This is a genomic window from Paenibacillus barengoltzii NBRC 101215, from assembly GCF_004000745.1.
GTDB lineage: Bacteria > Bacillota > Bacilli > Paenibacillales > Paenibacillaceae > Fontibacillus > Fontibacillus barengoltzii.
Genome location: NZ_BILV01000002.1, coordinates 1 through 57,671 on the forward strand (window position 1 = coordinate 1; position 57,671 = coordinate 57,671).

General features: G+C 50.6%; 54 protein-coding genes and 1 pseudogene (1 of these 55 running past the window's edge). 47 read left to right on the forward strand and 8 right to left on the reverse strand.

The window, feature by feature from the left end:
• From PBA01S_RS01025 to PBA01S_RS22645, 13 genes are all read left to right on the forward strand, one after another.
• Positions 1-832 (forward strand): DNA mismatch repair MutL family protein (locus PBA01S_RS01025; protein WP_503826047.1); only part of this gene is annotated, 832 nt, incomplete at its 5' end.
• 24 nt (positions 833-856) lie between these two features.
• On the forward strand, positions 857-1,642 hold the full coding sequence (locus PBA01S_RS01030; RefSeq protein ID WP_028537550.1) for a class I SAM-dependent methyltransferase: 786 nt from the start codon (positions 857-859) through the stop codon (positions 1,640-1,642).
• Positions 1,626-2,600: a tRNA (adenosine(37)-N6)-dimethylallyltransferase MiaA gene (miaA, locus tag PBA01S_RS01035; RefSeq protein ID WP_009226591.1), complete on the forward strand. Its 975-nt coding sequence runs from the start codon at positions 1,626-1,628 to the stop codon at positions 2,598-2,600. The genes PBA01S_RS01030 and miaA overlap by 17 nt, the downstream gene beginning before the upstream one ends.
• 24 nt (positions 2,601-2,624) lie before the next feature.
• A complete protein-coding gene (gene hfq, locus PBA01S_RS01040) occupies positions 2,625-2,864 on the forward strand; it encodes an RNA chaperone Hfq (protein WP_016312028.1) in 240 nt (79 codons plus the stop codon).
• Between the two features lie 362 nt (positions 2,865-3,226).
• The gene (locus PBA01S_RS01045) at positions 3,227-5,845 is read left to right on the forward strand and encodes a transglycosylase domain-containing protein (protein WP_127575117.1); all 2,619 of its coding nucleotides are present in this window, start codon (positions 3,227-3,229) and stop codon (positions 5,843-5,845) included.
• Between the two features lie 226 nt (positions 5,846-6,071).
• Positions 6,072-6,632: a ribonuclease FAU-1 family protein gene (locus PBA01S_RS01050; protein WP_036699214.1), complete on the forward strand. Its 561-nt coding sequence runs from the start codon at positions 6,072-6,074 to the stop codon at positions 6,630-6,632.
• Positions 6,633-6,635: 3 nt separating this feature from the next.
• Complete coding sequence (locus PBA01S_RS01055) at positions 6,636-7,322, forward strand: YdcF family protein (RefSeq protein ID WP_016312031.1); 687 nt, start codon at positions 6,636-6,638, stop codon at positions 7,320-7,322.
• A 108-nt stretch (positions 7,323-7,430) separates the two neighbouring features.
• Positions 7,431-8,414, forward strand: coding sequence for a stage V sporulation protein K (gene spoVK, locus PBA01S_RS01060; RefSeq protein WP_028537553.1), 984 nt, complete (start codon positions 7,431-7,433; stop codon positions 8,412-8,414).
• A 49-nt stretch (positions 8,415-8,463) separates the two neighbouring features.
• Positions 8,464-9,789 carry a GTPase HflX gene (gene hflX / locus PBA01S_RS01065; RefSeq protein ID WP_371859486.1) on the forward strand — a complete coding sequence of 442 codons (1,326 nt, stop codon included), beginning with the start codon at positions 8,464-8,466 and terminating at the stop codon, positions 9,787-9,789.
• An 18-nt stretch (positions 9,790-9,807) separates the two neighbouring features.
• Entirely contained in the window at positions 9,808-11,061 is a 1,254-nt protein-coding gene (locus tag PBA01S_RS01070) for a methionine gamma-lyase family protein (protein ID WP_016312034.1), read from the forward strand.
• Positions 11,062-11,143: 82 nt separating this feature from the next.
• The gene (locus PBA01S_RS01075) at positions 11,144-11,554 is read left to right on the forward strand and encodes a MerR family transcriptional regulator (protein ID WP_009226599.1); all 411 of its coding nucleotides are present in this window, start codon (positions 11,144-11,146) and stop codon (positions 11,552-11,554) included.
• Between the two features lie 23 nt (positions 11,555-11,577).
• A complete protein-coding gene (glnA, locus tag PBA01S_RS01080) occupies positions 11,578-12,915 on the forward strand; it encodes a type I glutamate--ammonia ligase (protein ID WP_016312035.1) in 1,338 nt (445 codons plus the stop codon).
• Between the two features lie 155 nt (positions 12,916-13,070).
• On the forward strand, positions 13,071-13,226 hold the full coding sequence (locus PBA01S_RS22645; RefSeq protein ID WP_016312036.1) for a hypothetical protein: 156 nt from the start codon (positions 13,071-13,073) through the stop codon (positions 13,224-13,226).
• Positions 13,227-13,342: 116 nt separating this feature from the next.
• On the opposite strand, the gene lexA is transcribed toward PBA01S_RS22645, so the two are convergent.
• On the reverse strand, positions 13,343-13,969 hold the full coding sequence (gene lexA, locus PBA01S_RS01085) for a transcriptional repressor LexA (protein ID WP_016312037.1): 627 nt from the start codon (positions 13,967-13,969) through the stop codon (positions 13,343-13,345).
• Positions 13,970-14,177: 208 nt separating this feature from the next.
• On the opposite strand from lexA, the gene PBA01S_RS01090 reads away from it, so the two are divergent.
• From PBA01S_RS01090 to PBA01S_RS01200, 24 genes and pseudogenes are all read left to right on the forward strand, one after another.
• Positions 14,178-14,546: a LysM peptidoglycan-binding domain-containing protein gene (locus PBA01S_RS01090; protein WP_016312038.1), complete on the forward strand. Its 369-nt coding sequence runs from the start codon at positions 14,178-14,180 to the stop codon at positions 14,544-14,546.
• A gap of 177 nt (positions 14,547-14,723) precedes the next feature.
• Complete coding sequence (locus tag PBA01S_RS01095; RefSeq protein WP_016312039.1) at positions 14,724-14,897, forward strand: DUF896 domain-containing protein; 174 nt, start codon at positions 14,724-14,726, stop codon at positions 14,895-14,897.
• A gap of 12 nt (positions 14,898-14,909) precedes the next feature.
• A complete protein-coding gene (locus tag PBA01S_RS01100; RefSeq protein WP_127575118.1) occupies positions 14,910-15,440 on the forward strand; it encodes a hypothetical protein in 531 nt (176 codons plus the stop codon).
• A gap of 45 nt (positions 15,441-15,485) precedes the next feature.
• Positions 15,486-16,283 carry an HAD family hydrolase gene (locus PBA01S_RS01105; RefSeq protein ID WP_016312041.1) on the forward strand — a complete coding sequence of 266 codons (798 nt, stop codon included), beginning with the start codon at positions 15,486-15,488 and terminating at the stop codon, positions 16,281-16,283.
• Positions 16,284-16,347: 64 nt separating this feature from the next.
• Positions 16,348-16,764, forward strand: a complete 417-nt coding sequence (locus PBA01S_RS01110; protein ID WP_127575119.1) for a FixH family protein — start codon at positions 16,348-16,350, stop codon at positions 16,762-16,764.
• A gap of 273 nt (positions 16,765-17,037) precedes the next feature.
• Positions 17,038-20,481 carry a methionine synthase gene (metH, locus tag PBA01S_RS01115; protein WP_127575120.1) on the forward strand — a complete coding sequence of 1,148 codons (3,444 nt, stop codon included), beginning with the start codon at positions 17,038-17,040 and terminating at the stop codon, positions 20,479-20,481.
• Between the two features lie 99 nt (positions 20,482-20,580).
• On the forward strand, positions 20,581-21,519 hold the full coding sequence (gene rnz, locus PBA01S_RS01120; RefSeq protein WP_016312044.1) for a ribonuclease Z: 939 nt from the start codon (positions 20,581-20,583) through the stop codon (positions 21,517-21,519).
• Positions 21,520-21,727: 208 nt separating this feature from the next.
• Entirely contained in the window at positions 21,728-22,537 is an 810-nt protein-coding gene (gene nucF, locus PBA01S_RS01125; RefSeq protein WP_127575121.1) for a 5' nucleotidase NucF, read from the forward strand.
• 72 nt (positions 22,538-22,609) lie between these two features.
• A complete protein-coding gene (locus PBA01S_RS01130; RefSeq protein ID WP_028537559.1) occupies positions 22,610-23,428 on the forward strand; it encodes an Fpg/Nei family DNA glycosylase in 819 nt (272 codons plus the stop codon).
• Positions 23,418-24,272, forward strand: coding sequence for a deoxyribonuclease IV (locus tag PBA01S_RS01135; protein WP_127575122.1), 855 nt, complete (start codon positions 23,418-23,420; stop codon positions 24,270-24,272). The genes PBA01S_RS01130 and PBA01S_RS01135 overlap by 11 nt, the downstream gene beginning before the upstream one ends.
• A gap of 69 nt (positions 24,273-24,341) precedes the next feature.
• Positions 24,342-24,569 (forward strand): annotated as a pseudogene (locus PBA01S_RS23015) (cyclic-phosphate processing receiver domain-containing protein); the annotation flags it as partial.
• Between the two features lie 66 nt (positions 24,570-24,635).
• The gene (locus PBA01S_RS01140) at positions 24,636-25,706 is read left to right on the forward strand and encodes an SAM-dependent methyltransferase (protein ID WP_127575167.1); all 1,071 of its coding nucleotides are present in this window, start codon (positions 24,636-24,638) and stop codon (positions 25,704-25,706) included.
• A 181-nt stretch (positions 25,707-25,887) separates the two neighbouring features.
• Complete coding sequence (locus PBA01S_RS01145) at positions 25,888-27,411, forward strand: serine/threonine protein kinase (RefSeq protein ID WP_085168946.1); 1,524 nt, start codon at positions 25,888-25,890, stop codon at positions 27,409-27,411.
• A gap of 20 nt (positions 27,412-27,431) precedes the next feature.
• Positions 27,432-28,385 carry an SAF domain-containing protein gene (locus PBA01S_RS01150; protein ID WP_127575123.1) on the forward strand — a complete coding sequence of 318 codons (954 nt, stop codon included), beginning with the start codon at positions 27,432-27,434 and terminating at the stop codon, positions 28,383-28,385.
• A 19-nt stretch (positions 28,386-28,404) separates the two neighbouring features.
• Positions 28,405-29,118 carry a hypothetical protein gene (locus tag PBA01S_RS01155; protein WP_085168944.1) on the forward strand — a complete coding sequence of 238 codons (714 nt, stop codon included), beginning with the start codon at positions 28,405-28,407 and terminating at the stop codon, positions 29,116-29,118.
• Positions 29,115-29,957 carry a hypothetical protein gene (locus PBA01S_RS01160; protein WP_085168942.1) on the forward strand — a complete coding sequence of 281 codons (843 nt, stop codon included), beginning with the start codon at positions 29,115-29,117 and terminating at the stop codon, positions 29,955-29,957. Before PBA01S_RS01155 ends, PBA01S_RS01160 begins: the two co-directional genes overlap by 4 nt.
• 15 nt (positions 29,958-29,972) lie before the next feature.
• Positions 29,973-31,844 carry a P-loop NTPase family protein gene (locus tag PBA01S_RS01165; RefSeq protein WP_127575168.1) on the forward strand — a complete coding sequence of 624 codons (1,872 nt, stop codon included), beginning with the start codon at positions 29,973-29,975 and terminating at the stop codon, positions 31,842-31,844.
• Positions 31,834-33,924 carry a hypothetical protein gene (locus tag PBA01S_RS01170; RefSeq protein ID WP_127575124.1) on the forward strand — a complete coding sequence of 697 codons (2,091 nt, stop codon included), beginning with the start codon at positions 31,834-31,836 and terminating at the stop codon, positions 33,922-33,924. The genes PBA01S_RS01165 and PBA01S_RS01170 overlap by 11 nt, the downstream gene beginning before the upstream one ends.
• A gap of 23 nt (positions 33,925-33,947) precedes the next feature.
• Positions 33,948-34,439 (forward strand): hypothetical protein, encoded by a 492-nt coding sequence (locus PBA01S_RS01175; RefSeq protein WP_016312055.1) that lies wholly within the window; start codon positions 33,948-33,950, stop codon positions 34,437-34,439.
• A gap of 39 nt (positions 34,440-34,478) precedes the next feature.
• Positions 34,479-34,931, forward strand: coding sequence for a hypothetical protein (locus PBA01S_RS01180; protein ID WP_127575125.1), 453 nt, complete (start codon positions 34,479-34,481; stop codon positions 34,929-34,931).
• Positions 34,932-34,941: 10 nt separating this feature from the next.
• Positions 34,942-35,484, forward strand: a complete 543-nt coding sequence (locus PBA01S_RS01185; RefSeq protein ID WP_028537568.1) for a hypothetical protein — start codon at positions 34,942-34,944, stop codon at positions 35,482-35,484.
• Positions 35,471-36,463 carry a hypothetical protein gene (locus PBA01S_RS01190; RefSeq protein WP_085168936.1) on the forward strand — a complete coding sequence of 331 codons (993 nt, stop codon included), beginning with the start codon at positions 35,471-35,473 and terminating at the stop codon, positions 36,461-36,463. Before PBA01S_RS01185 ends, PBA01S_RS01190 begins: the two co-directional genes overlap by 14 nt.
• Before the next feature lie 166 nt (positions 36,464-36,629).
• The gene (locus PBA01S_RS01195) at positions 36,630-37,652 is read left to right on the forward strand and encodes a thiazole biosynthesis adenylyltransferase ThiF (RefSeq protein ID WP_085168970.1); all 1,023 of its coding nucleotides are present in this window, start codon (positions 36,630-36,632) and stop codon (positions 37,650-37,652) included.
• Between the two features lie 96 nt (positions 37,653-37,748).
• Positions 37,749-38,426, forward strand: a complete 678-nt coding sequence (locus tag PBA01S_RS01200; RefSeq protein WP_016312061.1) for a winged helix-turn-helix domain-containing protein — start codon at positions 37,749-37,751, stop codon at positions 38,424-38,426.
• Positions 38,427-38,528: 102 nt separating this feature from the next.
• Here PBA01S_RS01200 and PBA01S_RS01205 read toward each other — a convergent pair whose 3' ends face one another.
• Positions 38,529-39,038 carry a C40 family peptidase gene (locus tag PBA01S_RS01205; protein WP_009226190.1) on the reverse strand — a complete coding sequence of 170 codons (510 nt, stop codon included), beginning with the start codon at positions 39,036-39,038 and terminating at the stop codon, positions 38,529-38,531.
• Between the two features lie 303 nt (positions 39,039-39,341).
• The gene (locus PBA01S_RS01210; RefSeq protein ID WP_016312062.1) at positions 39,342-39,983 is read right to left on the reverse strand and encodes a thiamine diphosphokinase; all 642 of its coding nucleotides are present in this window, start codon (positions 39,981-39,983) and stop codon (positions 39,342-39,344) included.
• 146 nt (positions 39,984-40,129) lie between these two features.
• Here PBA01S_RS01210 and PBA01S_RS01215 point away from each other — a divergent pair, with 146 nt between their 5' ends.
• Positions 40,130-40,816 carry a trimeric intracellular cation channel family protein gene (locus tag PBA01S_RS01215; RefSeq protein ID WP_016312063.1) on the forward strand — a complete coding sequence of 229 codons (687 nt, stop codon included), beginning with the start codon at positions 40,130-40,132 and terminating at the stop codon, positions 40,814-40,816.
• Between the two features lie 101 nt (positions 40,817-40,917).
• Here PBA01S_RS01215 and PBA01S_RS01220 read toward each other — a convergent pair whose 3' ends face one another.
• The gene (locus tag PBA01S_RS01220; protein WP_009226187.1) at positions 40,918-41,646 is read right to left on the reverse strand and encodes an alpha/beta hydrolase; all 729 of its coding nucleotides are present in this window, start codon (positions 41,644-41,646) and stop codon (positions 40,918-40,920) included.
• A gap of 254 nt (positions 41,647-41,900) precedes the next feature.
• On the opposite strand from PBA01S_RS01220, the gene pdhA reads away from it, so the two are divergent.
• From pdhA to lpdA, 4 genes are read left to right on the forward strand one after another with little or no spacing between them, the layout of a single operon-like run.
• On the forward strand, positions 41,901-42,968 hold the full coding sequence (pdhA, locus tag PBA01S_RS01225; protein ID WP_016312064.1) for a pyruvate dehydrogenase (acetyl-transferring) E1 component subunit alpha: 1,068 nt from the start codon (positions 41,901-41,903) through the stop codon (positions 42,966-42,968).
• 50 nt (positions 42,969-43,018) lie between these two features.
• The gene (locus tag PBA01S_RS01230; protein WP_127575126.1) at positions 43,019-43,999 is read left to right on the forward strand and encodes an alpha-ketoacid dehydrogenase subunit beta; all 981 of its coding nucleotides are present in this window, start codon (positions 43,019-43,021) and stop codon (positions 43,997-43,999) included.
• Positions 44,000-44,027: 28 nt separating this feature from the next.
• Complete coding sequence (locus PBA01S_RS01235; protein WP_085278577.1) at positions 44,028-45,641, forward strand: 2-oxo acid dehydrogenase subunit E2; 1,614 nt, start codon at positions 44,028-44,030, stop codon at positions 45,639-45,641.
• 6 nt (positions 45,642-45,647) lie between these two features.
• The gene (lpdA, locus tag PBA01S_RS01240) at positions 45,648-47,063 is read left to right on the forward strand and encodes a dihydrolipoyl dehydrogenase (RefSeq protein WP_016312067.1); all 1,416 of its coding nucleotides are present in this window, start codon (positions 45,648-45,650) and stop codon (positions 47,061-47,063) included.
• Positions 47,064-47,161: 98 nt separating this feature from the next.
• On the opposite strand, the gene PBA01S_RS01245 is transcribed toward lpdA, so the two are convergent.
• The 4 genes from PBA01S_RS01245 to PBA01S_RS01260 all read right to left on the reverse strand — a co-directional run bounded on the left by PBA01S_RS01245 (position 47,162) and on the right by PBA01S_RS01260 (position 52,048).
• Entirely contained in the window at positions 47,162-47,980 is an 819-nt protein-coding gene (locus PBA01S_RS01245; protein WP_085278576.1) for a class I SAM-dependent methyltransferase, read from the reverse strand.
• 94 nt (positions 47,981-48,074) lie between these two features.
• The gene (locus PBA01S_RS01250) at positions 48,075-50,597 is read right to left on the reverse strand and encodes an FAD-dependent oxidoreductase (protein WP_127575127.1); all 2,523 of its coding nucleotides are present in this window, start codon (positions 50,595-50,597) and stop codon (positions 48,075-48,077) included.
• A 4-nt stretch (positions 50,598-50,601) separates the two neighbouring features.
• Positions 50,602-50,889, reverse strand: coding sequence for an ArsR/SmtB family transcription factor (locus tag PBA01S_RS01255; protein WP_085278574.1), 288 nt, complete (start codon positions 50,887-50,889; stop codon positions 50,602-50,604).
• Positions 50,890-51,274: 385 nt separating this feature from the next.
• Positions 51,275-52,048, reverse strand: coding sequence for a hypothetical protein (locus PBA01S_RS01260; RefSeq protein ID WP_255315259.1), 774 nt, complete (start codon positions 52,046-52,048; stop codon positions 51,275-51,277).
• 444 nt (positions 52,049-52,492) lie between these two features.
• Between PBA01S_RS01260 and PBA01S_RS01265 the strand changes: the two genes are divergently transcribed.
• The 5 genes from PBA01S_RS01265 to PBA01S_RS01285 all read left to right on the forward strand — a co-directional run.
• Positions 52,493-53,947: an alkaline phosphatase family protein gene (locus tag PBA01S_RS01265; RefSeq protein WP_255315260.1), complete on the forward strand. Its 1,455-nt coding sequence runs from the start codon at positions 52,493-52,495 to the stop codon at positions 53,945-53,947.
• A gap of 52 nt (positions 53,948-53,999) precedes the next feature.
• Positions 54,000-54,794 (forward strand): thymidylate synthase, encoded by a 795-nt coding sequence (thyA, locus tag PBA01S_RS01270; protein ID WP_016312073.1) that lies wholly within the window; start codon positions 54,000-54,002, stop codon positions 54,792-54,794.
• Between the two features lie 30 nt (positions 54,795-54,824).
• On the forward strand, positions 54,825-55,310 hold the full coding sequence (locus PBA01S_RS01275) for a dihydrofolate reductase (RefSeq protein ID WP_016312074.1): 486 nt from the start codon (positions 54,825-54,827) through the stop codon (positions 55,308-55,310).
• A 170-nt stretch (positions 55,311-55,480) separates the two neighbouring features.
• Positions 55,481-56,968 (forward strand): glutamate synthase subunit beta, encoded by a 1,488-nt coding sequence (locus tag PBA01S_RS01280; protein WP_016312075.1) that lies wholly within the window; start codon positions 55,481-55,483, stop codon positions 56,966-56,968.
• A 137-nt stretch (positions 56,969-57,105) separates the two neighbouring features.
• On the forward strand, positions 57,106-57,671 hold the beginning of the coding sequence (locus PBA01S_RS01285; protein ID WP_085278571.1) for a type IA DNA topoisomerase. The gene runs 1,711 nt beyond the window's last position; the window shows 566 of its 2,277 coding nt (coding positions 1-566); the start codon lies at positions 57,106-57,108; the stop codon falls past the right edge of the window.

Consider the following 57,671-nt stretch of genomic DNA (forward strand, 5'->3'; position numbering starts at 1 on the left):
CAGCGCAGCTGGTGCGCCTGTTGACGGCGGCGCGCTGCCGCGCAGCGCCGCCTATCCCCCCGCAGCGGCCGATGGCCTGACGCTGCGGGAGCGGGGCGCCGGCGCCGGCACGTACGGCGCCGCGCCAAGCTCGGCCAAGCCGCAAGGCAGGCTTGGCCAACCTAACGCCGCCACCTATGGGGGTGGCGAGCGGCTGCAAGAGATGCCGGAAGCGTTGTACGGCTCGCCTGCGGCGGCGCCGGAGCTTCCGGCGTTTCCTGAGCTGTCCTTGATCGGACAGCATCATGGGACCTACCTGATCGCCCAGAACGATCAGGGACTTTACATCATTGACCAGCATGCCGCCCATGAACGCGTAAATTACGAGTACTATTACGAGAAGTTTGGGCGGCCGGCCGATGCTTCACAAGAGCTGCTTATTCCGATTACGTTGGAATTTACCCCATCGGACAGCGCGAAGCTGCAGGAGCGGCTGCACTGGTTCGAACAGGTGGGGGTTGTTCTTGAGCATTTCGGAGGCGGTACCTTCCGCGTGGTGGCGCATCCGTACTGGTTCCCGCAAGGAGAAGAAGCAAGCATTATTGAAGAAATGGCCGAATGGGTGCTGAACGAACGGGCCATTGACCTGGCCAAGCTGCGTGAAGCTTCATCCACGATGGTCTCGTGTAAAGCTTCGATCAAGGCGAACCAGAAGCTGACGCCGGAAGAGGCAAACACGCTGCTTCGCCGACTGGCTGCCTGCAAACAGCCATATACCTGCCCGCACGGGCGGCCGATCATTGTTTCCTTCTCTACGTACGATTTGGAGAAGTTGTTCAAGCGGGTCATGTAACGAACGCAAACGGAGGAATTCATCATGTTAATTACCACAGGAGACCATGAATCACCCGCTGCCGTACGCCGCGCACAAGAACTGGCCCAGCTGGCCCGCGTTCCGTATATCCCGCGCAGCGGGACCTCACTGGCTCGGTTGGCCGAACGCCATGGCGACAGCGATATTCTGGTGGTCCTGGAGCAAGGCGCCCGTCTGCATCGAACTGGCCGAGAGACGATGACGTTTCACCCCAGCATGGCGTTTGTACGGGCCAAACGGCTGTTTAAAGGAGAAAACGATGCGATGCTGGATGCGGCCGGTGTGGTACCGGGCGATGTCATCATCGATGGTACGGCAGGACTTGGGGCAGATGCGATGATCTTTTCGATTGCCGCAGGGGCTGACGGTAAAGTGCTGGCCTTGGAGGATTCCTTGCCGCTTTGGGCCTTGCTGTACGAGGGGCTGAAGCACTACGTCTCCGGTCTGCCGGCTTTTGACGAAGCGTTGCGGCGGATCGAACCGATACATACGAACCACTTGGACGCGCTTCGGGCGATGCCCGACAAGAGCGCAGATATCGTCTACTTCGACCCGATGTTTCGCGATCCGATCACGGAATCGTCGTCCATTTCACCGCTGCGAGCGTTTGCGAATCCAAATCAACTTGATCCGGAGGCGGTGAAGGAGGCTTGCCGGGTTGCTCGAAAAGCGGTAGTGCTGAAAGAGAAGCGCGGGAGCAGCGAATTTGATCGACTGGGGTTTCAGGCGATCAACCGCTCCCACACCAAAATTGCCTATGGAGTGATTTCGCTTGACCCGAAACGATAAACCGAAACTGCTTGTGCTGCTCGGCCCAACGGCGGTCGGCAAAACGAAGCTTAGCATCGAGCTGGCGCGGGACCTGTCTTGCGAAATTATTTCCGGCGATTCCATGCAGGTCTACCGGGGAATGGACATCGGCACCGCTAAAATCACCAAGGAAGAAATGGGCGGCATTCCGCATCATCTCATCGATGTGCTGGATCCCGACGAACCGTTCTCCGTCGCATTATTTCAGGAGTGGTGCCGCAAGCTGATCCCAGAGATTACCGAACGCGGGCATTTGCCCTTTATCGTTGGCGGGACGGGGCTCTACATTGAATCGGTCTGTTATGAGTTTCAATTTACGGAAGCGGGGGCAGATGAAGAATTTCGTGCTCAGCAGCAAGCGTTCGCTGAAACTCACGGGGTCGAAGCGTTGCACGCCAAATTGGCGGAGGTCGATCCCAAATCTGCAGAACGTCTGCATCCGAATGATGTGCGTCGGGTGATCCGGGCGTTGGAGATTTTTCATATCACGGGGGAGACCTTATCGTCCCAGCTGGAGAAACAGCAGAAGCAATCCCCTTACGAGCTTTGCCTCATCGGTTTGACAATGGACCGCCAAATGCTTTATAACCGTATTGAACGGCGAATTGACGAGATGCTGCGGCTTGGCCTTGTGGATGAAGTTCGCGGACTCCTGCAGAAAGGATACAGCCGCGATTCCGTTTCGATGCAAGGTCTGGGGTATAAAGAAATTGTTGAACATCTGGTGGACGGCGTTCCGTTGGATGCTGCGGTCGAGAAGTTGAAACGGGATACGCGCCGCTTTGCCAAGAGACAGCTTTCCTGGTTCCGCCATATGAAGGATATCCAATGGATTGACGTCGGCGACGGCGAAAATTTTTCCGAGATTTTGGCGTCAGCGCATGCTATAATAGCAGGAAAGTTTCCCGCTGATCTTGAATATAATTCTAAACACTAATTGATTCCTATTGGGGGTACGGCTATGAATAAGACCATTAACATCCAGGATACATTTTTGAACCAATTACGGAAAGAGAGCATCCCGGTCACCGTATTTTTGACGAACGGCTTCCAGATCAGAGGGACGATTAAAGCATTTGACAACTTCACGATCGTCATTGACAGCGATGGCCGCCAGCAAATGGTGTACAAGCACGCGATCTCGACGTTCCAGCCGCAGCGGAATGTATCGCTCATGCAGGAATCGCAAAACGAGGATTAACTCAGGCTGAAACTTTTTGAACTTCAATACGTTAAGAGTATAGGATGAAGATGGAGCAACCTGAACCAAGGTTGTTCTTTTCTTTCCAGGCACTTTTAAGCCAGAAGCTTAGGGTCTGCCGAAATTGTTATTCGGTCAGGTGATGTTCAAAAATCACTCGGATATCATCGATTCCGTCATCGAACGAACGCTTGAGCGGTGATATGATAGGTTCAAAGTGGAAGGGGCTGCACCTTACGCCACTGAACACTGCTCGTGGTTGGGAATTTCCATTCACGCACAGGATAGAGAGAACAAACCGCAAAGGCCGATCTTTGAACATCGACTTAAGTGAAATGGCAGGAAGGGAGTCAGAACAAACCATGTCTAGCCAAAGGCCATCAAGACTGCAACGAAGCGGTAAGCCGGACAAAAAGAACAAAGCGCCGAAAGCTCATAAAAAGAAAAGGCTGACGGCCAAACGCGTGTTGTGGACTTCATTTTTTACGATTGCTTTTGCGGTCTTCTGCGCAATTGCAGGCTATATGTACATTACGGTCAGCGGTGAGAAGATCCTGATGGAAAATGGGGACAAGCTGACGGATTATGAAACAACGAAGGTGTATGACCGCAAAGGGGTACTGATGGGCGAATTGTCCATCGATAAGAGTGAACCCGTGGAATCGGACGAGATTCCGAAGCTGTTGAAGCAAGCGTTCGTGGCAACGGAAGACCGCCGTTTCTTCGATCATAAGGGTGTGGATTTATGGTCGATCGGCCGTGCGGCTGTGAAAGATATCATCGCCCGCTCGTTGGTTGAAGGCGGCAGTACGATCACCCAGCAGTTAGCCAAGAACATTTTCCTAAGCTCGGACAAAACCTTCTTCCGGAAGGCAACGGAAATGTCGATTGCCTTGGCCTTGGAACGCCGCAGAACGAAGGATGAAATCCTAACCTTATATTTGAACCGAATCAACTTCGGGGGGACGGTCTATGGAATCAAGGCCGCCTCGATCCGGTATTTCGGCAAAAGCGATTTGAATGAACTTGACTTGTGGGAAATGGCTACACTAGCGGCGATGCCAAAGGGGCCGTCTCGATACAATCCGCTAAAAAACCCTGAGCTTTCTAAAGAACGCCGTGCCGTGGTACTCGAGCTGATGTATCAGGAAGGTTATATTACAGCGGAGCAACGGGATGAAGCGAAGGCGGTGGATTACAACTACGAGCCGCCGGCTACCAATCAAAGCTATCTCGCATTTAAAGACTATGTCGTGGAAGAAGCCGAAGAGAAATTTGGGCTAACCGAGGACGAGTTGAACCGCGGCGGATATAAGATCTACACGACGATGGATGCACAAGCGCAGAAAGCGTTGGAGAAAGCTTTCGCGAACGACGATTTTTTTGAGAAGAGCAAAGATGACCAGCCAGTTCAGGCATCGATGGTTATCATGAACCATCAAAATGGGAGTCTCGTCGCCTTGCTGGGCGGCCGGGATTATCAGCGCAAAGGGTTCAGCCGACTGGACAGTCGCCGTCAACCGGGCTCGGCGTTCAAGCCGATCGTATCGTACGCACCGGCTCTGGAATCCGGCAAATTTACGCCAAACTCGCAGATCAGCAATGAGAAGCAGTGTTTTGGCGATTATTGCCCAACGAACCTGCATGGGTATTCGAAGACGATTAATATGACGGACGCGTTGACGAAGTCCGAGAATATCCCAGCCGTCTGGTTGCTGAATGAAATTGGCGTAAGCACCGGGGTCAAATATGCCGAGGCGATGGGCATAAAAATGGACAAAAATGACCGCAACTTGGCCATCGCATTGGGCGGTTTAACCTACGGCACAAACACGTTGGAAATGGCCGGCGCTTACAGCGTTTTCGCTAATGGCGGCTTGTATAATCCGCCTTATTCGATCAAATCAATCGTTGACCATAATGGCGTGGAGAAATATAAATACAATGCGCCTAAGTCAAAACGGGTCATCAGTGAGCAAACGGCTTATTACATGACGACCATGATGCAAAACGTCGTGAATGACGGTACCGGGAAACGCGCGAAGTTAGACCGTCCGGTGGCCGGTAAGACTGGGACTACGCAGCACGGGATTCCTGGGCTGAAGAGCAGCAAAAACCGCGATGTCTGGTTTGTGGGCTATACCCCAGAATGGACCGGAGCAGTATGGATGGGATACGATAAGCCGGACAAAAATCATTTGCTGAACGGAAGCAGCGGCCAGACCGCAGCCTTGTTCGCCGCCGTTATGAAGGAGGCATTGAAGGGCGAGCCGGTGAAGCAGTTCCCGGTTCCGCAGAACTTGCAGCCGGATAAGCCTGATGAGCCGGAAATCGCCGCTCCAACTGGTTTAAATGCCGTCTATAATCCGGATACCGGTGCGGTATCCCTCAGCTGGACTGGCGTTGAAACTCCGGACACGGTATATCATATTTACCGCCGGGAGGCATCTGAAACGACCTTCACTCATATTTTGGATTCCGTGGCGACGGACGTTGAAGATATCAGCGTCACACCGGGTACTGGGTATGTGTATTACGTCACGGCGTATGATCCGGTGAATGCGGTAGAGAGCGAACCTTCGAACACTGCGCAAGTGCTGATCGACGGCGTGGAACCGCCAACCGACGACGAAACGCCTGTGGGTCCGGATCCGAATAATCCACTAGATCCCAATCTGCCTGATGGCGGAGGTGGAGATCAAGGGTTCCCGCCAGGCAACGGTCCAGGGGATGGTCCAGGGAATGGAAATGGCCATCACAATGGCGGAAATGGCAATGGGAACGGAAATGGTGGTCCGAATGGGAACAACGGTAACGGCCAAGGCAACGGGGGAGACAACACCGGAAACCCAATGGATGATTTGCCTATGGATGATGATGACGGAGGTGTGATCGTTCCATCGGCCGATGGCGGGGACGGAACCGGCAACACGGATATTCCAGCAGGAACTACGGATGGAACCGTAGGGGCTGGTGGATAACGGCTAGTCATCCCATGTTTATGTTCAAGCCAAACAACCCTCAGCTCTCGCATAGGCGTGACTGGGGGTTGTTTTTTCTGTTAAATCAAGAAACACTTCTGCAAAACACGATTAGTCTACCTTGGATATACGTTGACAGGCGTTCTTTTCATGGGAAAATGGCTTTTGTGACTCTCTTTCAAATATGGTAAGCTGTTATTACATTGTGTTGAAAGGGATCTTATTTATGAAGCGAAAATTCGGAGACCGTGCGAATTGGCGCCGTGTGACTCATCGTCAATTCAAATCCAAGTATGTGGAGAGCGATGAGTTTACGGGATATGTTACGCTGTACAGTATTTTCGCCTTGCGTGATCCGTTATGGAAAACCTACGGGGGACATACTTTTCGGATCGCTGACAAGGGCTATACTTGGCTGCAGTACTATCCCAAAGGTGCCCATTTCGTTGTGACGGCGATGTTTGATGATCAAGGTGAGATCGTGGAGTGGTACATCGATGTTTGTAAGACCCAAGGCGTGACCGATCAGGGAGTGCCCTGGTTTGATGATTTGTACCTGGATATCGTCGTACTCAAAAATCGTGAAGTGTTTCTTTTGGATGAAGACGAGCTGGATGAAGCTTTAACGAAAGGACTTATATCGGTAAAAGACTATGATCTGGCAACGGAAACGGCTCAGCGATTACTTCATGACATTAAGGAGCGGCGTTTTCCCTATTTCCGCCTGTCTCTAGATCATTATCAGAGCGGATTTATGACTTCGGAACCGAATCAATCGGGGGGATAAACCATGCGTAATGCCAAACCTAACGAAATGATGCGGATGTCGCTGCGGCCCAACCAGCGCAAAGGGCGTGTGAGGAAACGGATCTTCCGCTGGGGGCTGGTCGTGATTTCGCTGGGGATCGGATGGATGTTGTACGTACTAGCTCAGATCGGCAGCATCGAGCGGAATCCGGCGGCGAATTCTGATTTATCCGAACCGGCAGAGGTGGGCATTGTCTTGGGAGCCGCGCTTTGGGGGGACGAGCCGAGTCCAGGTCTCCGGGAGCGGCTGGATCAAAGCCTGAGGGATTACAAGGCGGGCAAATTTCAATGGTTTCTGCTGACCGGTGGGTTGGATACGGCAACCTCCAACTATACCGAAGCAGAAGGGATGGCAAATTACTTGGAGCAGCAGGGAGTTCCGCGGGAGAAGATGCTGCTTGAGAACAAGGCGACCAGTACCTATGAGAATCTGAAATTTAGCCAGGAGATCCTAGAAGAACGGGGGTTTACATCCGTTCTGATCGTGACCCACACGTTTCATGGAAACCGTGCTTATGAAATCGCGCAAGCGCTAAATTACGAGCAACCTCGCCTGTCGCTGATTTCTTCAAAGGTGCTGAAGCCGCTTCCCAACACGTTCCGGGAGATTTTGGCGTATACGAAATGGAAGCTCGATCAAATAGGATTAGCCATCGGTCTGATCTCATGACAAAACTTCTAATAACGGACAGGGAGAGAGAATACATTTAGATGTGTGTTCCGTAGATTGGGATTTATTCTTCCTCTCAGCCCTACCCTTATAAAGAGGTGATTACCTATGTCCGGGCGTGTCATGGCCAGAAACGGCTCTTCCGATGAGAGACCGTCGCGTCAGATCAACGTGATTCTCCGCAATACCGAGCCGCCTGTCGTCTCGCAGGCCATTGCCGATAGCGAACCTCAGGTGTCAGCCAAAGGTTTGCCGCAGCAAGGGATATTTGCCGAAATCCAGAAGGAACTGGATCACCTGGTCGGTTTAGATCATATTAAAGAGCTCATGTACGAGATTTATGCGCTTCTGCAAATCGCCTCGATGCGTTCGGAAGCGGGATTGTTGTCGAGTTCCCAAGTATACCATATGGTGTTTAAAGGGAATCCGGGTACCGGAAAAACGACAGTAGCACGTATTGTCGCGAAAATGTTTCAACGGATGGGCGTGCTGAGTAAAGGGCATCTGATTGAAGTTGAGCGTGCCGATCTGGTCGGCGAATATATCGGCCATACGGCGCAGAAAACGCGCGACTTAGTCAAAAAAGCACTGGGCGGCATTTTGTTCATCGATGAGGCGTACAGTTTGGCGCGCGGTGGAGAGAAGGACTTCGGCAAAGAAGCCATCGATACGTTGGTCAAAGCGATGGAGGATCATAAAAACCAATTTATCTTAATTCTTGCCGGATATTCCGATGAAATGGACTTTTTCCTGTCCACCAATCCGGGACTGCCGTCTCGATTCCCGATTCAGATGGATTTTCCGGATTATACAATCGATCAGCTGATTCAAATTGCCGAAGGGATGGCGAAAGAGCGGGACTATATCTTGATGCCGCAGGCGATACTCAAATTAAAGCAACATTTATTGCGTGAAAAATGTGAAAGTGATCAGGTGTTCAGCAATGCTCGTTATGTTCGCAACATCATTGAACGGTCTGTCCGGCAGCAGGCGGTGCGGTTGCTGAATCAATATGGCGGTGGTTCACCAGGTAAGCTGGAGCTGATGACTATTCGAACCGAAGACTTGAAGCTGGATGTGAAGAAAACTTAATGGAAGTATCGCTTGGGATCCCTTTGAAGGAGCAGTGATCATGTCGAAGATGCAATTGCATGAAACGACGACCCACCAACCAGATGTAGCTATCTTAGTTAGCTTGGTTACATCGGAGACGAAGCAAAATGGAATAAATTCGGACTACTCCCTGGCCGAACTGGTACAGCTGGCCGAAACAGCCGGGGTTGAGGTCGCAGGAACGGTCGTCCAACATCGGGAGAAGCCCGATCCCCGCTGGTTGATTGGGAAAGGGAAAGTGTTGGAGCTTCGTGACCTTATCACGCAGCATGGGGCGAATACGGCGATATTTGACCAAGAGCTGTCCGGAGCGCAGGTGCGCAATCTGGAAGGGATGCTGGACGTGAAGATTATCGACCGTACTCAGCTGATTTTGGATATTTTTGCGCAACGGGCAAAAACGCGGGAGGGGATCATTCAGGTCGAGTTAGCGCAGCTCACCTACCTGCTCCCGCGTTTGTCTGGGCATGGCAAGAATCTGTCCCGTCTCGGCGGCGGGATTGGTACGCGGGGCCCCGGGGAAAGCCAGCTGGAAACGGATCGCCGCCATATCCGCCGGCGGATCGGTGAATTAAAACGTCAGCTGGAGGAAGTCACAAGACATCGGCAACTGCATCGAGCGCGCCGGAAGGAGAGCGGTGTAGTGCAAATTGCCCTGGTAGGTTACACCAACGCGGGAAAGTCTACACTGCTTAAGGCGTTAACCTCAGCGGATGTCTTCGTGGAAAACCGGCTGTTCGCAACGCTGGATCCGACCACCCGGTTGTTCCCGTTGCCAGGTCGCAAAGAAGTGGTGCTGACCGATACGGTCGGATTTATTCAAAATCTGCCGCACGACCTAGTTGCTGCCTTTCGTGCCACTCTGGAAGAGGTGAACGAAGCGGACCTGATTCTCCACGTCGTGGATGCCTCATCCCCGATGCGTGAGGAGCAAATCGAGGTCGTGGATCGGATTTTAAATGATTTGGGAGCTGGGGGAAAGCCGCAAATCATGTTGTTTAATAAGAAAGATCTTTGTCCACCGGAGCAGCTGGAGATGCTGCCGGCGGGCGAGGGTTATTTAAAGATATCCGCGTTTGATGAACGCGACTTGGCTGCGGTTCGCGAAGCCGTACAGCGCAAGCTGTCCGGCGGCACCAAGTCGTATCGGATTCCTGCAGAACGCGGGGATCTCGCTTCTGTGTTATACCGAATTGGCGAAGTAGTGGACAAGCAGATCGACGACGAAGACCTCATTTACGAAATTGATGTGAATCAAGCCGATTTCGAGAAGTACGGTTATCGTTTAGCTCCTTTTCTCATTCCACAGCAAGAAGCCCCTGAGGATAACACGACAAACGATGGAATAGATTAAGGGAGAGATTACGTAACAATGGCAGTATTTTCGGAAGAAATCGTACATTGGCTGGAAGCCGCTGAACGTCAGGTGGAAGGCCGGTTCCGGGAGGTCGACCGGATCGTCGATCACAACCAATGGAAGGTTATCGAAGCTTTTCAACGTCATCAAGTCAGCGATTTTCACTTTGCCGGTTCCACCGGTTATGCTTATAATGATCGGGGTCGTGAAGTTTTGGACCTGGTTTATGCGGACGTTTTTGGAGCGGAGGCCGCACTGGTAAGGCCGCATTTCGCTTCCGGCACGCATACAATCGCTACAGCGTTGTTCGGGGTCTTGCGTCCCGGGGACGAACTGCTCTATATTACGGGGCGTCCATATGATACACTACATAAAGTGATTGGAACGCCGGGTGACGGCAGCGGCTCGTTGCAGGACTATGGTATCCGGTATCACGAAGCTGCATTGCTGGCTGACGGCACAGTCGACTGGGACACCGTGAAGACCAAAATTTCCAATAAGACCAAAGTCATTGGGATTCAGCGCTCGCGCGGCTACGATTGGAGGGATTCCTTTTCCGTTGAGCAGATCGGTGAGATGGTTGCCCAAGTGAAAGCAATCAAGCCGGATCTGATCGTCTTTGTAGACAACTGTTATGGTGAATTTACCGAGGAACAGGAACCAACACAGGTTGGTGTCGATTTGATGGCTGGTTCGCTGATTAAAAATCCGGGAGGCGGCTTGGCAGAAACCGGTGGATACATTTGCGGAAGGCAGGATCTGGTCACTCTCGCATCTTACCGGTTAACTGCACCGGGCATTGGCAGCGAGGTGGGAGCGATGCTGGGAACGACGCGAGGCATTTATCAAGGTTTGTTTCTGGCTCCAACGATCGTCGGACAAGCCGTTAAAGGCTCTATCCTGGCTGCAGCATTGTTTGAGCGGGCAGGATTCCGAAGCCGGCCGGCTTGGCAGGATCGGCGTACCGATCTCATCCAGGCGATTGCCTTTGACGCCCCAGAGCAATTAATAGCATTTGTTCAGGGGATTCAGCGGGCAGCTGCTGTGGACGGCCACGTAGTGCCCGAACCTTGGGATATGCCGGGCTATGACCACCCGGTGATCATGGCGGCCGGGACATTTATCCAGGGCGGGAGCCTGGAATTGTCTGCCGATGCTCCGATCCGTGCGCCATATATCGCGTATATGCAAGGTGGTTTAACGTATTCCCATGTTAAATTTGGCCTGCTCACCGCACTTCAGACGATGAAAGACCGCAACTTGTTGTAAGTTATCCTAACATATCTATTGACATGTTAGGATAACTAACATATGATAAGGTCATGATAATCTAACTGGAAGGTTGATAGCGATGAGTGAGGAAATTCGCAGAAATATGGCCTTGTTTCCTATTGGTATCGTCATGAAACTTACGGATTTAACGGCAAGACAAATAAGATATTACGAGCAACATGAATTAATCGTACCCGCACGTACCTCGGGAAATCAGCGGATGTTTTCTCTGAATGACGTCGAGCGGTTACTGGAAATCAAGAGTCTCATCGACAAAGGTGTCAATATCGCGGGAATCAAGCAGGTTATGAATCCGATGTCTCGGGAGTCCCAGGATGCGACAGTCATCACGAAGGACACGGAAGAGAAGCGAAAGGAAATGACAGATTCCCAGATCTACCGGATGTTGAAGCAGCAACTGGTGTCAGGGAGCAAACCGGGACAAGTTTCTTTGCTCCAAGGTGAGTTGTCTCGGTTTTTCAAAAAATAATCTAAACGTTGGGAGAGGTTAGGGTGAGTAACAAGCAATACACCAAAGAAGATATTTTGCGGATTGCTAAGGAAGAAAATGTACGCTTTATCCGTTTGCAATTCACGGATTTGCTGGGAACGATCAAGAATGTAGAAATCCCAGTCAGCCAGTTGGAGAAAGCATTGGATAACAAAATGATGTTTGACGGTTCTTCCATTGAAGGGTATGTCCGCATCGAGGAATCCGATATGTATCTCTACCCGGATCTGGACACTTGGGTGATCTTCCCTTGGGTGACCGAGGATCGCGTTGCACGTTTGATTTGTGATGTATACATGCCTGACGGCACTCCGTTTGCCGGCGATCCACGCGCGATTCTGAAACGTGCGCTCAAGGAAGCTGAGGAAATGGGGTACACTTCAATGAACGTTGGTCCAGAACCGGAATTCTTCCTGTTCAAAACCGATGATAAAGGCAACCCTACAACCGAATTGAACGACCAAGGCGGATACTTCGACTTGGCTCCTACGGATTTGGGCGAGAACTGCCGCCGCGAAATCGTATTGACCCTGGAGGAAATGGGCTTTGAAATCGAAGCTTCTCACCACGAAGTGGCACCAGGTCAGCATGAAATCGACTTTAAATATGCTGATGCAATCAAAGCAGCTGACCAAATCCAAACGTTCAAGCTGGTCGTTAAGACGATTGCTCGTCAACATGGGCTCCATGCAACGTTTATGCCGAAGCCGCTGTTTGGCGTAAATGGCTCCGGGATGCACTGTCACCAATCGCTGTTCAAAGGCAATGTCAATGCTTTCTATGACGAAAGTGATGAATTGGGCTTGAGCAAAGAAGCACGTCATTATATGGCCGGTATTCTGAAGCATGCCCGCGCATTTGCAGCGATCACGAATCCAACCGTAAACTCCTACAAACGTCTCGTACCTGGGTATGAAGCTCCTTGCTATGTGGCTTGGTCTTCGAGCAACCGCAGCCCAATGATTCGGATTCCGGCTTCCCGCGGTCTCAGCACACGAATCGAAGTGCGTAACCCGGACCCGGCTGCTAACCCATACTTGGCTCTGGCTGTGATGTTGAAAGCCGGACTGGATGGAATTAAGAAAGAGCTTCCGTTGGTTGATCCGGTTGATCGCAACATCTATGTGATGTCTGAAGAAGAGCGGGTAGAGGAAGGCATCCCAAGTCTTCCATCCGACTTGAAGGAAGCGCTCGGCGAATTGCTCCGCAGCGAAATCATCAGCGAAGCGCTGGGAGATCACGCATTAACTCACTTCTACGAATTGAAAGAGATCGAATGGGATATTTTCCGGACCCAAGTTCACCAATGGGAACGCGATCAATATATGACGCTGTATTAATCAGGGTTCACAGCCAAGCCAGCTCCCGGCATTTCAAGCAGGGGCTGGCTTTTTTTTATGGTGAAGACGAATGAATTACAGCTTTTGGATTTCGAAACAATGCCATGATTTCACTCGAATTGGGACAACTTATAGGTATAAGGAGGTTCATGCAGATGACAGTAACCGAACTAAAAAGATACCAACGTCGTCGCTATCGGTTAAAGCAGTGGTGGATCACAGAGCGTTCGGGGCTAGGGTGGGGTACGCGCGGGCGCCGGGAGAAGAACGGCTATAATCCCATGAGCTTCTTAGACCTCGAATGGGAGTAAGAGGGGAAGTCATCAAGTTCCCCATAAAGTAAACAGGACGAAGCGGAAGTCACTGCATCGCTTCGTCCTGTTCGGTTTCCTTATCTTATGTGGCCTACGAAAGGGAAGATTTCAAATTAGTGCAGGTCGCGGAACAAGCCGATGACCTTGCCCAAAATGGTTACATGCTTCAAACGAAGCGGTTCCATCGTTGAATTCTCCGGCTGTAGGCGAATATGGTCACTTTCTTTATAGAACGTCTTAACCGTTGCTTCGTCATCCTCCGTCATGGCCACAACGATATCTCCGTTGTTCGCCGTCTGCTGCTGGCGGACGATCACATAATCCCCGTTATGTATTCCAGCTTCGATCATGCTGTCGCCAACCACGGAAAGCATAAAGACATCCCCTTCCGCTGCGTAGTGCTCTGGCAACGGAAAATAATCTTCAATATTCTCTGTCGCTGTGATCGGCACGCCCGCGGTAACCTTCCCAACAATCGGAACGCGGGTCACGCTGTGTGCAAATAAATTGTAATTCTCCGATTCCTCTTGACCCAGCAATTCAATGGCGCGCGGTTTCGTTGGGTCGCGGCGGATAAATCCTTTCTTCTCCAGACGGTCTAAATGGCCGTGAACAGTAGAACTGGAAGCCAATCCGACGGCTTCACCGATCTCCCGGACCGAAGGAGGATATCCCTTAGCGCGTACTTCGTTGCGAATAAACTCAAGAATAGCCTGTTGCCGGCTCGATACCTTTGACATTTACGGATCAACCCCATTTAGTAACGTTTGGAAAAATTATAACATAGAACTTCCGTTCGTACAAACATTAGTTCTAAATAGTTTGGGAGAAGAGAACTACTTTAAAAAAAAACAAGAACAACTGTTCGAAAAAACTATTGAATCAAACAAATGTTCGTGTTATATTGAATACATGTAAAACAGAACACTTGTTTGGAGTGATGGTGAAATGTTGAAATATAGTTCTTATCAAAGCATCTATGAACAACCTTCTTTTCGTCGTCCGGTGAAGAGAAGTCTACATATGAATGTCTTCCTTAAGAGTAGATTGTCCAAAATCGTCCTGCTTTTAATCATCCTCAGCATCACATGTACTGGAATGGTACAAGCCTTTGCTGCTTCCACAGACAACGCTGACGGAACGTATCGGCCGGAATATGTCGTGGTTATGCCAGGAGATACGTTGTGGGAAATTGCTGTAGCACATAAGCCACAAGGACTGGACACAAGGGTCTATGTTCAGAAGCTGATCCGGACTAACGGGTTGAGCAGCAGTGCGATTCAAGCTGGCGATACGTTGATGTTGCCCAGTAGATAATTCATACGTTAAAAAATAATTCACAGGTTTATCAATGTATTCGAACAGAGCTTGTCTTAAGGTATTACGGCAGGGGTTGCCGCGCCTTGACAAGCTCTTTTTCTCATGTCAAAGTAAGAATTAATGCCCTGTGAGACATCATGGGTAGCATAGTATATCAAAGAAGCAGGTGGATTTATGGATATTGATGCTTTGGTTAAGCGGATTAACGAGCTGGCTCGAAAAGCGAAACAAGAAGGGTTAACGCAAGACGAACTCTTGGAAAGAGCCCAGCTTCGGGAAACGTATCTGCAAAACGTTCGCAGAAATTTTCGGCAACAGCTCGAGTCGATCGAGATTGTAGATAAATAGGGAGGAACAGGTATGGGGTCGTTTGACCGAAAAGTAGAACGCAATCAACGAAGAATGTACAAGAAAGGCAAAGGTTCCAATGTCGGACAAGGGACGCGCAACCCTCGTACTTCACTTGGAGCAAATGGGGAAGGCGACGTATTTAAAGGGCGGAACTTCATTTTGCCTACCGCCTTGGTTCTGTTAGCGCTGCTGTATGCCGTGGTCGGGTTGATCGGGAATACCGAGGAAGTGAATTCGGTATTGTTCTGGGCAACGATCTTTTTGTATTTCGTGCTGGCTCTGGTGATTTTCATGCGCAAGCCTTATTTGCGCGTGAATAAGAGCTCGTTGTACACTTCGAAGTTCAACCGCGATCGGATGTTGGATGCGGGTAACATCAGCAAGATCAAAGTGAGCCGGAACAAAATCGTCATTGAACCGAAGACGCGGGAACCGAAGTGGGTGTTCTACCGCGCCCGTAACCGTTTTGACACGGAAGCAATGGCTGCACGCCTGCGGTTGTATGCTGATACCCATCATGTGAAGCTGGTGAAGGAATAAACCTTATACAATACACTTGCGATAGGAATGGAGAGGTTGGGACGAATGACAATCAAGGCGGTATGTTTTGACCTGGATGACACGCTGCTCTGGGATGAGCGAAGCGTAAAGGAAGCTTTTGCTGCAACGTGTGAACGCGCTGCGGCGAAAATTGATGGATTAAACCCCGATCAATTGGAAGAAGCCGTACGCCGGGAAGCTCGGGGGTTGTATGAATCCTATGAAACGTATCCTTTCACAACGATGATTGGAATCAATCCGTTTGAAGGGTTATGGGCGACATTCTCTGCTGGAGAACAACCGGAATTCCGCCAGTTGGAGCAGTTAGCTCCAACCTATCGTAAGGAATCCTGGCGGCGCGGTCTGCTTGCGCTTGGCGTTGATGACGAGGAACTGTCCGGTGAACTGGCGGAACAGTTTGGCCGCGAACGGCGTGCCCGTCCTCATGTATACGAGGAGACTTTTCAAGTGTTGAAGGAATTGCAAGGCAAGGTGAAGCTGCTGTTACTTACGAACGGCTGTCCAGCCTTACAGCAGGAGAAGCTGGATGGTGTGCCTGAGCTGGCGCCTTTTTTCGATGAGATTGTGATCTCCGGAAACTTCGGTAAGGGCAAACCCGATCCATCCATTTTCCGCCACGCCTTAGAACGGTTAGGGATCGAACCGAATGAAGGAATCATGGTTGGTGATAAGCTGACGACGGATATCAAAGGTGCGCTAAGTGTTGGTATGACCGCCGTTTGGATTAATCGAGACGGCAAAACACTTACCGGTGAGATCGTACCGGATTATGAGATCAAGCATTTGTCCGAACTTCATGACCTCTTAGCGAAGTTGGCATAACTCAAGTTGGCTTGTAGTGAATCAGAAGTAAGGTATTCTTAGGCGGTGGAAGGGGGAAATCTGAATGCGAATCAAGGGAAAAACGGGGCTGCTTGTTGCCATCGTTCTTGCGCTCATTGTTGTCGCTGGATGCAGCCGTAGTGAATCATCGTCTGCTTCAGCGGAAGAAGCGGCACTGCAGCCGATTCAAGTTGAGCTGGACGTAACACCAGCTGCAGCTAAGGCCGGTGAACCGGTGACGTTTACAGCCAAAGTAACCCACAACGGCGAGAACGTGGATGATGCGAAGGAAGTTATGTTCGAATTTTGGAATACAAATGACGATAACGCAAAGCACAATCAAGTCCAAGTGAAGAGTGCCGGCAACGGAACCTATGTGCTGGAGCATACTTTTAAGGAACCTGGAACCTATGAAGTGATTTCCCATGTTACGGCTCGCGATCAGCACTCCATGCCTTCGAAGCAATTCACGGTGGAATAAGCTGACAACTGAATCGGTGCTTTTGTTAAAGGAGCTGCTGTTCTCCATTTGGAGAAGGCGGCTTTTCTATTAAATTGATCCTCCTAATAAGGCGAATTTCCGAACTTTAAAAGAAAAGATTTGTAGCGTTGTTCGGATTTTAATTCAGGGATGACCGATAGGATAACAAGATCTTGAATGAAGTGTTTCACTTGGAGATTTCACGGAACTCTCTTTTCTTCAACGCTTTATTCTGTTAAACTATATTTTAACGTTTTACGGGAGGGACATGACATGAGTAAACCAAGCCTGCTCGACAGAATGAAAGAACGAATATTGATCCTCGATGGCGCCATGGGCACCATGATTCAGCAGGAAAACCTGACTCCAGCCGACTTCGGCGGTGAAGAGCTGGACGGCTGTAACGAAATGCTCGTGCTCACCCGTCCGGATGTGATCCGTGGCATCCACGAGAAGTATCTCGCGGCAGGTGCTGATTTGATAGAAACGAATACGTTCGGTGCGACATCTGTCGTGCTGGCTGAATATGATATTCCGCATAAGGCACGTGAAATCAACTTGGCTGCGGCCAAGCTGGCGATTGAAGCAGCGGAAAAATATAGTACTCCGGATCATCCACGCTACGTGGTAGGCATCCTGGGACCCACAACCAAGACCTTATCCGTTACTGGCGGTGTGACGTTCGATGAGTTGACGGCCAGCTATGCGGAACAAGCTACGGCGTTAATCGAAGCTGGTGTTGATGCGCTGATGCTGGAAACTTCACAGGATACACTGAACGTAAAAGCCGGGAGTATCGGAATTAAACGGGCTTTTACCGAGACTGGAACCACGTTGCCTCTGATGATCTCCGGCACCATCGAGCCGATGGGGACAACGCTGGCGGGTCAAAATATCGAAGCCTTCTATATCTCGCTTGAACATCTGAATCCGATCTCCATTGGACTTAACTGCGCAACGGGACCAGAGTTCATGCGTGACCATATCCGCACTTTGTCTGGACTAGCGAAAGCAGCGGTAAGCTGTCACCCTAATGCCGGTTTGCCGGACGAAAACGGCACTTACCATGAGTCCCCGGATTCGCTTGCCCAGAAGATGTCTGCTTTTGCCGAGCAAGGTTGGCTGAATATTGCCGGCGGGTGCTGCGGTACGACGCCTGCTCATATCGCTGCATTAGCGAACACGCTGAAGGATTACCGGCCGCGTAAGCTGAACGGCAGCCATTTGCCGGCACTTTCCGGTATTGAGCCGGTTTATATCGAATCAGCAAACCGACCTTACTTGGTCGGAGAGCGAACAAACGTTTTGGGATCACGCAAGTTTAAACGGCTGATCGTGGAGGGCAAATACGAAGAAGCATCGGAAATCGCCCGGGCGCAAGTGAAGAACGGAGCACAGGTTGTCGACGTGTGCGTCCAGGATCCGGACCGGGATGAAGCGGAGGATATCAAGAAGTTCCTGGAATTGGTGGTCAAGAAAGTCAAAGTCCCGCTCATGATTGACACGACCGATCCGAAGGTGCTGGATATTGCTCTACAATATTGTCAGGGCAAATCGATTATTAACTCGATTAACTTAGAGGACGGCGAAGAGAAGTTCGAGCGCGTCACGCCGTTGATTCATAAATACGGTGCGGCTGTGGTCGTAGGTACGATTGATGAACGCGGGCAAGCGATCACGCGGGAGGATAAGCTTGAGGTTGCTAAGCGTTCCTATAATCTGCTCGTAAACAAATATGGTCTGCAACCGGAAGATATCATCTTCGATCCGCTCGTATTCCCTGTAGGGACAGGGGATGAGCAGTACATTGGTTCGGCCAAGGAGACGATCGAAGGGATCCGCCTGATCAAAGAGGCATTACCAAAAGTTCATACGGTGTTGGGCATCAGTAACGTCTCGTTTGGTTTGCCTGAAGCCGGCCGCGAGGTTTTGAACTCTGTTTTCCTGTATGAATGCACCAAAGCAGGACTGGATTATGCGATCGTGAATACGGAGAAGCTGGAGCGCTATGCAAAAATTCCGGAAGAGGAGCGTCGTCTGGCGGAAGAACTGATCTATAATACGAATGATGAAACGCTGGCCGCCTTCGTAGCAGCTTTCCGGAACAAGAAGGTAGAGAAGGCCGTAACTACCACTCAGCTCACGCTGGAGGAACGGTTGGCTTCCTATGTTGTAGAAGGAACCAAGGAAGGGTTAATTCCTGATCTTGATGAGGCGCTTAAAAAGTATACCGCCCTGGAAATTATTAATGGCCCGCTGATGGCAGGGATGGAAGAGGTGGGCCGGTTATTTAATAACAATGAATTGATCGTTGCCGAGGTATTGCAAAGTGCCGAAGTAATGAAGGCATCGGTAGCGTACCTGGAACCGTTTATGGAGAAGAATGAAACCAGCGTAAAAGGGAAAATTCTGTTGGCAACGGTGAAGGGCGATGTTCATGATATCGGCAAAAACCTGGTTGAGATCATTCTGTCCAATAACGGTTACCAAATTGTGAATTTGGGCATAAAAGTACCACCGGAACGCATTATCGAAGCGTATCGGGAGGAGAAAGCGGATGCGATCGGACTCTCCGGTCTGCTGGTGAAATCGGCTCAGCAAATGGTCACAACGGCACAGGATTTGCGGAATGCCGGCATCGACGTCCCGATCCTTGTAGGCGGAGCGGCGCTCACCCGCAAATTTACCAAAACGCGGATTCGGCCAGAGTACGACGGCTTGGTCTTGTATGCCAAAGACGCAATGGATGGTCTCGATTTGGCCAACAAGCTGATGGATCCGGTCGCTCGGGAGCAAATTCGCCTGGAAGTAGAAGCGGAGAAAGAAGCGGATAGCGCTGTAGCCGTTGCTGAGCCGCTGCCGGAGCTTACGCGCGTGGAGCGTTCCAAGATTTCTACCGATGCGCCGGTATTTACTCCACCGGATCTGGAGCGTCACGTCCTGCGTGATTATCCGATTGGTCACATTACGCCTTATATCAACATGCAGATGCTGTTAGGTCATCACCTAGGACTCCGCGGTTCTGTGGAGCAGCAGCTGGCGGCAGGTGAGACAAAGGCAGTTCATCTGAAGGAGACGGTGGATCAAATCCTGCTCGAAGCGGTCACAGACGGCATCATCCGCACGCAGGCGATGTATCGGTTCTTCCCGGCACAATCATCCGGTAACGATATTCTGATCTATGATCCGGCTGAACCTGGCAAGGTGCTCAAGCGATTCAGCTTCCCTCGCCAGAAGGTCGAGCCTTACCTGTGTTTGGCGGATTTCCTGAAGTCCGTGGACAGCGGGCAAATGGATTACGTTGGTTTCCTGGTTGTAACGGCAGGGCAAGGCGTTCGAGAATTGTCCGAGAAATGGAAAAATGAAGGCGAGTATCTGCGCTCCCATGTGCTGCAGGCGGTAGCGCTGGAGCTGGCTGAAGCGCTGGCGGAGCGGGTTCACCATATTATGCGGGATACTTGGGGCTTCCCGGATCCGGCGAATATGACGATGAAACAGCGGCATGGAGCGCGTTATCAAGGGATTCGCGTCTCGTTTGGTTATCCGGCCTGCCCGGACCTCGAAGATCAGCAGCTGCTGTTTGACTTGATGCATCCGGAAGACATTGGTGTCACGTTGACGGAGGGCTTCATGATGGAGCCGGAGGCATCCGTCTCAGCGATGGTCTTTGCACACCCTGAAGCGCAATATTTCAATGTGGACAAAGCCGGGAACTAAGCCCGTCATGCAACCTTTGCAAAACCCTCCGAGATTCGGAGGGTTTTGGCAATCTGTACGTGTATCGATGTATCATTCTAGCGTAAAGGACGAAATGGCATGGAACTTTACTTTTTAGGGACGAATGCAGGGGTACCGTCCTTGGAACGGAACGTGACTTCAGTGGCGTTGCGTCTGCTGGAGGAACGCCGTTCGCTCTGGCTGTTCGATTGCGGTGAAGGCACTCAGCATCAGATCCTGCGTTCACCGCTGAAATTAAGCAAGTTGGAATATATTTTCATCACCCATTTGCATGGTGATCATTTGTTTGGCTTGCCTGGGCTCATTTCGAGCCGTGCCTATCAGGGCGGGGATACACCTCTCGTCATATACGGTCCCAAAGGCCTGAAAAAATTCGTTGAAACGACGCTGTCGCTTAGCGAATCGCGGATTAACTATAAGCTCGAGCTGGTGGAGCACCAGGGCGGTGTCCTGTTCGAGGACGATTCGTTCCGGGTTGAAGCGGCGCTGCTAGAGCACCGGATTGACAGTTACGGGTATCGAGTAATCGAAAAAGATTTGCCTGGTAAGCTGGACTCCGCTGTGCTGGAGCGTTGCGGCATTCGTCCAGGCCCGCTGTACGGCAAGCTCAAACGCGGGGAAAGCGTGGTTGCGCCAAATGGCGAGACGGTTCATGCCAAGGATGTGCTGGGGATGCCGAAGGCTGGCCGGATTGTCACTATCCTAGGCGATACGCGGCCGTGTGATTCTGTGCTAACTTTGGCTCAAAACGCGGATATGTTGGTTCATGAGGCAACTTTCTTGCATGAACTAGCGAAGACGGCCCACGACTATCACCACAGTACGGCGAAGCAAGCGGCGACTGCTGCGAAGGAAGCCGGGGTGCAGCAGCTGCTGCTGACTCATTTTAGCTCGCGTTATAAATCAGACGATCAGTTGCAGCGATTAGAAGAAGAGGCGCGTTCCGTCTTTCCAAACTCGCACCTAGCCCGGGAACATGTCCTCTATCCAGTGGCACGCCGCTGCGGGCGGAAATAATTATTTTCCGGGAAAGCGCAGGAACTGACAGGGCATTTCAAAGTTTGTCAAGAGGAACAAGACCGATTTATGTCACTGTTCGCGATCGTTCGACGCCAAACGGCGGACTCAAACTTTGAAATGACATTTCCCCTAAATTGAACGGAAAAATTTGCCTGACCCCTAGGTTCCTAGGTACAATAAATAGAGACACGGTCGTATCGAAAGGATGAGGATTTTGCCAAAGGGTTGGAAGGCCTATCTCATTGATTTAGACGGCACGTTATATCATGGGCCTCAAATGATTCCCGGTGCGGACGAGCTGATCTCCGCCTTACGCGCGCAGCGAATCCCTTTTCTGTTCGTGACGAACAATTCTTCGCGGACACCGGAGGAGGTCGCTGCACATTTGAAAGCGATGGGCATATCGGCTCAGGCCGAAGAAGTCTGTACCTCGGCCGTAGCTGCAGCCAAGTATATTGCCGAAGAACAGCCTGGCTGTAAAGTCGCAGCCATTGGTGAGACTGGTCTGATAAAGGCGTTGGAGGATGCCGGATTACAAATAGTCTTGGAACATCCGGACGTAGTAGTGCAAGGCATCGACCGCCATTTTACATACGAAACATTAACCCGGGCTGCCCGTTGGATCCGAAGTGGGGCGCGTTATATCCTAACCAATCCAGACTTGCTACTGCCCTCCCAAGACGGCTTAATGCCCGGAGCGGGAACGATTTCCGCCGCGGTGCAAGCTGCATCGGGCGTTAAGCCGACGGTGATTGGCAAGCCGGCTGCGCCGCTGATGGATTTTGCCATCGCTCAGCTGGGGCTGGAAGCTTCGGAAGTGGCGGTAATCGGCGATAATCTCAATACCGACATCGCTGCAGGGAAGCATGCCGGCTGCGGGACCATTCTAACCCTAACCGGCGTCACCACAGCGGATAACCTGCCGGATTATGTGAAATCTTCCGGTGTAGAGGCGGATGTAGTGTGCCGCGATCTTGCGGAAGTCCGTGAACGAATTTGCGGAAATCGTGGATGATCCTGTTTTATTTTATGAGATGAACTAATGATCGAACTTACGAACTTATACGGATGAAGGGAAAGATGTACCATGCCGGAATTGCCGGAGATGGAAAATTATCGAATCCAGCTGTCTCAGCATATTTTGGATCTCCCCATTACGGGAGTGAACATCGGCCGGGAGAAATCCGTGAATTTGCCGGTCGCAGACTTTACACGGGAACTGATGGGTAGACAGGTGATCTTCATTGAACGTCGAGGCAAGAACCTGTTGTTCCATCTGGATAATGGGCGAAGATTGATGCTCCACCTGATGCTGGGTGGGTTACTGTACCTCGGCTCCAAGGAGGATCGTCCCGACCGGAACACGCAGGTGGAAATCACCTTTGGTGAGAAGCTAGTCCTGTACTTCATCGGGTTGCGTCTTGGTCATTTGCACTTGCACAGTGCCAAGGAGGCTGAGGAGCTGCTTTCGCACTTAGGCCCGGAGCTGCTGGATCGGCGGATGAACGAAGAACGGTTTACCGCACTGCTGCGCAAGCGGCGGGGAAGTCTGAAGACGACCCTCGTCAACCAGGACGTCATAGCCGGCATTGGCAACTGTTACGCGGATGAAATTGCGTTTGCGGCCCAGTTGCTGCCGATGGCGAAGCTGCAAAATTTCAGCGATGAAGATTTTTCACGATTGTATCAAGCGGTTCGGGATGTGCTCATCGAGGCAACCGAGGCTGGTGGTTATATGGAGATGCCGTTAACCCGGGACGATCAGTTGACCGGTGGGGCCAACGAGATCTGCAGGGTGTACGACCGGGAGGGAGAGACCTGTCCCCGCTGCGGAGATACCATCGTCAAAGCGGAAATGAACGGGCGTAAAGTATTTTACAGCCCGGGCTGTCAGCATGACCGATAAGGTGAAGGTTGGGGGACACCTTAGCATTCGAAGCGGTTATCTTGGGGCTGCCAAAGCTGCGCTACAGATGGGGGCCGGCGCTTTTCAGTATTTTCCAAAAAATCCACGGAGCCTTGCAGTCAAAAGCTTTGATCCGCGGGATGCGGAACAATGCCGAACATTTTGCGAACAACACGGCTTGGTCTCCATTGCGCATACCCCTTATCCCAGCAACCTCGCGATCAGCAAGGAGACTGACGGCGAAGCATATGGCCGAGTTGTACAGTCGTTGCGAAATGATATGGAAATCGCTGAAGCGTGCGGATCGATTGGGATTGTGGTACATTTTGGCACATTTAGGGCAGGAAACCCCTTACAAGGATACCAAAATATTATACAATGTATTAATGATGTGCTATCTGACTGGCAAGGTTCCGCGAAGCTGTTAATTGAGAACCAGGCCGGTGATCACGGCGACATGGGGATGACGATCGAGGAGTTGGTCCAAATCCGCAAATTGTGCCGGGATTCGGAGCACATCGGCTTTTGCCTCGACACCTGCCATGCTTTTGGGGCGGGGATGTGGCGGGGTGAAGGGGACGAGAGCTTTGCGGCCAAGGCCAAGGAGCTGAAGTTCTGGGACGGTCTCTGTGCCGTTCATCTTAACGATTCAAAATACCCGGTATTATCGCGAAAGGACCGTCATGCCCGTGTGGGGCAGGGCCATATCGGCGAAGCCGGCTTTCGCTGGCTTCTGCAGATCGACGCGATTCGGAGAACCCCGCTTATCTTTGAGAGCGAAACCGGGGAAGACGGGACGTACAGAGAGGATATGGAGCGAGTGAGACGGTGGGCGGAGACCTAGAGAGAGAACCGGGCTCCGCTTGGAGTGAAATACCGCGGGAAAGGAAGAACACTATTGATTCATGTATATATGGACGATTTTCGCCGATGTCCGCAGGGATTTACGTTAGCGCGCACCGTCGAGGAGTGTCTAGAATTGCTTCGCTTGACGGAGGTAGACATCTTGTCGCTGGATTACGATATGGGGCCGGATGAACCTAACGGTACGGAATTGGCAGCTGCCATGGTGCGGGAACGGCTTTTCCCTCGTGAAATTTATCTTCACACCTCCAGCATGTCCGGGAAAAAGAGTATGTACGAAATTTTCTATCAAGGCTTGCCGGAGCATGTGAAGCTGCATAACGGGCCGATTCCGTTCGAACGGTTGGAGGAAATCGCCCGAAATTGCAAGGTGCCGCCGCAATCGAAATGGATATGCACGGCGAATCATGGCTTTGCTCCTTATGCCCAGGAGGAGCTGCGCCGCATGTTTGGCAGCGTCAAGAGTACGATGCTGGTTCCCGGCGAGGTTTTTGCCGCTTCGTTGCAGGCGGTGCCGGAGGATGTGCAGCACCGGCTGCGACAGGATCCGCCGATTTTTCTGCGGCATGTATTTCTGGTTGATTGGGAATGGTGTCCGGTTGAAACGGAAGAGGTCAATCCTGTGCAATGGTTGGAACCGCTGCGCAAGTATCTGATGGCGGATTTCCGGCTTCCAGGCGCCAAGATTGCCGTGCAAGCGCGCAAATCAGACGACGGACTATGGCCGGGAACCGCGCCGGAGTTGAAGGACCGTCTGCAGGAATTACTGCAGGACGTGTGTGTAGGGGAATTCGTGGTAAGGAATGCCGACTGGATCATTTCAGTGTTTGCCGGGCAAGATCGGATATTTGCCGGTGTCGCGCATCCGCAGGATAACCTTTCCGACTGGAACGGCGGGGCAATCCGCTTCCGCAAGGAGGAGGGGCAAATCTCGCGGGCGAAGTTCAAGTTGTTGGAGGCGGAAGCTACGTTTGGAATTCCGTTTGAATCGTTCCGCGAAGCGCTGGATATTGGCGCGGCTCCCGGGGGGTGGACCTCGTTCCTGCTGGAACGCGGATTAAACGTAACGGCAGTGGATACGGCGAAGCTGCATCCAGCATTGTTATCTTCGCCTAAACTGACGTTTTTGCAGCGTAATGCGAACAGGGTGAAATTTAAAGAAAATCAATTTGATCTGTTGGTTTGCGACATGAGCTGGAGTCCCAAATTGACGGCTAAGCTCGTGACTGAACTGCTCTACGCCTTGGTTCCGGGAGGGACTGCCATCGTGACAGTGAAGCTGCTGACGAAGAAACCGATGGCGTTAATTCAAGAGGTGATCACTCAATTTGAGGAAGCCCGCCTGCAAGTACAAAGAGCAAAGCAGCTATTTCATAACCGGGATGAAATCACGCTGTACATGATTAAATATTAATGGCGTGAATGAAGTGGCTTTAAAAAAAGCTTTACATTTTCCGCCATCCGTTCTATACTAATTCCAAAATTATACATTGAACTCGATTAGGGAAAGCATCCCCAGTCATTGATATCGGCCGTAGGGTCGGGAAATGACGGGAGGTGGCTTTCCCTTTTTTGCGTTCAAGAAAGGAGGAGGTATGACTAGGTTCGTGTCCAAGCTCGTTCCTGGTGACTTGCTGGCTGGGCGTTACCGGATCGAACGCTTGATTGGTCAGGGAGGAATGAGCCGGGTGTATTTAGCCGAGGACATCAAGCTGCCGGGAAAGAACTGGGCTGTGAAAGAATGCTTGAATGTACCCGAAGCGCCGATATCTGTCGCGAAAGAGGTCAAGCTGCTGATTACATTAAATCATCACCGTCTGCCACGGATCGTTGATTTTATTGACCCCGACCGGGACGGATATTCCTATATTGTGATGGATTATATCCAGGGCGTGCCATTGGATCAATTTATTCGGGCAAGAGAAGGGCGGTTACCGCTGGAGTTGATCCTTCGATTTGGTCTGCAAATCGCGGAAGGGCTGCATTATTTACATCGACATGAGCCTCCAGTGATCCACCGGGATGTGAAGCCTGCCAATCTGCTGGTTGATGATAAAGGCGAGCTGAGGTTCGTCGATTTTGGAATCGCCAGAATCTTTTCGGTGGGGAAATCGGAAGATACGGTGCAGCTTGGCACGGTTGGATTTGCGGCACCAGAGCAATATGACAATCGCCAAAGCGACGCGCGTACGGATCTGTATTCTTTAGGCGCAGTCCTGCTCTATATGGGAACGGGGGGCAGATATACGGTGTGGACATCCGAAGCGGCGGTGGCCTTACGGGAACATGGTTGTGAACAGCTTCGTCCAATCGTGTCCAAACTGCTGCAGGTTCGCCCGGAGGAGCGGTTTGTTTCGGCTGAGGCGGTAAGTGAGGCCTTGACCTTATTGTTGAGGGGGTTATCAGATGCCAGTTTGGCGGCCTCAGGTTCGAATGCCCGAATAGCTGACATGGTTGCGTACAACGGTCGCCCGGCATTGGTCAGTGTTATGGCTGCCTCAGCCGGGGCGGGTGCAACCCATACTGCCATTGCGCTGGCCCACACAATGGCACGGAGCATGAAGAAGGTTGCGGTCGTGGAGATGAACCCCAAATCAACGGCTTTTGTTAGGTTAGTTCAGCTGTTGGAGGGTGATGAATATGCAGCTGAACTGAACAATAGAGGGCGTTTTCGGGTAGGTCAAGTGGTTTATGCCAAGCTGACGTCCCGAGCAGATTTTCTCGCGATGTTGTCGGAAGGTTTCGGATGCGTCATCTGTGACTTGGGGACGTGCCGCAGCAAGGAGCTGATGGAGGAATTCCACCGTGCCGACTTATCTATCGTCGTTGGTGCAGGAGCAGAATGGAGGGCCGGAGAGATCGATCGCTTCGTCGAAACCTTCGGCGTCAAAGGTCAGATCCCTGTATCTTGGAGGATCTGTATCCCGTTTGCTTCGCCTGCCCGTTTACGGCGAATTCGCAGGGAGCTTCATTTTAAGGGCGTATATGCTCTTCCTCCCGATTCGAATCCGTTTGATCCCGGACCGTCAACTGCGGCTGCATTGCAGGAGGTTTGTGAGCATCTGCTCTTGAAGAGCAAACGACCAGGACTCAGGTTACGGATGAAAGTCAAACCATAGAAAGGAAGTGCTACAGACGAATGCCTAGATTAAGGCAAAAAACGAAGCAAATGCTGTTATCCGGATTGGTTGGTGTTGTTACAGCAAGCATGGTGTTTGCGGGGTATACCTTCGTGCGGGAAAGACAGGTTCATGCTGAGAGGAAAACCCTGGTTCAGGATTATGAAGCTAAGTTGGCCAGTTTGCGTGAGCAGGCTCAACAGCGGATGGTTCAGGGATGGGTACCTACACGAGATATTCCTGCTGGCAACCTCATTGCAGCAAGCGACTTAAAACGGGTGGAGCTTCCTGCCAATAGCGTGCCAGCGGACCTCTTTACATCGCAGGAAGCCGTTGCCGGGAAATATGCCAAGGTTGCGCTGCGTTCCATGACGCCCCTGACGGAGACGCTCGTCTATGAAGAGGCTCCGGTTCCGGACGATTTACGTTGGCGGGAAATGGCGTTTGTACAGCTTCCACAAGTATTGAAGGCGAACGATGTTATTGATATTCGCATTCAATTTCCAACGGGCCACGATTATATTTTGCTGTCCAAGAAGAAAGTCGCGAATCTGAGCTCTGATACGATCACGGTGACGCTGGATGAAGCCGAAATTCTCTCGTTATCCAGCGCGATCGTAGACGCTTATTTACATAAGGCTTCGATATATGCGCTCGCCTATGTCGAGCCCAATTTGCAGAGCAAGCCGGTCCCGACATATCCAGTAAACGAAGGCGTGATGGAGCTGATTCGCAAAGATCCGAATATCGTGGAGAAAGCGGAACATGCGCTTAAACTCAGCAATATGGCCCGAAGCGGCTTGGAACGGGATCTCTCCGCTATGTCGCCGCAGCGTGCCAGTGAATTTGCTCGTCAGACCACTGTTTCGCGTTCACAAACAGAGGTTCGGGGCTCGGATCAACCCGCTGGTAACATCGTTTCGGATGGAAGATCAGGTGACCGAGACCAATTTGAGCTCGATCCAGCAAGTTGAGAGGAGGAAAGGATTTGGCATGAAAAGATGGATGTTCGTAGGCAAGAGCGACAAAAGAGACTTGTTACTTTATTTTAGCAGCGTTTTGGCGGCATCCGGCTCCAAAGTATTGCTCACAGATGGCACAGAAAACAGTAAATACCGTTATTCGATTGGGGATGGAGATTCCTATCTTCCTTTAACGGAGTTTTGTGGTTTTGATGTTGCTACCGGGACGTCGGGCTTCATGAGCGCTGTATCTATGGAATTAAGCAATGAAGACCCGTCCACCGATTACGACTACATATTAGAAGATATCGACACGCCTAATGGTCTCACTCCTGAACGGTTGATGTCCGCAGATGAAATTGTTTGGGTCACCACGTTCGATCGTTACGAGGTTGAGGTAAGTGCCGGGTGGTTCCGCAGCTTGTGTCAACATTGGCCGGAGCTGCGGGGGCTGGTTGTTCGGCCGGTCTTTATCCGTACGGTCGACAGCGGGGTGAACAGTCGATATATTCTGGGTCTGTTAGAAGACCTTCCGCTGGAATGGCACTCCGAAGCGATTTGTATCCCTTGGGATGAATCAAATTGGGCTGTTCACTTGGAAAATGAACATTTGCAGCAGCTACGCCTTCGGAGCTTCTCCCGTTCCTATAAAAGGGCGGTGCGCCAACTGCTTCGTGAGCTGGCAGGCTGGGATTATTCGATCGCTAAACGTGCTGTGCGTCAAGCGGAAAGGAGACAAGCATGAGCCGCTTTGTGTTTTGGGATGGCGGACTAGGCCGCGCCGCCGAAGCTGCTGTGTCTACCGCTGTTACGTTAGGGCTGCGACATCCACAACGTCTGCTCCTGCTTAATGATGCGCCCGCTGGACGCGGCTTAGAGGAAGGCATCGGACAAATCGTCCGTTTGCATAGCGATACCTTCGGGGAGGGAGGGGTTCCAGAGCATGGCCTGGATGCACTGCTGCGCTTGCAGTCCAGCGGGCGGTTAACGGCGAGCAATTTTAGCGATTATACCGTCCCGTTGTTGCGTGGACGGCTTGACCTGGTGTGCGGAACGCGGATAAGCAACTCGGCGAGGATGGAGCCGGATAACGAGGTTATCCCTGAAATACTGGCGATTGCAGAACAATCGTACGATCGCCTAATCCTTCTCGAGCAAAAGCTACGGTTAAGCGAGGCGCTGCAGAAGCTACGCGAAAGAGATGTTCTCGTCGCGGTATTGCCGCATCGACTAGGAACCTTGGATGGTTGGTTGGCGGATGCGGCTCCTTATCTAGGTGAATCGAACAAAAAATTGCTTTTTGTCATTTCACCCTATGATCCGCGGTCCCGCTGGGGGCTAAATAATCTGAAGCGGCGTTATTCCGGCGTGCAACGCTTGATCGGGATACCATATCATACCGGGTTCGCGGATGCTTGGAATGCCCGGAACATCCTAGCATATTTTCGCCAATCTCCGATTTGGTCGAAACGTAAGGGGGAGCGTGAGCTTCTTATGAAAGGATACGCCGAGCTCGGAGACATGCTGATGGAAATGGCCGCCGAAACGGGTGTATCCATTTCACCGAAGGAAAGGGGGGCATAGAGTGTGAGCGGGCTGATGAACGGGATAATTATTTCGCTTCTTCTCCTGGCGGTTCTGATCTTATTGTGGCGCAAGGTTAAAATGACGAGACCCGGTAGAGTGGAACGTCCTACTGGACAGGATCGCTTTGAATGGTCAGTGATTGTAACCTACGTCAAAGAACGATTGCATGACCTTAGCCGTACGAGCGGAGCGGATTGGGGCCTAAACGAGGAGGCATGGAACCGTAAAGCGAAGGCGCGTGCAGAACTGCGCCAAGCGCTTCGGGGCTGTGCATATGGGGATCCAAAGGACAAGCAATACATTAAGTCATTTATTCGGGACTTGCTCACGGGCGATTACGGGATTAACGAGCACAATATCGATCGGATTCTGCCTTTTCATCGCCAAGAGCTGTTAACCGCCCAGGACCGCTTCGATCTCGTGTTATACCTCTATAAACAGCGGTATGGCGCCGACGGTTTAGCGCAGATGATCGAAGACTATGCGCTGGATGAAGCGAAACTGCCAAAAACGTCGGAGGGTTCCCCGGTATACGAAATTACGGGTGAGGACATCGACCGTATCTTTTTCTTAGAGTTTCGGCCTCTGGCGTTCCAAGAGAAGTTGGATCTTGTCGTGCAGCGTGTTTTCCAAATGTATAAGGGCTTCTCGGTCGTGGACGAGCTGAGGGAGATGCGGATCGACGGGTTGAGCGGCGGAGTAAGCGGGATTCCAAGTGGATATGGAGCCATTGAGCCTGCCTCTGGCATTGGTCATAGATATGAGGGGAGCGAGTTATTTCCTGTAGATGAGGATGGGCAGCAACTGACCCGTTCATGGGAGAGCGTCTGGATTTTCTATCGAGGGAAGAGTATCCGCCTGTCATTTCTATCCTTTGGCAGTGAAGCGGAGTTAAAGCGTGTTTGTCAGAACATCTATAAATTCAATCTGCCAGGCCAACTATCTGAGGTTAACGGATATAAGGTGAACGAGATGCAGGACGGTTCGCGGATTGTTGTTGTTCGGCCGCCATTTGCAGAGTCATGGGCTTTTTTCGTGCGGAAATTCGATATGATGGGTACCTCGTTGGAGCACTTGATCCAGGGAGAGAACGCCGAGCTGCCGATCGGACTGCTGAAATATTTCATGAAGGGCAGCCGGATTACTTCGATTACGGGTTCGCAGGGATCGGGTAAAACAACCTTATTGATGGCCATGGTCAAGTATATCTATGCCGCATATACGTTGCGTGTCCAGGAAATGTCCTTTGAACTGCATTTACGCCGCTTGTACAGTGGCCGTAACATTTTAAGCTTTCGGGAGACGGACTACGTGAGTGGGCAAGCCGCATTGGATCTTCAGAAAAAGACGGACGGCACCGTCCACATATTAGGGGAGATCGCTACGGACGAGGTTGCTGCCTGGATGGTACAGATGGCACAGGTAGCCAGCTTGTTCACAATTTTTACGCACCATGCCAAGACGTTTCGCGATCTTATAGAGTCGTTACGCAATTCGCTGCTCAAAACCGGCGTATTCCGTGACGAACGAGTCGCTGAACTGCAAGTGGCAACCGTGATTGACTTTGACGTTCACCTGCGCCGCGATATGACGGGGCGGCGTTATATCGAGCGGATCACAGAATGCTGCCGCCGGGAGCCAAGGTATGGGCCTGAACAGGAAGATCAGGATTCCTACCCAGCGGCTGGAGGTCCATCAACTTCAGTACATTATGCCCACTATCAAGAACGGGTGATCATGGAATACCGAAATGGCCGTTATGTTGCCGTGCAACCGATTTCTCGTCAGACCCAAGAAGCTATGATACGGGAAATGTTGCCGGAGGACGTCGCCGAATTTGAACGTTTTGTTAGCTCGTATTGGGGGGAGAAGGTTGGAGCTTAAGTCGATCCTTCTGATCGTGTTAGGAGCATCAGCCCTAGGTGGCATCGGCTTGTATGCTGCAGGGCAATGGCTCGGAAGAAAGACAAACCCTCTATGGGTAGACGCCGGGAGTACGGCCGGAGCTTCTTCTAAGCAAACACTGAGCAGGATACGGCAATGGGGGTCTGCGTTCCTGCTGAAGTCGTATGCCGCTTGGATGAAGGTGCCTGCGCTAAGGTTTTATGTGGGGAAAATCCGCATGCGGCTCGCACTAAGTTATCCCCAGGATGAGTTGAAGCTAAGATGTCAAACGATGAAGCTTGTTTATGGAATCACAGGGGCATTTGGTAGTTCGATTGCGATCTTAACCGCGTTGCATCCCGACGTGTTGTTTGTTTTGTCACTGCTGATCACGGCTGTCGTCTTGCAAGACTTGCTCCTTGATGGTTATGTCAATCGATTACAAGTCAAGTTGCTGGAACAGCTGCTTGATTTCTTCGCTGCCGTTCGACATGCCTTTCATCGACATGGCATGGTATCTGATGCAATTGAGGAAGCTGGCGAAGCGGCGGGACGTGAAATTGGGGTTCATGCCCACTGGATTAGCGAGGCCTTAGTCGATGCTGACCCGGACATCGCCTTGGAGAAATATTACGAGAAAGCTCCCAGTCGCTATTTAAAAGCTTTTGCCGGCATTTCCCGGCTGGTATCGGAGTACGGTGATCGAAAACGCACCGAAGGTTCGATGTACCTGCGCAGCATCAGCCGCCTGACTGGAGAAGTTCAGTTGGAGCTTATCCGCAGAAGACGGTTGGATTATTTACTGAAAGGGCTGCATGTCATCGCTTTAGTACCGGTCTTTTTTACGAAGCCGGTAGAGATGTGGGCCAGAGGGCACTTCCCGTTAATGGATGGGTTCTATTTAAGCAAAGCAGGGATGGTGATCAAAGCGGGTCTATTTCTGACCATCCTGCTCTGTTATGTGTTGCTGCAGAAGCTGAAGAATGAAGAAGAAACCGCTTATCGAGCCAAACATGCGAAACTATCGTGGGAAGCCAAGGTCTATACGCACCCAATCCTTGGCCGCTTTTGCCGCAAGTTCGTTCCGACGTCTGAATCCATAGCCTATCATCGTATTTCACAGCTGCTCAAGGAGACAAATCATCAGCTTCGGATCGAAGCGTTTCAGGTTAGACGAATCAGCATTTTGTTGCTAAGCTTCATCCTTGCTCTCGGGGGATTTCTTATGCTTCATCAGTTAACGAAGCAAAGGATTTTAACGGAGCCTCCAGCCGTATCTACCTTTTTTGGCGCTTTGCCAGAGGACACGGTTGATGCCGGACGACAGGAGGCTGTAAGAGATGCTGTGGTGATGCGTCACTTAGGCATGTCACCCAAAGCCAGTTATGATGAAGTCTTCCGCTCTGTTTCCAAAGTGCTGGAGGATGCAGGGGAAGGGAAAGCCCATGAAGCGATAGCAGAAGCAACTCACAGAATCCTAGACAAATTACAGCGCTGGAATGAGGAATATCTCAAATGGTGGGAGTTTGGATTGGCTTTGCTAGCCGGATGTGCCGGATACTACCTGCCGCTATGGATGCTTTACTTCCAGCGTTGGATGCGATTGATGGACATGCGGCATGAGGTATATCAGTTTCTGACGATGATCGCAATCCTGCGGGAACTGGAGCGGATTTCCGTGGAAGAAATTTTGGAATGGCTGACCTCTTATGCGGTGATCTTCCGGGAGCCTTTGCAAAAATGCCTTTTAAACTACAGCTTCAGCCCTGAGGAAGCGCTGTTGGAGCTGAAGAAAGAGGTCGTTCTGGAGGAATTCCAACGGTTGGCGGACAAGCTCTTGCTCGCATCGGAGAAGCTGTTAGTTGCCGATGCCTTTGACGATCTTGATAGCGATATGTCCTATCAATTTGAGCGGAGACGGTTGGATTACGAGAAATCGCTGGATATCAAAGCGAATTGGGGTCGCATCATCGGTTTTACACCGATGTATGGGCTGGTCTTCGCCTATTTAGTCATTCCGCTCATTTGGATGAGCTTTGAACAAATGAACTTCTATTTTGAACAACTCCAAAAACTATAAAGGATTTAAGGAGGCATTTATCCATGAACAACGCATCATCCGCACTGAAGGTTGCGGCCGGAATCTTTTTGACCATCGCTTTGATTACGATCGTAGTTATTCTTTTTGTTTCTGCCCAGGAAGCGACCAAAACGGCGCAAAACAGCTTTTCCGACATCCAGACCGAATTGTCCCAAGCCGCTTTTACCGTATATGACGATACGACGGTTAGCGGTTCGCAGGTCACTAATGCCTTACGGAAGTTTAAAGATCGCGATCAATTTGGCATTCTGGTGAAAACCGGGAAGAACAGAGGCGGAGAATGGTATGGAGATATCCTGAACGTCAATGACCCTGAGTCCTCAGAATTTTACGGTGCGGTGATCAATCACAGCAATGTGCCAATTAGCAATGCCTGGGACGAACGGCTTAATGAATATGTCAATCCAAGCGGCAAGTTCAAGGCGAAGGTAGTTAAGGACAGCTCGAATGTGGTTCGGGGATTGATATTTACGCAAACCACACTCCTCCCGTAGAGGCGTAGGCTGGGGGCATCATTTAAGGTGATTAATCATGTGAAAAGTCTGGTATGGTTGCTTTTCTCCGTCAGCTCTTTTCTTGCAGCTACGATTTATATGCTGGACATCGGAACGAATCAAAACGCGTTCTACGACGCGCTCGCGGTTCAGTTGCACGGCGTTAGACGCAGCGTCTACGCGCATGAAGGAAAAGTGCTCACAAGCGAAGAGGAGGAGAGACCCCTCTATGAAGATCCTCAGGGAGAAACAATCGGCGGATATACCGGGAATGATCTGCTTCATCGGATTCCGGATTGGATCGAGCTCGGAGTAGAGATTGAGGTTGATGGGGAAGTGCTGAACAACGTCTCGCTTGGTCCCATGGAGGACATGTTGGAGGTAAGTCGCAAACGCGCTTTGCAAGTATTGAATTTACGAGCGAAATACAGCGTGGAGAATAGGTATGATTCTTCAGGGAAAGTGACCCGGGCGATCATTCATAGAAAGTAGGTTGCAGTAAATGGTGAATGCCTTGTCCAAAATAACGGCCGCACTCCTTGCCGTACTGCTCCTGTTTCTGTTTCCAGCGTTACAGACTGCTCAACGTCACGAAGATCTTCGATATTTGTCGGCGTACCATACGTTGGTTCAGTTTGCTGATGCCGTGCGAAACAAAGGGTTCGTCACGCCGGACATGTATGAGGATTTTGTTCATGAATTGGAGCGTTCAGGAGGAGGTTATGAGGTTGAGCTGGAGCATCGCCATAAGATCTATCATCCGGAATATGGCGATCCGGCTGACCCAGGAACGTTTTTAGGTGATTTCAGCGTTGTATACGATGCGTACTATACTTCCGATATTTTGAAGGCCCTTTTTCCATCTGAGACAGGGCAGGAAGGTGTTCCATACAAGCTCGAGGCAGGGGATTTCTTCACTGTGACAGCCTATGATCGCTCTCGGAGCCTGCTGGATATTCTATCGGAGTTCCTATATAACGATACAGGGAAGCAGGGAACGTCTTTGCTCACCTACGGAGGTATGGTGCTCAATGAAGATTACTGACTGGGCCGTGATTTTTGTCATTATTATTGCTCCTGTTGTTTGGCTGGGCGGGCTGCGAGCGGAAAATTTACGGGAGGTCAATCGGCTTGAAACCCGCTATACTTCCGCCTTACGCACGGCGGTTCATGATGCAGCGGCTTCGCTAAATCGGAACGAGCTGCAGCAATTCGAGAGCGGATACGGTTCCTCCAAATGGATGCGGGCGGATAAAGAACAAGCCCTTGCCGCACTGCTTCGGAGCTTGTCTTTGAATTTCGGCGTTGCCGACGATCTGACGGGTCAGCAAATCCTCTTAGGTTATATCCCCGCGATCGTTGTCATGGATTATGACGGATATTTTCTGTATACAGCGGACTTGGATTTGAGCAGTGATACGTGGACTTATCGATGGCAGGATAAAAAGCCCTATACCTATTTAGACGCTAGCGGGAACAGCATTGCATTTACGCTAGACAGGCAGGTGACGGCTTACGATGCCGCGACAAACCGGTGGGTCAGCGGATTGCAAAACGAGATCAAATCCGAGGTTTCCATCCCGCTGCTGCAAAATGAGGCTCTTTTTGATGCTGTTCGGCGTGCAACGATCGTTCGGCGGATAGAAGAGGATCTCGCTCAGGCGATTCGCCTTCATAATCAGATTGCGGCAAAGCTGGGGGTAGATTATACGTTTACGCTACCGGTGATCCCCCAGGAGGAGTGGAACAATACGTTAGATGATGTCGGCATGCTGGTGTTTCTACAAGGCATTCCCGTAGGTGATCACTACTATAACAACTACGCCTTCGGCGGGGGAAGATTAGATTTGGCCCCGGCGGTCATTGGAGCCGTTGATCCTAACACGGGAATAAAATATTACTTTCGGGAGAGCTGTGATCGCGCTAATGCGTATAGTTATCGCGAAGAGGAGATCTTCCCGAATGAACGTGCGGCGGCCGAAAAGGGGTATTTTCCGCTGGATTGTAGAGAATCCGCACCTTAAGCGTGAGGGAAACTCCTTTGAATTCTTGCCCTATCTGTACTATGCTTGAATCAATCCATCGAAGCGGTTGTTTTACCGGAATTCGATAAGAAGACAAGCTTTGGCGAGGGGAGTACGGAAATTGGAGAGAACACATGCGCAACAGCAACAGCAGCATGAACATCAGATGCCGGATCGTTATTCTCGGCAACGATTGTTTGCACCGATCGGGCATGCAGGTCAAGACAAGCTAGGACAAGCAAAGGTACTTGTCGTTGGTGCTGGGGCGCTTGGCACAGGGATCGCTGAAACACTCGTTCGCGCAGGTGTCGGTCATCTAGTCATCGCGGATCGGGATTATGTGGAGTGGAGCAATCTGCAGCGACAGCAGCTCTTTTCTGAAGCGGATGCAGCGGGACGAGTACCAAAAGCGATCGCGGCCAAGCAACGGTTAAATGCTATCAATAGTCAGGTGCAAATTGATGCCCATGTCATGGATGTTGATCCAGAAGAATTGGAACACCTCATTCAGGGCGTTGACCTCATCATGGATGCTACAGATAATTTCGATACGAGATTAATGATTAACGACATCTCGCAAAAATATCGCATCCCCTGGATCTACGGCGGATGCGTGGGCAGTTACGGGATCACATATACGATATTGCCCGGCAAGACGCCTTGCTTAAACTGCTTGCTAGGAACTGTGCCGTTGGGCGGGGATACTTGTGACACGGTAGGGGTGATCCCGCCTGCCGTTCAACTAGTCGTAGCCCACCAAACAACGGAAGCGTTAAAGCTGCTCACCGGGAATATCGAGGCATTGCGAGGCACACTGCTGACCTTTGATCTGTGGCGAAACGAGCAAACCTCCATCAAAGTGGGGACGGCCAAACGGGAGGATTGCCTTTCTTGCGGAAGCAAAGCCTCTTACCCATATCTGTCTGCGGCCGGCAATCGGAAAACAGAGGTGCTTTGCGGCAGGGATACGGTGCAGATTCGTCCGGCAACCAAGCGGAAGCTAGAACTCCGTGAGATGGCGGTGAGACTGGAACGATTGCAGGAGGGGAAAGTGGAGGTTAATCCGTTTCTGCTCTCTTTTACAATAGGGGAGAAGCGGTTGGTTCTGTTTGCGGACGGGAGAGCGTTAATCCACGGCACGCAAGATCCCTCTGAAGCCAAAACGATCTATGATCGCTATATAGGTTAAGGACCAACATGGATCCTTTCGGGGGAACCGAATGGTTTCCCGGCGGAATGACCATCTTAATAATGGATTGGCAGATGCAGGTAAGGTGGTCGCGCGATGAAAGGTTACATTTTGCTTGTTTTAGAGGATCCGACTCATGGAGAACACATCCATGCTGGATTAGTGGAAGCCGGCTATCGAGTTAATTGGAAGCAAAGCGGCTCCGGCGTGCTTCGGATCATCGAAGAAGAGATTCCGGATCTGCTGATGCTTGGGGCGGATTTGCCTGATGACGCTTCCGAAGTGCTTCTAGAGGAAATTGGGCGGTTCGCTCCGTTTCCGCTGATCCTTCTGCTGAAGGAGTGGGACACCGAGGACGTTGTCGCCGGCTTTGCTCGGGGAGCCAACGATGTCGTTTCAATCACAATCCCGATGGCTGAGCTGTATGCACGGGTGGGTCATTTGATCGCGCTGTTCAAACGGTTAGGGGATGGTTCCTTAACTGAATTATCTTTTGAGGATTTACGAGTTGAGCTGCGCAGCCGCAAAGCGTGGAGGAACGGGGAATCCATTCGTTTAACACCGAAGGAATTCGATCTGCTGCTCTTTTTAATGAAGCGAGCGGGGAAGGTGTGCGGACGGGATTTGATCCTGCAGCAGGTTTGGGGGTATGATTTTTCAACCGGGACCAACGTGGTGGATGTCTATATCCGGCATTTACGCAAAAAAATCGATAAAGGCCATTCACGAAAGCTGATCCACACCATTCGCGGCACCGGGTACATGTTTGGTTAAACGTAAAACGGACGGGTTGTTCATCTTATGGCAATGGGAAAAGTCGTTGCGATCAATAGATCTATGCAACGACTTCTTCATTTACAAGTTAGGCTTGTCCGACTAGAGGACGCGACGAGCCTTCAGATATGTTTTTTTCCAGTTACCAGAGTTCAAATTCGAAATCGTTACCCCTGGCTTCCCATAAGTATGAATAATTTTTCCGTTGCCCATATAGATCGCTACATGAGTTACGTTCTTCCCGTTTGCCCGGCTGCCGCTGGAGAAGAAGACCAGATCGCCCGCTTTCAGATTGGATTTCGATACTGCTGAGCCAACTTTAGCTTGAGCAGCGGAAGTACGCGGCAGAGTAACGCCATATTTCTTCATAACATACTTCGTAAAGGAAGAGCAGTCGAATACCTTAGTCGTCGAAGTCGATGCTCCGAATTTATAAGGAGTGCCTATAAACTTCTTCGCGTAGTTTACAACCTGCGTGCCTTTGGATACAGCAGTGCTTGTTGCCGATTGGGCTTGTACTGGTTCAGCCCCGCCTGCAAGCAGCGTACCGAAACCAAGGGCGGACACCAGTCCGACCGTCAATACTTTTTGGAATAGATTGCGTTTCATCATGTTGTAATACCTCCAAGTTCTGATTTGACCGGTTCGTTAGTTGGAGTATAACAGATTTGTAATCTCCTATATTTTGGTATAATTCCCTAAAAACCTTGGGCCGCAACGGTTTGGAGGCGATTATTAAAATAACATTAAAGTTTACATTTTTTTAAGATATAGCGTTTTTTTATCCACCTTTATCAATGAAAATCCATGAAAAAAAACCTTGAAAAATCAAGTGTTCTGCTTTTCTTTCATCTTTTCATTCCGGGGTCACATAAAGGTTACAAAAATGATACATATTAAAATCAAATCAAATACCTAGTCACGGCTTTGAATAATAAGCAACCAGCCTTCGTTCACATACACCGTTCCGACGGGAGCCGCTAACTGATTGCTCACCGCCAGAGATTGACCTATGCGGAGCGTTGCATCATCTAATGGGTACATGAATCCTTTTAATGTAATGCCGGTTACGACAGGGGTCAGCGGAAGAAGAGAAACATATGTATATCCGCGATCCTCAACTTGGCAGACCGATCCGCACAATGTAATGTAATTATGTTCATCCCATATAGAGCAGGTAATGCCTTGCTCCGCTGCGCGCAGTAACATATGTATATTGGCCAACGAATGATCCAAGCGAGTTCCGATTACTCCGGTTAATACGATTTCTGCCGGGTTACGCTGAACGGCCAGGTCAAAGGCCAGCTCCGTATCCGTTAAATCTTTATCAATCGGATCGCAAATGACCAGCTCTTTACTGTGTCTGCGAATCCGATCCAGTTCTTCCTCGTTCACGGAATCGAAATCGCCCACCGCCAGATGAGGGGTTATCCCGTGCTCTACCAGAAATAAAGCCCCGCGGTCAGCGCCGATCACCCAATCATCCGAACGAACCTCACGAAGCATTCCCGGATTTAATCGTCCGCCTGCAAAAATGAGCACCCGGTTCACAGTCATTTCGATTTTCTTCCTTTCCCGAACAATATCTTATACTTTCGTTAGTATAATTCAGATTTTAGGGTTGCACAATTTCCACTTGTGGGCCTACAATGAGGATTGATAAATAAAAAGCTGACAACGAAAGGCAGAGAAGGACGGAAGAGATGCACATCTTTGAGATTTTTAGCATCATCGGGACAGTCGCGTTTGCGATGTCCGGCGCGTTCGTAGCGATGGAAGAGGAGTACGATATCCTCGGTGTGCTGGTGTTGGGCCTAGTGACGGCGTTTGGCGGCGGGATCGTCCGCAATGTCTTGATCGGTGTTCCGGTAACGACGTTATGGGGACAAGGGGATTTGATTATGTTGGCCGTAATGTCCGTATTGGTCGCCTTCGTGCTGCCGATGCCATGGGTTCGTCGTTGGAAACGGACAGAGGTTCTGTTCGACGCGATTGGTTTGTCGGCTTTTGCAATTCAAGGGGCGTTGTATGCCACGGACATGAAGCATCCGATGAGTGCGGTGCTTGTGGCGGCGGTGCTGACTGGCATCGGGGGCGGAATTATTCGCGATCTGCTGGCCGGGCGTAAACCGCTGGTACTGCGCGACGAGATCTATGCGGTTTGGGCAATGCTGGCTGGACTGGCAGTAGGTATGGGGTGGTTCGTTTCAACATGGGAATTGATTTTGTTGTTTGCGGCAGTTGTCTTTTTCCGGATGTTATCCGTCCATTATAAATGGAAGCTGCCTAGACGGTCACTGACAACAGGGGATATCTATATTGGAACGGAAGCGAAGCCGAAGCCGAAATCCAGTTCAGAGCGGGCTATCGTGCAGGATCAGACTCCTTAACGCGCGTAGGAGACTATGGTGGAAAGACATCAAGAGAGGCTGTCCGAAGTAGATGAGGGTTCTACCTTGGACAGCCTCCCATTTTACTGGATATGAAAGCGTTATTTTAAGAAGTGGACTAGCGCATCGGGAAGCTCTTGCTGCCAAAATCCCCACAAATGTTTCCCGTCCTTCTCCAAATAGGTGACTCTGGCTCCGCGCTCTTCGAGCAAGGCTTTGGCTTTGCGATTTAACTCAACAAAATTATAGGTGCCTGTATCCGTTGTATAATGATCTTCCTGCAATCCCACGATCATAAAGAGCGACAAATAGGAGAGATCGGTCTCTTGAGCGAGGAGGTTAAGGGACGGTTCATAGTAGGCGCCGGACAAGCTGATGATTTTGGAAAACAGTTTCGGATTTTTCATAGCCAGGTGGAGGGAGACCGTTGCTCCTAAAGAGTCACCAGCCAGCACCCTTTCCTCGGGTTCACGGCGAACCGGATAATTGCGCTCGATGAAGGGAATAATTTCTTCCGTGAAACAGCGGGTATAGGCCTCAAACCGGTTTCCGAATGGGGCATATTCCTCTGTACGCACGGCGGTATTCACCTCAACGCCAACGATGATAAACGGTTCAATCCCTTCATCTAAAATCAGGCGATTGGCATGTGTCGCAATCCGTCCGAAATTGAAGAACTCCTCGCCGTCCTGACAGTAAACGACAGGATAACTGAGGATTTCGTTATACCCAGGAGGCAGATACACACGCAGATAACGTTTCTCACCTAAGAATTGACTTTGGATTTCCTCTTTGACGACGGTTCGTTTTAAATATTTCGAATCTGTCATAGTTCTACACACTCCGTTGTATAGATTTTTGCTTTTGTAAGTTGAATCAAGTAACATTTACCATGAAGCAGGACAACGATAGGTTACCACAAAATGGATCTGTGTTATACTATTTTCTCTAAACTGTTACATACACAAAGATAAAAATATAACACAACAATCCTTAATTCCTTTGACTTCTAGAATGAAACAGGAGTATAATAATTCTATAACAGAGGAACAAGTTAATCAAATTTTCAGTCGAGGTGAAAAAAATGAGCAAGATTCCTTATGAAGTATACACGGAAGAAGTAGAAGCTTTGTCCGTGCTCTCGCCAGACGGTGAAATCGTTAACAAAGATAAAGTACCGGCTCTGTCCGACGACGAATTGAAAGAATTGATGTATCGCATGGTATTTACCCGTACTTGGGACGAACGTGCGATCAACTTGGGCCGCCAAGGCCGCCTCGGATTTTATGCTCCAGTTTCCGGGCAAGAAGCGACAATGGTAGGTAGTGAATTTGCGCTGGATAAACAGGACTTCATTTGCCCGGGTTACCGCGATATGCCGCAGCTCGTATGGCATGGACTTCCGCTTTATCAAGCTTTCTTGTATTCCCGCGGCCATCAACATGGCGGACAAATTCCAGAAGGCGTTAACGTACTTATGCCGCAAATCATCATCGGCGCACAAGTATTGCATGCGATGGGGATCGCCATGGGCTACAAGCTCAAAAAACAAAAACAAGTCGTTATCACTTACACCGGTGACGGCGGTTCTTCTGAAGGTGACTTCTACGAAGCACTGAACTATGCTGGCGTATTTAAACTGCCGGTTATTTTCTTCGTACAAAACAATGGTTATGCCATCACGACACCGTTCTCCAAGCAAACTGCGGCTTTGTCGATCGCGCACAAAGCAGTGGCTGCCGGGATCCGCGGCGTGAAAATCGACGGGATGGACGTGTTTGCTGTTATCAGCGCGGTGCGTGAAGCTGCTGAACGTGCTCGCAACGGCGAAGGTGCGACTTTGATTGAAGCCGTAACTTATCGTTTCCGTCCGCACTCTCTGTCTGACGACACTTCGAAATACCGGACGAAGGAAGAAGAAGGTCAATGGAGTGAGAAAGACCCGATCGCTCGTCTGGCCAAATACTTGGAGAAGAAAGGTCTTTGGACTGAAGAAGATACTGCTCGTGTGAAAGAAGAAGCGAAAGCAAAAGTAAACGAGCATATTAAGAAAGCAGAACAAACGGAAAAAATGACAATTCCAGGCCTGATCGACAGCATGTTTGAAGTAACGCCTAAACACCTGGAAGAGCAAAAGGCCGATTTTCAATAAACGTACGTGTGTATTTTAGTCTGATCGTTCTATAGAGGAGGATACAAGCAATGGCACAAATGAATATGAAAGAAGCGATTCGCGACGCCTTGCGCGTCGAACTGCAACGCGATCCAAATGTTCTGATTTTCGGCGAAGACGTAGGTAATGTCGGCGGGGTGTTCCGTGTAACGGAAGGTCTGCAAAAAGAATTTGGGGAAGAGCGCGTCATGGATACGCCGCTCGCGGAATCCGCTATCGGCGGTTTGGCGGTAGGTTTGGGGATCCAAGGCTTCCGTCCAATCGCGGAAATTCAGTTTGTTGGCTTTATTTTTGAAGCATTGGACCAAATTCTCGTACAAGCGGCTCGGATGCGTTACCGTTCCGGCGGACGTTATCATTCTCCGATCGTGTTCCGTACTCCGTTTGGCGGCGGCGTTAAAGCAGCTGAGCTGCATACTGATGCTTTGGAAGGCCTGATTGCCCAAACTCCGGGGATCAAGCTGGTTATTCCTTCGAACCCTTATGACGCAAAAGGTCTGTTGATCTCTGCGATCCGCGATAACGACCCTGTATTCTTCATGGAACACTTGAACTTGTATCATGCGTTCCGCGAAGAAGTACCGGAAGGTGAATATACCGTTGAACTGGGCAAAGCGAAAGTCGTTCGTGAAGGCTCCGATGTAACGATTCTTGCTTATGGTCTCATGGTTCATACCGCTATGAAAGCAGCAGAAGAACTGGAAAAAACCAAAGGCATTAAAGCTGAAGTTATCGACCTGCGCACCTTGGTGCCGCTGGACATCGACACGATTATTGCCTCTGTGAAGAAAACGAATCGCGCTATCATCGTTCAAGAAGCGCAAAAATCGGCTGGTATCGCTGCGGAAGTCATCGCGCAAATTAACGAAAAGGCGATTCTGCACCTTGAAGCTCCGGTACTGCGTGTCGCTCCTCCGGATACAGTTTATCCGTTTGCGCAAATCGAAGATCAATGGCTGCCGTCCCCGGCTCGCGTGATCGATGGCGTTAACAAAGTGCTGGAATTCTAAAACGAAGAACAAATAGGAGGTCTTTCCTGTGGCGAAGTTTGAATATCGGTTCCCTGAACTGGGCGAAGGCTTGCATGAAGGTGAAATCATCAAAATGCACATCAAGCCAGGGGACAAAGTAACGGATGAAGATATCATCATGGAGGTACAAAACGATAAAGCGATCGTTGAAGTACCTTGTCCTGTGAATGGTGTAGTACAAGAAGTGTTTGGTAAAGACGGTGCTGTATTCCGTGTAGGTGAAGTGGTTGCCGTTATCGAAGCTGAAGGGGACATTCCTGAACAAGAAGGGGCTCCAGCTCCAGCGGCTGAAGCAAGCGCACCGGCTGCCGCAGCAGCTCCGGCTCCGCAAGCAGCTGCTTCGTCTAACAAATTCGAATACCGCTTCCCTGAGCTTGGCGAAGGTTTGCATGAAGGCGAAATTATCAAAATGCATATTAAACCGGGCGACAAGGTAACGGATGAAGATATCATTATGGAGGTTCAAAACGACAAAGCGGTCGTTGAAGTTCCATGTCCGGTTAACGGTACGGTTCTGGAAGTGTTCGGTAAAGACGGTGCGGTGTTCCGCGTAGGCGAAGTTGTGGCTGTCATCGATGCTGAAGGCGATCTGCCTGAACAAGCTGCAGCTCCTGCACAAGGGCATGACGCTCCTGCTGCTGCAGCAAGTGCACCAGCCGCAGCCGCTGCTCCTGCAGCTCCAAACCGTGAAATCCTTGCTACACCTGGCGTTCGCAAATATGCTCGTGAGCAAGGCGTTGACTTGTCGCTGGTACCAGGGACTGGCAAAGCTGGTAAAATCACGAAAGAAGATGTTGACAACTTCAAGAAAGGCGGAGCTGCCGTTGCTGCTCCGGCTCAAGCTGCTGCACCTGCACAAGCCGCTGCTCCAGCCCAAGCTGCAAAAGCACCTGCTGCACCAACAGCGATCGCAACAGAGGGCGAAGAAGAACGCGTTCCGTTCAAGGGTATCCGCAAAGCAATTTCCAACGCGATGGTGAAATCGGCTTACACAGCTCCGCATGTCACTATTATGGATGAAGTGGATGTAACGGAACTGGTTGCTTTCCGTACTCGCATGAAACCAATCGCTGAGAAGAAAGGCATTAAAGTTACGTATCTGCCGTTCATCGTTAAAGCGCTGGTGGCCGCTTCTCGTCAATTCCCGGCTCTGAACGCTTCGATCGATGAAGCGAACAACGAGATCGTTTATAAGAAATACTACAACATCGGTATCGCAACTGACACCGATAACGGCTTGATTGTTCCGGTGATCAAGGATGCGGATCGGAAGAGCATCTGGATGATCGCTGAAGCGATCAAAGACTTGGCATCCCGTGGTCGTGAAGGTAAACTGGCACCTCACGAAATGAAGGGCAGCACGATTTCGATTACAAACATCGGTTCTGCTGGCGGTATGTTCTTTACACCGATTATTAACTACCCTGAAGTAGCGATCTTGGGTACGGGTCGTATCAGCGAAAAACCGGTAGTTAAGAACGGTGAAGTCGTTGCAGCACCAGTTATGGCCTTGTCGCTTAGCTTCGACCACCGTCTGATCGACGGTGCGACAGCACAGAACTTTATGAACTATATCAAACAGCTGCTCGCTAACCCAGAGCTGCTCGTTATGGAGGTGTAATCGTCAATGGTAGTAGGAGACGCTTCTATTGATATTGATACATTAGTTGTTGGGGCAGGTCCCGGCGGATATGTGGCGGCCATTCGTGCCGCCCAACTCGGGCAAAAAGTGCTCATCGTCGACAAAGCAGAGCTTGGCGGCGTTTGCTTGAACCGCGGTTGTATCCCATCCAAAGCACTGATTGCAGCAGCTCATCAATTTGAATCTGCTCAGCATGCTGAAGTATTTGGGGTTAAAGCGGAGAAAGTCACCGTTGACTTCAAGAAAACTCAAGAATTCAAAAGCGGTGTCGTGAAGAAAATGACCCAAGGCGTTACCGGTCTGCTGAAAGGCAACAAGATTGAAGTTTTCAACGGTGAAGTGATGTTCATCAATGAAAGCGAAGCTCGTTGCTTCAACGATCATGAATCGCCGCGTTATCGCTTCAAACATTGCATTTTGGCAACCGGCTCCCGTCCAATTGAGCTGAAACCTTTCCCGTTCGGTGGACGCATTCTGTCCTCGACGGAAGCCTTGGAGCTGCAAGAAGTACCAAGCAGCCTCATCGTGATCGGCGGCGGCTATATCGGTGCCGAACTCGGTCAAATGTACTCTAAATTCGGCACGAAAGTGACGATCATCGAAGGTATGGATACCGTACTGCCTGGCTTTGATAAAGACATGACTCGTCTGGTTGCCAAGAACATGGCGAAAACCGGCATCGAAATCGTGACGAATGCGAAAGCCGAAAGTGCAGAACAAACAGATAAGAACGTAACGGTGAAATATTCCGTAAACGGTGAAACCAAAGAAGTAACTGCTGATTACCTGTTGGTAACAGTAGGTCGTCGTCCGAACACTGACGGCGATTTGGGTCTGGATCTGGCTGGCGTTGAGTTGACTGACCGCGGTTTGGTGAAAGTTGACCATCAAGGCCGCACCAGCAACCCGAAAATCTTCGCGATTGGCGATATCGTAGCGGGCCCAGCGCTGGCGCACAAAGCTTCCTATGAAGGGAAAGTTGCGGCAGAAGCAATCGCAGGACTTCCTTCCGTGGTCGATTACAAAGCGATCCCAGCGGTCGTATTTACGGATCCAGAATGTGCCAGCGTAGGGCTGACGGAGTCGGAAGCGAAAGAGAAGGGCTACAAAGTCAAAGCCGGCAAGTTCCCGTTTGCGGGCAACGGTCGCGCAACTTCTCTGAATCAGCCTGACGGCTTCATCAAGATCGTTGCTAACGCGGATAACCATGTTGTACTCGGCGCGCAAGTCGTCGGGATCGAAGCATCCAACCTGATCGCTGAGTTGGGTCTTGCGGTTGAAATGGGTGCAACGCTCGAAGATATCTCGCTGACCATCCATGCTCACCCAACCTTGGGCGAAATCGTAATGGAAACTGCAGAGCTGGTCGAAGGTCATCCAATCCACGTCATCTCTCGCTAAGTTTAGCGTACGTCTCTCCCACTTCTTCTAGAAGTGGTTCTTCTCCTAAATATTTTGGGCAAGACCGAGGTTACGGTCTTGCCCCTTTTTTTATTGCTTTATTTCACTCCAAGCCGCATCCGATAGCCAAACAGAATCCGTCGACGTTTTCCGCCAAATCCTTGTTTTACACGCTTGCGAAAATGCTCGGCAGCGGTTAGAATCTCGTCCGCGCCTAATTTCAAGGCAGTTTGCACTCCACCTTGACTAAGGGCCAAGTTCGCATACCGATCAGCATCACAGTCCTCCCAATGGTGGAAGACGATCTCACGGGAATATCGGAACAGGCCGCTCTTGCGGATTTGCTGCAAATGCTGGTCCTTTGGCCATTTATAAGCTTCTTTCCCGGTCTCACTTAGTTCGCTGACTCGTTGGTCAGCTAGCTTGGTGAGCTCTACGTAAGCTTGCTCAAGCTCGGGCAAGACAACCGGTGGCCAATCGCAATCGTATGCAGCAAAAATGCCTCCAGGACGCAATACCCGGGCGAATTCCTGCAGTGTTGGTTGCGGGTCCATCCAGTGAAAGGATTGTGAGCACGTAACCAGATCAACGGAGGAGGCTTCCAAAGGCAGTTCATACGACAAGCCTTTCACAAATTCAAGCTGCTGTGGCTTGCCGACTTCCTTCCAACGGTTGATCGCTACGGCACGCATATCATCGTTGGGTTCAATCCCTACGATTTGATTCGCACGCTCCAACCAAATAAAAGAGGAGAGACCGGTACCGCAGCCAACATCTGCAACGACCTCGGGGCGGCGTTCTAAATACATCGTGAGGATGTCAATCAAATCAACTGGAGCTTTGGGACGATTTTGGTCATACAGATCACTGAACCCGGTGAAACGTTCAATATTGTTTTGGCGGATTTGTTCGCTCATTGGGCAACTCTCCTTTTATTCGCAAGACGAAAGTTATTCCCAAATTATACCGCAAAAAAGGTTCTTGGTCGCGTAGACCAAGAACCCTTTACGTTTAAACAAATAAATTAATGCCCGATTGATCAGCCTTACCTAAATAATAGCCAACGCCGCCGATTTTGACCCCGTCGATCAACTCTTCCTGGCGGATGCCCATCAAATCCATGGACATCTGACAGGCTACGATTTCAACCCCTTGCTCCATGGCGGTAGTCATCAATTCCTCCAAAGACGAGACGTTATTCTGTTTCATCACGCCGCGAATCATCTTCGCCCCGAGTCCAAGCATATTCATTCGGGACAGGGACAATTTGCGGCTGCCGCGCGGCATCATCAAGCCAAACATGCGGCCAATGAAGGTTTTGGCGACGGGAACCTTTTCCGATTTGCGCAGAATGTTCAGGCCCCAGAAGGTAAAGAACAACGTAACCTTCTTGCCGCTGGCCGCTGCACCATTGGCGATAATAAACGAAGCAATCGCCTTATCTAAATCGCCGCTGAACACAATCATCGTCGTGCCTTCCGGAGAGGACGCCAGCTGCGTAGTTACCGTAGTGTCAGACTGATCTGGGCTTTCCTTCCGCAAGTAGGCTTCGATGATCCCATCTGCACGCTTGGTGACCTGGAGCATCTGATGTTTGGACATGGTCGCCCAGGCCTGCACATCCTCATAGAAACCAGGATCCGATGCGGTGACGTGCAGAGTTTGTCCGGATTCCAAACGGTCCATTGCTTGTTTGACTTGAATCAACGGGCCTGGACAGCATAATCCACAGGCGTCTAGCTCTGCATCGACTCGCAAAAGGGCTGGGGCTTCGTTTGGTGCAGCCGAATGACGTTCAGTCTGCGGCACAGCCGGATCTGCCTTTGCTGCGGCAACCTCCATTTTTGCCGCAGGACCTGTGGGAAGTTCCTGTGAACTTGCCCGGCCAGGCTGGTAATTCGCCATTTGATACAGCTTGTAACCGCCGGTGAGGTTGCGAACCTTAAAACCTTTTTGCTGCAGAATCCGAGAGGCGGTGTACCCGCGCAGCCCCACTTGGCAGTAGACCCAAATCTCCTTGTTGGCATCCAGCTCATTTAAGCGATCGCGTAATTCATCGACCGGGATGAGCAAGGAGCCGGGGATATGACCGTTGGCATGCTCCATTTCCGAACGAACGTCCACTAACATGGTGGTCTGTTCATCCCGAGTCGCCAAATCCTGAGGAACATACACGCGCACTCTTCCGCTCAAGATATTCTCTGCGGTATACGCTGCCATGTTGACCGGATCCTTCGCTGACGAGTAGGGAGGGGCATAGGCCAGCTCCAGCTCGGCAAGATCCGCTACTGTCCCGCGGAAACGAATCGCCGTGGCGATATCATCAATCCGTTTATCTACCCCGTCATAACCAACAGCTTGCGCGCCAAGCAGCGTTCCGTCAGATTGAAACAGCAGCTTGATCGAGAGCGGGGTAGCACCGGGATAATAAGAAGCATGGGAGTTAGGATGAACGACAGTGACATGATAAGGAATGCCCATCCGTTGCAGTGTTCTCTCATTGTTCCCGGTCGCTGCTCCGGTGAGGCCAAATACTTTGATGATGGACGTACCTTGCGAGCCTTTGTAGGTGGTCCCTAGACCGCAGACGTTGTCCGCAGCGATCCGGCCTTGCTTGTTCGCAGGTCCAGCGAGAGGGATCGCTGTTTTCGAGCCATTGACGAAATCAACGACTTCAACTGCATCCCCAACAGCATAAATGTCAGGAATGTTCGTTTCCAGTTTATCGTTTACGAGAATATGTCCTCTTGGGCCAAACTCGATACCGGTATCCTTCAGAAAAGCCGTATCCGGTTTTACGCCAATCGCCAATAACACGAAATCAGCAGAAACTTCGCGGCCGTCCGAAGTCTGAACCGTAATGCGGTTTCCTTGTTCAATAAACGAGGTGACGGTCTGCGACATCAGCAGCTTCACGCCGTGATCCTCCAGTTCTTTGGCTAGGACACCTGCCATTTCGGGATCAAACGGCGCCAGAATTTGCGGGCCGCCTTCAATTAACGTAACATCAAGCCCGATTTCTCTTAAGTTCTCGGCCATTTCCACACCGATAAACCCGCCGCCAATGACGATGGCCGAAGCTGTGTTCTCCAGAGCAACCCTTTGTTTGAGGCGGTCGGTGTCCGGAATATTCCGCAGCGTATGAATTCGACTGCTCTCGATGCCGGGAAGATTCGGGCGGATGGGTTTCGCTCCGGGTGATAATATCAAGGCATCGTAGCTTTCTCGGTACTCACCGCGTTCTTTGCTGCGGACCAGCACCGTTTTGGTTGTTGGATCGATTCCGATTACTTCACTTTCCGTACGAACATCGATGTTAAACCGACGATGCATCGCTTCCGGCGTCTGTACCAACAGCTTCGAGCGTTCCTTGATGGAATCGCCGATGTAGTAGGGGAGCCCGCAGTTTGCAAACGAAATATAGGGGTCCCTTTCAAACATAATGATATGCGCTGCTTCATCCAGACGGCGAAGTCTTGCAGCCGCAGAGGCGCCGCCGGCAACGCCTCCGACAATGATTACCTTTTTACTCATTGTATTATTGATCCTCCTCGAATAAATGGCGAACCAATTTCATGACTTTCTCATTCGCCAGATGATAATTAACTTCCAATCCGCTGCGTTCAGCTTCAACGATGCCTAAGCTGCGCAGTTTTTGCAGGTGTTGGGATACGGTCGATTGCGGCAGATCCAAACACTCTTGCATGTACGTCACATTGCAATGCTGCTTCTCCAGCAAGCCGCGGACGATACATAACCGAACCGGATGCGCCAAGGCTTTCAGCATTTCTGCTGTTTCCTGATAGGCTTTGAAATTGTTATCCATGCAGGTGCACCTCACTAAAATCGTATAAATCACTATATCATAATATTACGATATAACAATATAATTTGCAACTAAGAAGTACCATGTGCGATAGATACAGTTATTAGTAAGGTCCATTTAGTGAGGTCCATGACGAGACAAGATCAGAATGGGGAGGTCAGGGGCAAGGTGAGGTCATACTGGACTATCCTGTAGCTGCCGTGGAACGAACAGGGTCTGGAGGGTAGATACCAGGAGGAAGTGATCCCAGAGATATTATCCTTTCTGCTGCGGCTCAAACGACCGGTAAGGGGAGAGGAATCGGGGTGAACCTGTCGGCACCCTATTGGCGAATGAAGATTGTCCAGAGCACCGACAGGAGAACTAAAGGAAAATTGACTTCCTTCTATTTTGGCAGTTTTGCAGATGCGTTCGTGATGATCCGGGAGATTTGCTTCTCCCAATCGTAGACTTTCGCTAAAGAAGTGTGAATGGCTTTCGTTTGATCATATACGGTCTTCAATTCCAATGCAGCGACAATGGCGTCACCGCGCTTGACGCTGGCTTTATACCGCTTGTCAGCCGCCGAAAGGTGTTTTCGCGCGGCGGCGACGGATTTGTTTTCGGCGGTGATCTGCTTTTTTAACGTTTGCACAGGAATGAGCGCATCTTTCACGACTTTGACTTTGGCGGTTTTCGCTTTCTTAGCAGCGGCTAATGCATCCTTTTTCGCTTTAATTTCTGCCGAAGCAGCAGTTGCCGCAGGCTTCAACTTGTTGCGCTTCAATTCCAATAAATCAGCGGTTTTCTTATCCTTGCGTTTCTTGGCTGCTGTCACTTGCTTGCCCAATGATTTGTATTCCTCCAACAAGGAGGCATGCTTCCGCTGCAGTGAATCGGATTCCTGTGTCAGGCGAGTGATGGTAGCTTGATCAATGACTTTGAGCTTCGCATTGATGGCAGCCAAAGCGTCGTTATTCTTCTTGCGCAGTGCTGAAATTTCGAGGCTCTCCTGTTTAACCAACGTTTGTACCGCGGTTAACCCATCATACATCGCGTCTATTCCACTCAAGGCAGCATCCCAAGAGCTTGCAGCATACGTCGGTCGATATCCGCCTAACATTAGTGAAATCGTGATGACCGTCAGCAACAGCAGTTTGATCGAACTTCTCCACTTCATAACCGTCAACTCCATCCTATATGAATTTGCCATTCTCATAGAAACGCAAAAAAAGCACCTGCAAGAAAGGCGATATCGCCAGACTTGCGAGGTGCTTCACTCGCTTGATTCTATATGATTTTGGCATATTTAACTATAAACTACCAGCTCCCAAAAGTCAATCCTATTTACGAACTTACGTTCTGTAGAGTAGGGTCTGAGGTATTGGCACAAGCGGAATTGGCATACTATGGTTAAACTTTAAAGAGGGTGAACAACATGCGATTCAAGTTCTTGTCGAGCGGCCGAACCTGTTTCTGGTTTCTGATCTTTGTCATATGTCTATTGTTGGGTGGTTGCCGTGCAACATCGAATCCCAAAGAAGCGGATCTACTGCATATCCAATCAACAAACAACACTTTCAACGGAAAAAAGAAGGTTATTTTTGTCCTGGTTGACTCCCTTATGGACCAATTGATTCAACGCGGAATTGGGCATAATGAGCTCCCTGCCTTTCAATATCTCATTCAGCATGGCCAATATTATCCTGATATGATCAGCTCTTTTCCGACCATGTCCATCTCGATTGACAGCACGCTGCTTACCGGGCGTTACCCGGATGCTCATCATGTGCCGGGCTTAACCTGGTATCCGCATCAGGGACAGAAAGTGATAGGTTATGGCTCAGCTCCCGTTGAAATTTTGCGCCGCGGGACGAAGTCCGTTTTGACACATGCGTTAAAAGATTTAAACGATCAGCACTTAAACCCCGATGTGCCAACTATATATGAGGATTTGAAGCAGTTGGGCTTCACCTCCGGATCGGTGAACGGATTGGTTTACCGAGGGATGACCTCACACCAAATCGACTTGCCGCAACCGTTACGCGAGCTTGTTCCGCTGGACTTGCCTTTTCAAGTGAAAGGGCCGGATTTTATGGCTTTCGGGGCATTGTCGAACCCGCTTGACGGGGTGACGAATTTGCCTGACGGGCCTGCGGACCGGATGGGCTTTAATGATCGATATGCGATTGGAGTGGCAAAATACTTGATCCAAACTGGTCAATTGCCCGATTTTTTGCTGATTTATTTGCCGGACCTGGATGGAAAGTTGCACAAACGCGGCCTTACCGATCGTGAAGGCATCAAGGAGACGGATCGTCGACTAAAAGAGCTGCTGGATGCTTATGAATCTCGAGCACATGCGTTACACGATACGATTCTGATCGTTGCGGGAGATAGTGGAATGAGCCAAGTATTGCCCAAAGAACAACAGCCTGTAATTGATTTACCCAAGCTGTTACAGCGGTATCACGTATTACCGACTGGTCAAACCATGAACTCATCCACCGAAATTGCCCTCGCTGTTAACGACACGATGGCCTACGTCTACAGTTTGAAACCGGAGAATTCGCTGAAAGAGATCGCCGATGTATTGAGGAACGACCCACGAATCGACCTCATTACCTGGCAAGAAGATGGCTGGATTCATTGTGTAAAAGCGGGGGATCCGGCAGCGATGAGATTCAAAGCAGGCGGGGATTGGATCGATCCTTATCATCAATCCTGGTCCGTTCAAGGGACGGAGCAGATACTTGATTTGAAGCGAGAGAGCATAAGCGAACGCAACAAAACACGCCATATTACGTATGGAAAATATCCTGATCCGCTGCGTCGCCTTCAAGGCGCTTTACAATCCCACGAAGGGCGATTTCTTATCGTCACCGCCAAACCGGGGTATGAGCTCGCGGAAGCTGGAGCCCCCACACATTCCGGTGGCGGAGCGCATGGGGGGCTGGATGCGTCCGCATCGCTGGTGCCTCTGATCATCTACGGGACGGAGAAGCGGCCGGATTTTTTACGAATCGTCGATTTGAAGGCTTACTTACTCGATTTGTTAAAGTCGGAAAGTCGCAAATAAATCTGCTATAATAGGATGGATTAGTAGACCAATGTGACGGGGTGTTTAACTCATGAGAAAATATTTAGATTTGCTGGAGGATGTTCTGAAGAACGGAACGCCCAAGGAGGATCGAACGGGTGTCGGTACGCGCTCGGTCTTCGGACGGCAACTGCGTTTTGATTTAAGCGAAGGCTTCCCGCTCGTAACAACCAAACGGATTCATTTGAAATCGGTGATTCATGAGTTACTGTGGTTTTTGCGCGGCGATACGAATATCGCTTATCTCAAGGAACATGGCGTTCGGATTTGGGACGAGTGGGCGGATGAGAATGGCGATCTCGGCCCGGTATACGGGTCGCAATGGCGTTCTTGGGAAGCCCCGGACGGCCGAAAAATCGATCAAATCGCAAACGTGGTGGAAGCAATTAAGAAAAATCCGGATTCTCGCCGCCATTTGGTAAGCGCTTGGAACGTAGCTGAAGTCGATCAAATGAAGCTGCCGCCATGCCATTTTGTTTTTCAATTTTATGTGGCCGACGGCAAGCTGTCCTGTATGTTGACGATGCGTTCGGTGGACACTTTCCTTGGCCTGCCGTTTAATATCGCAAGCTACGCGCTGCTGACCCACATGATTGCCCAACAATGCGACCTGGAGGTTGGCGAATTCATCTGGTCCGGAGGAGACGTGCATATTTACAACAACCATATCGAGCAGGTAAAAACCCAATTGGAACGCGAGCCTTACCCATTGCCGAAGCTGGTGATCAAACGGAAACCGGAATCAATCTTCGACTATAAGTATGAGGATTTCGAATTCATCGATTATAAGTATCATCCGACGATCAAAGCAACGGTCGCTGTATAACATTGACGGAGGACGGAGGGATCGATCGGAATGATCACGCTGATTTGGGCGATGTCCAGAAATGGGGTTATTGGCCGGGATAATCAGCTGCCCTGGAGGCTGCCGGCGGACTTAAAGTTTTTTAAAGCGAATACAACTGGGAAAACGATCGTGATGGGCCGCAAGACTTGGGAATCCATGGGCAGTAAGCCGCTCCCGAACCGGCATAGTGTCGTGTTGACCGGGGATCCTTCTTTCACAGCGGAAGGGGCGGATATCGTCCACTCCGTGGAGGAAGCGTTAACCTACACGGATCGAGGAGAACTGATGGTTATCGGTGGGGCTGGGGTATTCCAGCATTTCCTGCCCCTCGCGGACCGGCTGATCGTGACCCTAATTGATGAGGATATCGAAGGAGACGTGTTTTTCCCTGACTTTTCATGGGAAGATTTTGAATTAGTCCATGAGGAACAGGGAGTACGGGACGAGAAGAATCCCTATGATTACCGTTTTCTTACTTACGAACGCCGCAAATGATGTGATAATAAGTACAAATTATCGTATCATTAATCCATTAATAACATTTCCCCCGAATGCTAACATCAAGATACATTGATGACGGCGTATGAAAAGTTTTCGATCGCCCGGACCGGGTGACTCGCGACTTTTCATATCATGTGACATGATAACGGATGGGGGAACTTGTGATGTCTACACCAACAGGATTTATGGAGTTCAAACGCGAACTTCCCGGGGACCGGAGCCCGTCCGAACGGGTGAAGGACTGGGAAGAATTTCATAAGCATATGTCCGAGGAGGATTTACGCATTCAAGGCGCACGCTGCATGGATTGCGGCACGCCGTATTGCCACACGGGCATTGATATGGCCGGCGGGACAGCAGGCTGCCCAGTACACAACTTGATTCCGGAGTGGAATAATCTGGTATACCGTAACCTCTGGAAGGAAGCGCTGGACCGTTTGCACAAAACCAACAACTTCCCGGAATTTACGGGGCGAGTATGTCCGGCCCCTTGTGAAGGCTCTTGTACCGTAGGTCTGATCGGAGAGCCGGTCACGATCAAGACGATTGAACAGGCAATTATCGATAAAGGTTTCGAAGAAGGCTGGGTTGTTCCTGAACCTCCGGAGAAACGGACAGGCCGCAGAGTGGCCATTGTTGGCTCCGGACCTGCAGGCCTTGCTTGCGCCGCCCAATTAAACAAAGCGGGCCATGAAGTGACGGTCTATGAGCGTGCAGACCGAATCGGCGGTCTTCTGGTTTATGGGATTCCGACGATGAAGCTGGACAAAGCGGTCGTACAGCGTCGCGTCGACTTGTTGGCTGCTGAAGGCGTGAAGTTCGTGACAAATACGGAAATCGGCAAAGATATTAAAGCCCAACAGCTTGTGGATGAGTATGACGCGGTGGTACTATGCGGCGGGGCAACCAAACCACGTGAATTTAATATCGAAGGCAGCGATTTGAACGGGGTGCATTATGCGATGCCGTTCTTGAACGGTACGATTAAGAGCTACTTGGACTCCGGGTTAACTGATGGGAACTTTTTGTCCGCAGAAGGAAAGGATGTTATCGTCATCGGAGGCGGGGACACTGGCTCGGACTGCGTAGCGACGGCGCTGCGCCACGGTTGCCGCAGTGTGACGCAATTTGGTACCCATGCGAAAGCTCCGCTGGAACGGGACCCGATCAACAACCCTTGGCCGCAATTCCCGAACGTGTACACACTCGATTACGCCCAACAAGAAGCTAAAGCGTTGTTCGGTAAAGATCCACGGGAATTCTCGATCATGACAACGAAATTTGTAGGCGACGAAAACGGCAACCTGAAAGAGCTGCACACGGTGCAAATTCAGCGGATCGTCGATGAGACTGGACGGAAAATCTATCAGCCGATCCCAGGCACTGAGCGCGTCTTCCCAGCGCAACTGGCGCTGATTGCTATCGGGTTTGACGGTCCAGAATCGACGCTGGCGGATGAGCTGGGTCTTGAACGAGACCGTCGGACGAACGTGAAGGCGAAATACGGTCAATTCAAAACGAATGTCGATAAAGTGTTTGCTGCAGGCGATATGCGCCGGGGCCAAAGCTTGGTCGTATGGGCGATCAACGAAGGCAGAGCTGCGGCACGCGAAGTTGATAAATATCTGATGGGTTCGACGGTGCTGGTATAATCCCGCCAAACGAGCCGCAACATTTTGACAGGACGATCCCTGGATCAATATGCTATAATAGGTACTAGCTTACTAGAGCTGCGCGTAGCGCGGCTCTTTTTTAGATTTGAGAGACAGAGGAAGAGGGGCCCGAAAGCATGAAAACGCTCGTAATCGCCGAAAAACCGGATATGGGACGGACGATCGCCGCTGTAATTGAACCGAAGGCGAAGAACAACCGATCCTACCTCGAGGGAGAGCGCTACATCATTACTTGGGCGATAGGTCATTTATTAGGATTGGCCGAACCGGACGCCTATGACGAAAAGTACAAACGCTGGAATTTCAACGACCTGCCGATTCTGCCGGATCGCTTCAAGATTGTGCCGAATCCGCGCACAAAAGATCAGCTGAAGACGATCGGCGAGCTCGCAAAACGTTGCGATACGATTGTAAATGCATGCGATGCTGCCCGCGAAGGACAGTACATCTTTGCGTTAATCCAACAGCAGCTCAAATTAACCCAGCCTGTTAAGCGCTTGTGGATTTCCGACTTGACCAACGAAAGTATCGCCAAAGGGTTTGACGAGCTGCATGAAGCGTCCGAGTTCGAAAATTTAACGCAGGCCGCGCGGGCGCGCAGCGAAGCGGATTGGCTGATCGGAATGAACGCGACGCGTGCGTTTACGACCAAACATCGGGAGCTGCTGTCCGTCGGCCGGGT

What these genes read in the sequence shown, in the direction of transcription:
- PBA01S_RS01165 (WP_127575168.1), top strand. Translation starts at nt 29,973, where the DNA reads ATGAACGGGATAATTATTTCGCTTCTTCTCCTGGCGGTTCTGATCTTA.
- PBA01S_RS01045 (WP_127575117.1), top strand. Translation starts at nt 3,227, where the DNA reads ATGTCTAGCCAAAGGCCATCAAGACTGCAACGAAGCGGTAAGCCGGAC.
- PBA01S_RS01160 (WP_085168942.1), top strand. Translation starts at nt 29,115, where the DNA reads ATGAGCCGCTTTGTGTTTTGGGATGGCGGACTAGGCCGCGCCGCCGAA.
- PBA01S_RS01155 (WP_085168944.1), top strand. Translation starts at nt 28,405, where the DNA reads ATGAAAAGATGGATGTTCGTAGGCAAGAGCGACAAAAGAGACTTGTTA.
- PBA01S_RS01195 (WP_085168970.1), top strand. Translation starts at nt 36,630, where the DNA reads ATGCCGGATCGTTATTCTCGGCAACGATTGTTTGCACCGATCGGGCAT.
- PBA01S_RS01070 (WP_016312034.1), top strand. Translation starts at nt 9,808, where the DNA reads ATGGCAGTATTTTCGGAAGAAATCGTACATTGGCTGGAAGCCGCTGAA.
- hflX (WP_371859486.1), top strand. Translation starts at nt 8,464, where the DNA reads ATGCAATTGCATGAAACGACGACCCACCAACCAGATGTAGCTATCTTA.
- PBA01S_RS01150 (WP_127575123.1), top strand. Translation starts at nt 27,432, where the DNA reads ATGCCTAGATTAAGGCAAAAAACGAAGCAAATGCTGTTATCCGGATTG.
- PBA01S_RS01220 (WP_009226187.1), bottom strand. Translation starts at nt 41,646, where the DNA reads ATGACAGATTCGAAATATTTAAAACGAACCGTCGTCAAAGAGGAAATC.
- PBA01S_RS01245 (WP_085278576.1), bottom strand. Translation starts at nt 47,980, where the DNA reads ATGAGCGAACAAATCCGCCAAAACAATATTGAACGTTTCACCGGGTTC.
- PBA01S_RS01280 (WP_016312075.1), top strand. Translation starts at nt 55,481, where the DNA reads ATGTCTACACCAACAGGATTTATGGAGTTCAAACGCGAACTTCCCGGG.
- PBA01S_RS01190 (WP_085168936.1), top strand. Translation starts at nt 35,471, where the DNA reads ATGAAGATTACTGACTGGGCCGTGATTTTTGTCATTATTATTGCTCCT.
- PBA01S_RS01215 (WP_016312063.1), top strand. Translation starts at nt 40,130, where the DNA reads ATGCACATCTTTGAGATTTTTAGCATCATCGGGACAGTCGCGTTTGCG.
- hfq (WP_016312028.1), top strand. Translation starts at nt 2,625, where the DNA reads ATGAATAAGACCATTAACATCCAGGATACATTTTTGAACCAATTACGG.
- lpdA (WP_016312067.1), top strand. Translation starts at nt 45,648, where the DNA reads ATGGTAGTAGGAGACGCTTCTATTGATATTGATACATTAGTTGTTGGG.
- PBA01S_RS01130 (WP_028537559.1), top strand. Translation starts at nt 22,610, where the DNA reads ATGCCGGAATTGCCGGAGATGGAAAATTATCGAATCCAGCTGTCTCAG.
- PBA01S_RS22645 (WP_016312036.1), top strand. Translation starts at nt 13,071, where the DNA reads ATGACAGTAACCGAACTAAAAAGATACCAACGTCGTCGCTATCGGTTA.
- PBA01S_RS01250 (WP_127575127.1), bottom strand. Translation starts at nt 50,597, where the DNA reads ATGAGTAAAAAGGTAATCATTGTCGGAGGCGTTGCCGGCGGCGCCTCT.
- PBA01S_RS01075 (WP_009226599.1), top strand. Translation starts at nt 11,144, where the DNA reads ATGAGTGAGGAAATTCGCAGAAATATGGCCTTGTTTCCTATTGGTATC.
- thyA (WP_016312073.1), top strand. Translation starts at nt 54,000, where the DNA reads ATGAGAAAATATTTAGATTTGCTGGAGGATGTTCTGAAGAACGGAACG.
- PBA01S_RS01230 (WP_127575126.1), top strand. Translation starts at nt 43,019, where the DNA reads ATGGCACAAATGAATATGAAAGAAGCGATTCGCGACGCCTTGCGCGTC.
- rnz (WP_016312044.1), top strand. Translation starts at nt 20,581, where the DNA reads ATGGAACTTTACTTTTTAGGGACGAATGCAGGGGTACCGTCCTTGGAA.
- nucF (WP_127575121.1), top strand. Translation starts at nt 21,728, where the DNA reads ATGAGGATTTTGCCAAAGGGTTGGAAGGCCTATCTCATTGATTTAGAC.
- PBA01S_RS01210 (WP_016312062.1), bottom strand. Translation starts at nt 39,983, where the DNA reads ATGACTGTGAACCGGGTGCTCATTTTTGCAGGCGGACGATTAAATCCG.
- PBA01S_RS01200 (WP_016312061.1), top strand. Translation starts at nt 37,749, where the DNA reads ATGAAAGGTTACATTTTGCTTGTTTTAGAGGATCCGACTCATGGAGAA.
- PBA01S_RS01055 (WP_016312031.1), top strand. Translation starts at nt 6,636, where the DNA reads ATGCGTAATGCCAAACCTAACGAAATGATGCGGATGTCGCTGCGGCCC.
- PBA01S_RS01095 (WP_016312039.1), top strand. Translation starts at nt 14,724, where the DNA reads ATGGATATTGATGCTTTGGTTAAGCGGATTAACGAGCTGGCTCGAAAA.
- PBA01S_RS01105 (WP_016312041.1), top strand. Translation starts at nt 15,486, where the DNA reads ATGACAATCAAGGCGGTATGTTTTGACCTGGATGACACGCTGCTCTGG.
- PBA01S_RS01100 (WP_127575118.1), top strand. Translation starts at nt 14,910, where the DNA reads ATGGGGTCGTTTGACCGAAAAGTAGAACGCAATCAACGAAGAATGTAC.
- PBA01S_RS01090 (WP_016312038.1), top strand. Translation starts at nt 14,178, where the DNA reads ATGTTGAAATATAGTTCTTATCAAAGCATCTATGAACAACCTTCTTTT.
- lexA (WP_016312037.1), bottom strand. Translation starts at nt 13,969, where the DNA reads ATGTCAAAGGTATCGAGCCGGCAACAGGCTATTCTTGAGTTTATTCGC.
- PBA01S_RS01110 (WP_127575119.1), top strand. Translation starts at nt 16,348, where the DNA reads ATGCGAATCAAGGGAAAAACGGGGCTGCTTGTTGCCATCGTTCTTGCG.
- PBA01S_RS01260 (WP_255315259.1), bottom strand. Translation starts at nt 52,048, where the DNA reads ATGAAGTGGAGAAGTTCGATCAAACTGCTGTTGCTGACGGTCATCACG.
- PBA01S_RS01205 (WP_009226190.1), bottom strand. Translation starts at nt 39,038, where the DNA reads ATGATGAAACGCAATCTATTCCAAAAAGTATTGACGGTCGGACTGGTG.
- PBA01S_RS01255 (WP_085278574.1), bottom strand. Translation starts at nt 50,889, where the DNA reads ATGGATAACAATTTCAAAGCCTATCAGGAAACAGCAGAAATGCTGAAA.
- pdhA (WP_016312064.1), top strand. Translation starts at nt 41,901, where the DNA reads ATGAGCAAGATTCCTTATGAAGTATACACGGAAGAAGTAGAAGCTTTG.
- PBA01S_RS01175 (WP_016312055.1), top strand. Translation starts at nt 33,948, where the DNA reads ATGAACAACGCATCATCCGCACTGAAGGTTGCGGCCGGAATCTTTTTG.
- spoVK (WP_028537553.1), top strand. Translation starts at nt 7,431, where the DNA reads ATGTCCGGGCGTGTCATGGCCAGAAACGGCTCTTCCGATGAGAGACCG.
- PBA01S_RS01030 (WP_028537550.1), top strand. Translation starts at nt 857, where the DNA reads ATGTTAATTACCACAGGAGACCATGAATCACCCGCTGCCGTACGCCGC.
- PBA01S_RS01185 (WP_028537568.1), top strand. Translation starts at nt 34,942, where the DNA reads ATGGTGAATGCCTTGTCCAAAATAACGGCCGCACTCCTTGCCGTACTG.
- PBA01S_RS01145 (WP_085168946.1), top strand. Translation starts at nt 25,888, where the DNA reads ATGACTAGGTTCGTGTCCAAGCTCGTTCCTGGTGACTTGCTGGCTGGG.
- PBA01S_RS01265 (WP_255315260.1), top strand. Translation starts at nt 52,493, where the DNA reads ATGGACCAATTGATTCAACGCGGAATTGGGCATAATGAGCTCCCTGCC.
- PBA01S_RS01275 (WP_016312074.1), top strand. Translation starts at nt 54,825, where the DNA reads ATGATCACGCTGATTTGGGCGATGTCCAGAAATGGGGTTATTGGCCGG.
- PBA01S_RS01135 (WP_127575122.1), top strand. Translation starts at nt 23,418, where the DNA reads ATGACCGATAAGGTGAAGGTTGGGGGACACCTTAGCATTCGAAGCGGT.
- metH (WP_127575120.1), top strand. Translation starts at nt 17,038, where the DNA reads ATGAGTAAACCAAGCCTGCTCGACAGAATGAAAGAACGAATATTGATC.
- PBA01S_RS01050 (WP_036699214.1), top strand. Translation starts at nt 6,072, where the DNA reads ATGAAGCGAAAATTCGGAGACCGTGCGAATTGGCGCCGTGTGACTCAT.